Source organism: Pseudomonas sp. FP2254, assembly GCF_030687695.1.
GTDB lineage: Bacteria > Pseudomonadota > Gammaproteobacteria > Pseudomonadales > Pseudomonadaceae > Aquipseudomonas > Aquipseudomonas quebecensis.
On sequence record NZ_CP117444.1, the window covers coordinates 2,097,070 to 2,153,721 of the forward strand.

At 61.0% G+C, this 56,652-nt stretch carries 49 protein-coding genes and 3 pseudogenes (1 of these 52 only partly in view); 24 read left to right on the forward strand and 28 right to left on the reverse strand.

Annotated features, from left to right (window positions below):
* The 3 genes and pseudogenes from PSH94_RS09755 to PSH94_RS26065 form a co-directional block, all read left to right on the forward strand.
* Positions 1–539: the 3' end of a Na+/H+ antiporter family protein gene (locus PSH94_RS09755; RefSeq protein WP_305437727.1), read on the forward strand. The gene continues 781 nt to the left of window position 1, outside the view; the window shows 539 of its 1,320 coding nt (coding positions 782–1,320); the start codon falls outside the window, past its left edge; it ends in the stop codon at positions 537–539.
* A 92-nt stretch (positions 540–631) separates the two neighbouring features.
* Positions 632–1,405: pseudogene (locus tag PSH94_RS26060) on the forward strand (cache domain-containing protein); the annotation flags it as partial.
* A 318-nt stretch (positions 1,406–1,723) separates the two neighbouring features.
* Positions 1,724–2,311, forward strand: a pseudogene (locus PSH94_RS26065) (methyl-accepting chemotaxis protein); the annotation flags it as partial.
* Here PSH94_RS26065 and yegQ read toward each other — a convergent pair.
* Positions 2,312–3,631, reverse strand: coding sequence for a tRNA 5-hydroxyuridine modification protein YegQ (gene yegQ / locus PSH94_RS09765; RefSeq protein ID WP_305437286.1), 1,320 nt, complete (start codon positions 3,629–3,631; stop codon positions 2,312–2,314).
* 214 nt (positions 3,632–3,845) lie between these two features.
* On the opposite strand from yegQ, the gene PSH94_RS09770 reads away from it, so the two are divergent.
* From PSH94_RS09770 to PSH94_RS09780, 3 genes are all read left to right on the forward strand, one after another.
* Positions 3,846–4,112 (forward strand): DUF2790 domain-containing protein, encoded by a 267-nt coding sequence (locus tag PSH94_RS09770; RefSeq protein ID WP_181081386.1) that lies wholly within the window; start codon positions 3,846–3,848, stop codon positions 4,110–4,112.
* A 30-nt stretch (positions 4,113–4,142) separates the two neighbouring features.
* Positions 4,143–5,360: a cytochrome c biogenesis protein DipZ gene (locus PSH94_RS09775; protein WP_305437287.1), complete on the forward strand. Its 1,218-nt coding sequence runs from the start codon at positions 4,143–4,145 to the stop codon at positions 5,358–5,360.
* 107 nt (positions 5,361–5,467) lie between these two features.
* A complete protein-coding gene (locus PSH94_RS09780) occupies positions 5,468–6,535 on the forward strand; it encodes an AI-2E family transporter (protein WP_181081388.1) in 1,068 nt (355 codons plus the stop codon).
* 10 nt (positions 6,536–6,545) lie between these two features.
* Here PSH94_RS09780 and PSH94_RS09785 read toward each other — a convergent pair whose 3' ends face one another.
* The 3 genes from PSH94_RS09785 to PSH94_RS09795 all read right to left on the reverse strand — a co-directional run bounded on the left by PSH94_RS09785 (position 6,546) and on the right by PSH94_RS09795 (position 7,600).
* Positions 6,546–6,725: a hypothetical protein gene (locus tag PSH94_RS09785; protein WP_181081389.1), complete on the reverse strand. Its 180-nt coding sequence runs from the start codon at positions 6,723–6,725 to the stop codon at positions 6,546–6,548.
* Between the two features lie 91 nt (positions 6,726–6,816).
* A complete protein-coding gene (locus PSH94_RS09790; RefSeq protein ID WP_003173044.1) occupies positions 6,817–7,011 on the reverse strand; it encodes a hypothetical protein in 195 nt (64 codons plus the stop codon).
* Positions 7,012–7,243: 232 nt separating this feature from the next.
* Complete coding sequence (locus PSH94_RS09795) at positions 7,244–7,600, reverse strand: hypothetical protein (RefSeq protein ID WP_181081390.1); 357 nt, start codon at positions 7,598–7,600, stop codon at positions 7,244–7,246.
* A 156-nt stretch (positions 7,601–7,756) separates the two neighbouring features.
* Here PSH94_RS09795 and PSH94_RS09800 point away from each other — a divergent pair, with 156 nt between their 5' ends.
* A complete protein-coding gene (locus PSH94_RS09800) occupies positions 7,757–8,575 on the forward strand; it encodes a shikimate 5-dehydrogenase (RefSeq protein WP_305437288.1) in 819 nt (272 codons plus the stop codon).
* A gap of 75 nt (positions 8,576–8,650) precedes the next feature.
* On the opposite strand, the gene PSH94_RS09805 is transcribed toward PSH94_RS09800, so the two are convergent.
* Positions 8,651–9,301, reverse strand: a complete 651-nt coding sequence (locus PSH94_RS09805) for a YceH family protein (RefSeq protein ID WP_285429388.1) — start codon at positions 9,299–9,301, stop codon at positions 8,651–8,653.
* A gap of 117 nt (positions 9,302–9,418) precedes the next feature.
* Between PSH94_RS09805 and PSH94_RS09810 the strand changes: the two genes are divergently transcribed.
* Together PSH94_RS09810 and PSH94_RS09815 are read left to right on the forward strand one after the other, a co-directional pair.
* Positions 9,419–9,928, forward strand: a complete 510-nt coding sequence (locus PSH94_RS09810; RefSeq protein WP_181081393.1) for a DUF1993 family protein — start codon at positions 9,419–9,421, stop codon at positions 9,926–9,928.
* 201 nt (positions 9,929–10,129) lie between these two features.
* Positions 10,130–12,922, forward strand: coding sequence for a hypothetical protein (locus PSH94_RS09815; protein ID WP_305437289.1), 2,793 nt, complete (start codon positions 10,130–10,132; stop codon positions 12,920–12,922).
* 85 nt (positions 12,923–13,007) lie between these two features.
* Here the strand turns inward: PSH94_RS09815 and sstT are convergent, their stop codons facing one another.
* A complete protein-coding gene (sstT, locus tag PSH94_RS09820) occupies positions 13,008–14,219 on the reverse strand; it encodes a serine/threonine transporter SstT (protein WP_181081395.1) in 1,212 nt (403 codons plus the stop codon).
* Positions 14,220–14,359: 140 nt separating this feature from the next.
* Positions 14,360–15,262, reverse strand: a complete 903-nt coding sequence (gene nhaR, locus PSH94_RS09825; protein WP_181081396.1) for a transcriptional activator NhaR — start codon at positions 15,260–15,262, stop codon at positions 14,360–14,362.
* Between the two features lie 135 nt (positions 15,263–15,397).
* Between nhaR and PSH94_RS09830 the strand changes: the two genes are divergently transcribed.
* From PSH94_RS09830 to mnmH, 4 genes are all read left to right on the forward strand, one after another.
* Positions 15,398–15,646, forward strand: a complete 249-nt coding sequence (locus tag PSH94_RS09830; protein WP_305437290.1) for a hypothetical protein — start codon at positions 15,398–15,400, stop codon at positions 15,644–15,646.
* 28 nt (positions 15,647–15,674) lie between these two features.
* A complete protein-coding gene (locus PSH94_RS09835) occupies positions 15,675–16,424 on the forward strand; it encodes a TerC family protein (RefSeq protein WP_181081398.1) in 750 nt (249 codons plus the stop codon).
* A gap of 94 nt (positions 16,425–16,518) precedes the next feature.
* Positions 16,519–17,553 (forward strand): selenide, water dikinase SelD, encoded by a 1,035-nt coding sequence (gene selD, locus PSH94_RS09840; protein WP_181081399.1) that lies wholly within the window; start codon positions 16,519–16,521, stop codon positions 17,551–17,553.
* Positions 17,553–18,656 carry a tRNA 2-selenouridine(34) synthase MnmH gene (gene mnmH, locus PSH94_RS09845; RefSeq protein WP_305437292.1) on the forward strand — a complete coding sequence of 368 codons (1,104 nt, stop codon included), beginning with the start codon at positions 17,553–17,555 and terminating at the stop codon, positions 18,654–18,656. Before selD ends, mnmH begins: the two co-directional genes overlap by 1 nt.
* 83 nt (positions 18,657–18,739) lie before the next feature.
* Here the strand turns inward: mnmH and PSH94_RS09850 are convergent, their stop codons facing one another.
* Both PSH94_RS09850 and PSH94_RS09855 read right to left on the reverse strand, forming a co-directional pair.
* Positions 18,740–19,795, reverse strand: a complete 1,056-nt coding sequence (locus PSH94_RS09850; RefSeq protein ID WP_181081401.1) for a permease — start codon at positions 19,793–19,795, stop codon at positions 18,740–18,742.
* Between the two features lie 44 nt (positions 19,796–19,839).
* On the reverse strand, positions 19,840–20,541 hold the full coding sequence (locus tag PSH94_RS09855; RefSeq protein WP_253506436.1) for a histidine phosphatase family protein: 702 nt from the start codon (positions 20,539–20,541) through the stop codon (positions 19,840–19,842).
* Between the two features lie 255 nt (positions 20,542–20,796).
* Between PSH94_RS09855 and PSH94_RS09860 the strand changes: the two genes are divergently transcribed.
* The 3 genes from PSH94_RS09860 (at position 20,797) to hemB (ending at position 23,433) form a co-directional block, all read left to right on the forward strand.
* A complete protein-coding gene (locus PSH94_RS09860; RefSeq protein WP_181081403.1) occupies positions 20,797–21,495 on the forward strand; it encodes a glutathione S-transferase N-terminal domain-containing protein in 699 nt (232 codons plus the stop codon).
* Positions 21,496–21,498: 3 nt separating this feature from the next.
* On the forward strand, positions 21,499–22,341 hold the full coding sequence (locus PSH94_RS09865) for a PhzF family phenazine biosynthesis protein (RefSeq protein ID WP_181081404.1): 843 nt from the start codon (positions 21,499–21,501) through the stop codon (positions 22,339–22,341).
* Positions 22,342–22,458: 117 nt separating this feature from the next.
* Positions 22,459–23,433, forward strand: coding sequence for a porphobilinogen synthase (gene hemB / locus PSH94_RS09870; RefSeq protein ID WP_305437295.1), 975 nt, complete (start codon positions 22,459–22,461; stop codon positions 23,431–23,433).
* 69 nt (positions 23,434–23,502) lie between these two features.
* On the opposite strand, the gene PSH94_RS09875 is transcribed toward hemB, so the two are convergent.
* Together PSH94_RS09875 and PSH94_RS09880 are read right to left on the reverse strand one after the other, a co-directional pair.
* Positions 23,503–23,919, reverse strand: a complete 417-nt coding sequence (locus tag PSH94_RS09875) for a hypothetical protein (RefSeq protein ID WP_305437297.1) — start codon at positions 23,917–23,919, stop codon at positions 23,503–23,505.
* 7 nt (positions 23,920–23,926) lie between these two features.
* Complete coding sequence (locus PSH94_RS09880; RefSeq protein WP_305437299.1) at positions 23,927–28,768, reverse strand: RHS repeat-associated core domain-containing protein; 4,842 nt, start codon at positions 28,766–28,768, stop codon at positions 23,927–23,929.
* Between the two features lie 249 nt (positions 28,769–29,017).
* Between PSH94_RS09880 and PSH94_RS09885 the strand changes: the two genes are divergently transcribed.
* Positions 29,018–30,103: a DUF1615 domain-containing protein gene (locus tag PSH94_RS09885; RefSeq protein WP_266248792.1), complete on the forward strand. Its 1,086-nt coding sequence runs from the start codon at positions 29,018–29,020 to the stop codon at positions 30,101–30,103.
* Positions 30,104–30,124: 21 nt separating this feature from the next.
* Here the strand turns inward: PSH94_RS09885 and PSH94_RS09890 are convergent, their stop codons facing one another.
* The 4 genes from PSH94_RS09890 to PSH94_RS09905 form a co-directional block, all read right to left on the reverse strand.
* Complete coding sequence (locus PSH94_RS09890) at positions 30,125–30,925, reverse strand: DUF4349 domain-containing protein (protein ID WP_181080736.1); 801 nt, start codon at positions 30,923–30,925, stop codon at positions 30,125–30,127.
* Between the two features lie 190 nt (positions 30,926–31,115).
* Positions 31,116–32,297, reverse strand: coding sequence for an acetyl-CoA C-acetyltransferase (locus PSH94_RS09895; RefSeq protein WP_253506453.1), 1,182 nt, complete (start codon positions 32,295–32,297; stop codon positions 31,116–31,118).
* 11 nt (positions 32,298–32,308) lie between these two features.
* On the reverse strand, positions 32,309–32,968 hold the full coding sequence (locus tag PSH94_RS09900; RefSeq protein WP_034097206.1) for a CoA transferase subunit B: 660 nt from the start codon (positions 32,966–32,968) through the stop codon (positions 32,309–32,311).
* 34 nt (positions 32,969–33,002) lie between these two features.
* Complete coding sequence (locus tag PSH94_RS09905) at positions 33,003–33,701, reverse strand: CoA transferase subunit A (protein WP_034097208.1); 699 nt, start codon at positions 33,699–33,701, stop codon at positions 33,003–33,005.
* Between the two features lie 133 nt (positions 33,702–33,834).
* On the opposite strand from PSH94_RS09905, the gene PSH94_RS09910 reads away from it, so the two are divergent.
* The gene (locus PSH94_RS09910; RefSeq protein WP_181080738.1) at positions 33,835–34,737 is read left to right on the forward strand and encodes a LysR family transcriptional regulator; all 903 of its coding nucleotides are present in this window, start codon (positions 33,835–33,837) and stop codon (positions 34,735–34,737) included.
* A 120-nt stretch (positions 34,738–34,857) separates the two neighbouring features.
* On the opposite strand, the gene PSH94_RS09915 is transcribed toward PSH94_RS09910, so the two are convergent.
* The 6 genes from PSH94_RS09915 to PSH94_RS09940 form a co-directional block, all read right to left on the reverse strand.
* Positions 34,858–35,187, reverse strand: coding sequence for a hypothetical protein (locus tag PSH94_RS09915; RefSeq protein ID WP_034097212.1), 330 nt, complete (start codon positions 35,185–35,187; stop codon positions 34,858–34,860).
* Between the two features lie 485 nt (positions 35,188–35,672).
* Positions 35,673–36,518: an NAD-dependent protein deacetylase gene (locus PSH94_RS09920; protein ID WP_181080739.1), complete on the reverse strand. Its 846-nt coding sequence runs from the start codon at positions 36,516–36,518 to the stop codon at positions 35,673–35,675.
* A gap of 8 nt (positions 36,519–36,526) precedes the next feature.
* A complete protein-coding gene (locus PSH94_RS09925; RefSeq protein ID WP_181080740.1) occupies positions 36,527–36,967 on the reverse strand; it encodes a CBS domain-containing protein in 441 nt (146 codons plus the stop codon).
* Between the two features lie 135 nt (positions 36,968–37,102).
* Entirely contained in the window at positions 37,103–39,052 is a 1,950-nt protein-coding gene (locus PSH94_RS09930) for a DNA topoisomerase III (RefSeq protein ID WP_305437303.1), read from the reverse strand.
* Positions 39,053–39,224: 172 nt separating this feature from the next.
* Positions 39,225–40,847 (reverse strand): MFS transporter, encoded by a 1,623-nt coding sequence (locus PSH94_RS09935; protein WP_305437305.1) that lies wholly within the window; start codon positions 40,845–40,847, stop codon positions 39,225–39,227.
* A gap of 65 nt (positions 40,848–40,912) precedes the next feature.
* Positions 40,913–42,559, reverse strand: a complete 1,647-nt coding sequence (locus PSH94_RS09940) for a GMC family oxidoreductase (RefSeq protein WP_181080744.1) — start codon at positions 42,557–42,559, stop codon at positions 40,913–40,915.
* Positions 42,560–42,688: 129 nt separating this feature from the next.
* Between PSH94_RS09940 and PSH94_RS09945 the strand changes: the two genes are divergently transcribed.
* Positions 42,689–43,582, forward strand: a complete 894-nt coding sequence (locus tag PSH94_RS09945) for a LysR family transcriptional regulator (RefSeq protein WP_181080745.1) — start codon at positions 42,689–42,691, stop codon at positions 43,580–43,582.
* Positions 43,583–43,745: 163 nt separating this feature from the next.
* Here the strand turns inward: PSH94_RS09945 and PSH94_RS09950 are convergent, their stop codons facing one another.
* Positions 43,746–45,092: a glutamine synthetase family protein gene (locus PSH94_RS09950; protein ID WP_181080746.1), complete on the reverse strand. Its 1,347-nt coding sequence runs from the start codon at positions 45,090–45,092 to the stop codon at positions 43,746–43,748.
* 11 nt (positions 45,093–45,103) lie between these two features.
* Entirely contained in the window at positions 45,104–45,661 is a 558-nt protein-coding gene (locus tag PSH94_RS09955) for a helix-turn-helix domain-containing protein (protein WP_285428919.1), read from the reverse strand.
* A gap of 369 nt (positions 45,662–46,030) precedes the next feature.
* Here PSH94_RS09955 and PSH94_RS09960 point away from each other — a divergent pair, with 369 nt between their 5' ends.
* Together PSH94_RS09960 and PSH94_RS09965 are read left to right on the forward strand one after the other, a co-directional pair.
* The gene (locus PSH94_RS09960; protein WP_266248809.1) at positions 46,031–46,921 is read left to right on the forward strand and encodes a hypothetical protein; all 891 of its coding nucleotides are present in this window, start codon (positions 46,031–46,033) and stop codon (positions 46,919–46,921) included.
* A gap of 59 nt (positions 46,922–46,980) precedes the next feature.
* The gene (locus PSH94_RS09965) at positions 46,981–47,289 is read left to right on the forward strand and encodes an RcnB family protein (protein WP_181080749.1); all 309 of its coding nucleotides are present in this window, start codon (positions 46,981–46,983) and stop codon (positions 47,287–47,289) included.
* Positions 47,290–47,370: 81 nt separating this feature from the next.
* Here PSH94_RS09965 and PSH94_RS09970 read toward each other — a convergent pair whose 3' ends face one another.
* The 5 genes and pseudogenes from PSH94_RS09970 to PSH94_RS09990 all read right to left on the reverse strand — a co-directional run bounded on the left by PSH94_RS09970 (position 47,371) and on the right by PSH94_RS09990 (position 51,697).
* A complete protein-coding gene (locus PSH94_RS09970) occupies positions 47,371–47,640 on the reverse strand; it encodes a DUF1652 domain-containing protein (RefSeq protein ID WP_181080750.1) in 270 nt (89 codons plus the stop codon).
* A 102-nt stretch (positions 47,641–47,742) separates the two neighbouring features.
* The gene (locus tag PSH94_RS09975; protein ID WP_305437306.1) at positions 47,743–49,239 is read right to left on the reverse strand and encodes a helix-turn-helix transcriptional regulator; all 1,497 of its coding nucleotides are present in this window, start codon (positions 49,237–49,239) and stop codon (positions 47,743–47,745) included.
* Positions 49,240–49,362: 123 nt separating this feature from the next.
* Positions 49,363–50,274 (reverse strand): annotated as a pseudogene (locus tag PSH94_RS09980) (hypothetical protein); the annotation flags it as partial.
* 54 nt (positions 50,275–50,328) lie between these two features.
* The gene (locus PSH94_RS09985; RefSeq protein WP_181080753.1) at positions 50,329–51,216 is read right to left on the reverse strand and encodes a nitrilase family protein; all 888 of its coding nucleotides are present in this window, start codon (positions 51,214–51,216) and stop codon (positions 50,329–50,331) included.
* Positions 51,217–51,451: 235 nt separating this feature from the next.
* Positions 51,452–51,697 carry a DUF3077 domain-containing protein gene (locus PSH94_RS09990; RefSeq protein ID WP_305437307.1) on the reverse strand — a complete coding sequence of 82 codons (246 nt, stop codon included), beginning with the start codon at positions 51,695–51,697 and terminating at the stop codon, positions 51,452–51,454.
* A gap of 394 nt (positions 51,698–52,091) precedes the next feature.
* On the opposite strand from PSH94_RS09990, the gene PSH94_RS09995 reads away from it, so the two are divergent.
* The 3 genes from PSH94_RS09995 to PSH94_RS10005 all read left to right on the forward strand — a co-directional run bounded on the left by PSH94_RS09995 (position 52,092) and on the right by PSH94_RS10005 (position 56,383).
* Positions 52,092–52,436: an FKBP-type peptidyl-prolyl cis-trans isomerase gene (locus tag PSH94_RS09995; RefSeq protein ID WP_266248815.1), complete on the forward strand. Its 345-nt coding sequence runs from the start codon at positions 52,092–52,094 to the stop codon at positions 52,434–52,436.
* Between the two features lie 508 nt (positions 52,437–52,944).
* Positions 52,945–55,650 carry a magnesium-translocating P-type ATPase gene (gene mgtA / locus PSH94_RS10000; protein ID WP_285428922.1) on the forward strand — a complete coding sequence of 902 codons (2,706 nt, stop codon included), beginning with the start codon at positions 52,945–52,947 and terminating at the stop codon, positions 55,648–55,650.
* Between the two features lie 16 nt (positions 55,651–55,666).
* A complete protein-coding gene (locus tag PSH94_RS10005) occupies positions 55,667–56,383 on the forward strand; it encodes an MgtC/SapB family protein (RefSeq protein ID WP_181080757.1) in 717 nt (238 codons plus the stop codon).
* Positions 56,384–56,652: the final 269 nt, after the last annotated feature.

Here is a 56,652-nt window from a genome sequence, read left to right on the forward strand (position 1 = left end):
TCGGCGCACTGGCCGGGTTCCTGATTTTCTCGGCTTCGGGCATCGTGCGCTGGCGCGAGACCGACGACCTGTTCACCGAAGGCATGAAGATGATGGCCATGATCGGCTTCATCATGATCGCCGCCTCCGGGTTCGCCGAAGTGCTCAAGGCCACCGGCGATGTGCGTTCGCTGGTGGAAACGTCGGCTGCGTTCATCGGCCACAGCCGTGGGGTCGGTGCGCTGTTGATGTTGCTGGTGGGGCTGCTGGTGACCATGGGCATCGGCTCGTCGTTTTCCACGGTGCCGATCCTGGCCGCCATCTTCGTGCCGCTGTGCGTGCAACTGGGCTTCAGCCCAATGGCCATCGTGTGCATCGTCGGCACGGCGGGGGCGTTGGGGGATGCCGGTTCGCCCGCGTCGGATTCCACCCTCGGCCCGACCTCCGGCCTGAATATCGACGGCCAGCACCACCACATCTGGGACACCGTGGTTCCCACGTTCCTGCACTACAACATCCCGTTGCTGGCGTTTGGCTGGCTGGCGGCGATGACTCTTTGACCCTGTCACTGTAGGAACGGGCGCGCTCGCTCCTACAGATAGTTTTCCATCGGCCGATACGCTCTCAAGTCGCCCAATAAGAGAGAAAAGCCATGCGTCTGAGCCTGAAGGCCAAAGTCCTGTCCCTTGCCGTCGTGCCGGTGTTGCTGTTCGCGGTGGTCATCAGCCTCACCACGGTGTGGATCCTCCAGGGCCAGGCGCGCAGTGAGGTGGATGAAACCCGCCAGCGCCTGCTCAATAACGCCAAAGCCACCCTGCAAAGTTATGTGGAAGTGGCCATGAGTACCATCAAGCCGCTCTACGATGCCGCCGCGCCCGGCGATACGGCGGCGCGGGCCGAGGTGGTCAGGCTGCTGTCCAACACCAGCTATGGCAAGGACGGTTATTTCTTCGGCTACGACTCCGAAACCATCCGCCTGTTCAAAGGCAACAGCCCCGACGGCGTGGGCAAGAGCTTCAAGGACAACCGCGACCCCAACGGCGTCTATGTCAATCGCGACCTGGTCAAGGTCGGCAAGGACGGCAGCCATTACCTGCAATACAGCTCGACCCAGCCGGGGCAGACCGAACTGGTGCCCAAGCTCGGCTACACCGAGTACCTGCCCAAGTGGGACATGGTCATCGGCACCTCGGTCAACCTCGACGGCATCGAAGCCCAGGTGGCGGTGGTCGAGGCCAAGGTCGAGAAGCGCATGGAAGGCGTGCTGCTGAGCATCCTCGGCGTGGCGGTGGTGGTGTTGCTGGTGATTGCCGCCGTGGGCATGGTGCTGGCCAATACGATTCTGCGCCCGCTGCATTTGATGAAAGCCAACCTCGACGATATCGCCGCAGGCGAGGGCGACCTGACCCGACGCCTGGCCATCACCAGCCAGGACGAACTGGGCGAGTTGGCCGGCGCGTTCAATCGGTTTGTCGACAAGATCCACGGCCTGGTGCGCCAGATCACTGAAATGACCGCGCAGCTCACCGGTCTGGTCAGTCAGGTGTCCGACCAGGCCCAGCGTTCGGAGCAGGCCATGGAGCGTCAGCGTCACGAGACAGATCAGGTTGCCACCGCCATCAATCAAATGTCGTCCGCCGCCCAGGAAGTGGCGCGCAGTGCTCAGGGCGCCTCGGTGGCCGCGCAGCAGACCGACGCCGAAGGTCAGGCGGCCAAACGCGTGGTAGACGGCAGCATCGTGCAGATCCACGCGTTGGTGAACGATATCCGCAGCAGCGGCGTGTCCCTCGACAGCCTGCAACAGGACGTGACGTCGATTGTCAGCGTGTTGAGCGTCATCCGCTCGATCGCCGAGCAGACCAACCTGCTGGCCCTCAACGCTGCCATCGAAGCCGCGCGGGCCGGGGAGGCCGGCCGTGGTTTCGCGGTGGTGGCCGACGAAGTGCGCGCCCTGGCCAGCCGCACCCAGACCAGCACCCAGGAAATCCAGGGCATGATCGACCGCCTGCAAACCGGCACCGAGGCGGCCGTGCAAGCCATGCGCCGCTCCAGCGACGCCGGCGACGGCACCTCGGCCCAGGCCAACCAGGCCGGCGCATCGCTGGATACCATGGCCCAGTTGATCGCCACCATCAATTCAATGAACGCCCAGATCGCCAGCGCCGCCGAAGAACAGACCGCCGTGGCCGAAGAGATCAACCGCAGCGTGCATCAGATTGCCTCGGCGGTGGACAGCGTGGCCGATGAGACCCAACGGGGCGCCCAGACTTCGCGCAGTCTGGCGGAGCTGGGCCAACGCCTGGGGCAACTGGTCGGCCAGTTCAGGATCTGATCAGACGTCGCGCATCAACAAGCCAAAGCGCAGGTCCATCTCAACGGGCAGCGGTAGATACACCGTATGCCCGTCCCCCGGCGCCACGTCGATGGCTTCGTCCTTGGCGTTGCGCAGGCCGGCCAGATCGAAGTGAAAATTGCCGGTGGGCGTCATCAATTCCAGGTGATTGCCCACGGCGAAGCGGTTCTTCACCTTGACCTCGGCCAATTCGCCCCGGCGCTCGCCGGTCAGCTCACCGACAAACTGCTGGCGCTCGGAGACCGAGCTGCCGTTCTGGTAGTTCTGGTATTCGTCGTGGACGTGGCGGCGCAGGAAACCTTCGGTGTAGCCGCGCTGGGCCAGGGACTCGAGGTCCGTCATCAGGTTGCGGTCGAACGCGCGACCGGCCACCGCATCGTCGATGGCGCGGCGATACACCTGGGTGGTGCGCGCGCAGTAGAAGTGCGACTTGGTGCGGCCTTCGATCTTCAGCGAGTGCACGCCCATATGGGCCAGGCGCTCCACGTGCTGCACGGCGCGCAGGTCCTTGGCGTTCATGATGTAGGTGCCGTGTTCGTCCTCGAAGGCGGGCATCTGTTCGTCGGGGCGGTTGGCTTCCTGCAACAGGAACACCTGATCGGTGGGCGCGCCGATACCCAGGGTCGGTTCCGGCGCGTATTGCTGGACGATCTCGCCGTTGGCGTTTTCCACCGCCGGGGTGGCCTGGTATTTCCAGCGGCAGGCGTTGGTGCAGGTGCCCTGGTTGGCGTCGCGCTTGTTCATATAGCCCGAGAGCAGACAGCGCCCGGAATACGCCATGCACAAGGCGCCGTGTACAAACACTTCCAGCTCCATGGCCGGCACGTGCTCGCGGATTTCGCCGATCTCTTCCAGTGACAATTCCCGCGACAGGATCACCCGGCAGATCCCTTGCTGCTGCCAGAACTCGACACTGGCCCAGTTCACCGTATTGGCCTGCACCGACAGATGAATCGGCATCTGCGGGAAGTGCCGGCGCACCAGCATGATCAGTCCCGGATCGGACATGATCAGCGCATCCGGGCCCATGGCGATCACCGGCGCCAGGTCCTTGAGAAAGGTTTTGAGCTTGGCGTTGTGCGGCGCAATGTTCACCACCACATAAAAGCGCTTGCCCTGGGCGTGCGCTTCCTGGATGCCCAGGGCCAGGTTGGCGTGGTCGAACTCGTTATTGCGCACCCGCAGGCTGTAGCGCGGTTGCCCGGCGTACACCGCATCGGCGCCGTAGGCAAAGGCGTAGCGCATGTTTTTCAGGGTGCCGGCGGGGGCGAGCAGTTCGGGGGCGATAACAGTGGGCATGGCGTAGGGTCGCAAAAAGGCGCGAGGGTAGTGCAGGGCGGATGAGGGCTTATTGACCCAGGTCATTTTTGTATCGCTGTGTATCTCCAGGCGCTGTGGATACGTACCGAGGGGCGCGCGGCGATTTTCGACACAGGCGCGATACCTGCGGCGCTTTTAATCGGTTCCAACGAGGCACACCGCCTCGCTTCGACCCGAACTGGAGCCTATCGCCATGAACCACAGCAAAGCCCTCTACGCCGCTTGCCTGTTCGCCGCCCTCAACCTCTGCACGCTGTCGGCGCGCGCGCAAGCCAGTGCCAACGAGCAGACCTACACCTACGGCACGCATCTGGACATCCGCAAAGTGCTGTCGATCACCGAAGACGCCGGGCCGTCCTGCGGCGTGGTGGGCGCGCGGATGACCTACCTCGACTCGCACGGCACCGCACAGGTTCTGAACTACCAGAAAGTGTCCGACACCTGCATCGGCGACAACTGAGTTCGCCACGCGCGACCCGAGGTGAACATCATGCTATTGATCGCATTCCTGGGCGGCGTCCTGACCGTCCTCAGTCCTTGTATCCTGCCGGTGGTGCCGTTTCTGTTCGCCGGTGTCGACCGCACCCGCCGCTCAATCCTGCTGACCCTCGGCGGCATGGCGCTGACCTTTGCGCTGATCGCCAGCCTGGCGGTGGTCAGCAGCGAGTGGGTGGTACGCGCCAACGCCACCGGACGGCAGGTGGCGTTGATCGTGATGGTGCTGTTTGCGCTGTCGTTGATCAGCGCGCGGATCGGTGGCTGGCTGGCGCGCCCGTTCGTGCTGCTGGGTAACCGCATCGCTCCCGACGGCCGCGCGCTGTCGGGGCCGCTCAAGTCACTGCTGATCGGCATCGCCACGGGCCTGTTGTGGGCGCCGTGCGCCGGGCCGATCCTCGGGGTGATCCTCACCGGTGCGATGCTGCAGGGCGCCAATGCGCAGACCAGCCTGTTGCTGCTGGCCTATGGCATGGGCAGCGCTCTGTCCCTGGGCACATTGATCTTCGCCGGGCGCGGCCTGGTGAACCGGCTCAAGGCGTCGATTCCGCTGACCGGTTGGCTGCGTCGGGGCGCCGGGGTGGCGGTATTGGCGGCGGCGGCGGTGATTTCCACTGGTGCCGACCGAACCCTGCTGGCTGGTACCTCGTCCGAGGTCGTCAGCCGCCTGGAGAGCGGGGTGCTGGAAAACGTGCCCAAGGTGGCGGATTACCTGGTCAGCAAGGTCAAGGCGGCGCCGCTGGCCGCGAACGACCAGGGTGCGATGCCGTCGCTGTCCGGTGCCGTTGAATGGCTCAACTCGCCGCCGCTGACCCCGCAGGCGCTCAAAGGCAAAGTGGTGCTGGTGGATTTCTGGACGTATGACTGCATCAACTGCCAGCACACCCTGCCGTATGTCAAAGCATGGGCTGAGAAGTACGCCAAGGATGGATTGGTGGTGATCGGCGTGCACACCCCGGAATACGGGTACGAGCGCATCATCGACAACGTCAAGGCCCAGGTGCACAGATTGGGCATCACCTACCCGGTGGCCATCGACAATAACTACGCGATCTGGCGCAATTTCGACAATCAGTATTGGCCTGCCCATTACCTGATCGATGCCAAGGGGCGCATACGCGGCAGCCACTTCGGCGAAGGTCGCTACGAGGCCCAGGAGCGGATGATCCGGGCACTGTTGGACGAGGCCAAGGCAGACGATTCGCACCCGTGAACAGGGCGGTTTACCGGTGTGCGATAAATAAGGGCACTCCCAGGTTTCGCAGCGGACTAAGCAACAGGGCCTACACAGGCCCGTTGCTTTTCTGACATGGACCGGACATGAACCAAACCACCCTGCAATTCAAAACCCTGTTGTTACTGCTGGTCCTGGTGACCGTCGCCTTTATCTGGATATTGCTGCCGTTTTACGGCGCGGTGTTCTGGGCGGTGATCCTCGGCATCATCTTCGCGCCCATGCAGCGCCGCGTGCAGCTCAAGTTTGGCTGGAACCGCAATCTCACGTCCCTGACCACCTTGGCCGCATGCCTGGTCATCGCGATTTTGCCGGTGATTATTACCAGTGCGTTGCTGGTACAGGAGGGCGCCACGCTGTACAAGAACATCGAAAGCGGCAAGCTGGATGTGGCCGGCTACATCGAACAGTTCAAGAACTTCCTGCCGCCGTATTTCCAGCACCTGCTGGATCGCTTTGGCATGGGCAACCTGGAAGGGCTGCGCGAGAAAATCGTCAAGAGCGCGATGCAGGGCAGTCAGTTCTTTGCCACCCAGGCGTTCAGTTTCGGCCAGGGCACGTTTGATTTCCTGGTGAGCTTTTTCATCATGCTGTATCTGCTGTTTTTCTTTTTGCGCGATGGCCCGGAGCTGGTGCGCAAGGTGCGCACGGCGGTGCCGTTGGCCGAACCGCAAAAGCGTCGCCTGCAGCTCAAGTTCAACCGCGTGGTGCGCGCCACGGTCAAGGGCAACGTGCTGGTGGCGGTGACCCAGGGCGCGTTGGGCGGGTTGATTTTCTGGTTTCTGGATATCCCCAGCGCGTTGCTCTGGGCGGTGCTGATGGCGTTCCTGTCTCTGTTGCCGGCGGTGGGCGCGGGCATCGTGTGGGGGCCGGTGGCGGCGTATTTCCTGCTGAGCGGGGCGATCTGGCAGGGCGTAGTGCTGGGCCTGTTCGGCGTATTCGTGATCGGCCTGGTAGACAACGTGCTGCGCCCGATCCTGGTGGGCAAGGACACCAAGATGCCCGACTACCTGATCCTGATCTCGACCCTGGGCGGCTTGTCGGTGTTCGGCCTGAACGGGTTTGTGATCGGGCCGCTGGTGGCGGCGCTGTTCATGTCCAGTTGGGCGCTGTTTGTCGAGAGCAAGCCGCGGGTCAAGTTGCCGTTGCCGTAAACCGGCCGCTTCACGCTTGCAATTGGTAGGTGGTGGCTTGCAACTGGTGTTCGGCGGCTTTCAACGAGGTGAGCGGGCCGGTAATGGGCTCGCCTTCGCGTACCAGGTACCAGCAAGCCAGCACACCCGAGGCGCGCAGAGGGGCGGGGACGGCACTGCCGATGACGGACATGATCTGAACACTGGGCATAAGGACCTCCAATCGTGGTAGGGGTCACCTTACGGGCCATGGCGGCTGAGGAAAAATCAACTGGCTCGATAGTCAACATCGATGCCAGGCGTCAGTCCACCACTTGATCGAGCATGCTCACCACTTCCTGCTCGTTGAGCAGACCCTTGCGCACCAGGTTTTCCGCGAGCAGGGCAAGGAACTTCGCGCTGCGGTGGCCTTCGAGGTGCTTGAGTTCGGTCAGGGCGCTGTACACCTTGCTGGAGGTGCAGAGGCCGGCGGTGCGGTGCGGGTTTTGCGTGGGCATGGTCAATCGTCCTTATTGTTATTGGGTGGACAGGCTCGATAGTGAGAGGGTTGTGTGACGCAAACATGACAGCGCGAGCCCCGTCCGGGCAAGTAGACATTGGTGTCAATCATGTGTGAATACGCGCCCGGCATTGTCCCCATAGCGACCTTGAAGCGATAAAACCGGACGTCGTCGCAAAAAAAAGGCCCCGCGTAACCGCGAGGCCTGATTCAGGCTGGACGATGCATTATTACCAGCCGTGACGGTAGTAGCCATGGGGCGGGCCATAGTAGTAGCCACGCGGTGGGCCGTAATAAACCGGTGCCGGGCGGTAATACACCTGCTGTTGTACATAAACCGGTGGCGGCGGCGCGTAGTAAACCGGCGGCGGTGCGGCGTAGACAGGCTGGGGCTGCACATACACCGGTTGCTGCACATAGACTTCACGGGGTTGGCTGGCAACCACGGAGCCCACCACGGCGGCGCCGACCAACGCACCCAAGGCGGCCGGACCAGCCCATCCACCACCGTGGGCGGAAGCTTGGCCTGCCATAGCGAGTGCACCCACCAGCAGGGCGATCTTGGGGATTGTACGAATCATGGTCATTCCTCGGTTAGCCCCAGCGCTCGTGTCCTGCCTTCAATGGACTCAAGTCATGTCGCGGGGATACTTTTAAGACAACGTATTTCAAAAAAACAGCACGGCCGCTAGGTAAAGGTTGTGTAAGGTCTGTACCGATTTGCTTACTCAAAGGAGTTTTCCATGCAGATGCACCCCAACAAGGACACCCAGCTGTGCATGTCACTGTCGGCGCGCCCCGGTAATTTCGGCTTGCGATTTCATAACCATCTGTACGAACAGTTGGGTCTGAATTTCTACTATAAGGCCTTCAGCAGCCAGGATTTGCCCGGCGCGATCAGCGGCATTCGGGCGCTGGGCATCCGCGGATGCGGTGTGTCCATGCCATTCAAGGAGGCGGCCATTGCCTTGGTGGACGAACTCGACGATTCGGTTCAAGCCATTGATTCGTTGAACACCATCGTCAACACCAACGGCCATCTCAAGGCTTACAACACCGACTACATCGCCGTCGAACAACTGCTGAAAAAGCACGCGGTTCCACAGGATTCGACCTTCGCCCTGCGCGGCAGCGGCGGCATGGCCAAGGCCGTGGCGAGTGCTTTGCGTGACGGTGGCTATGCCAACGGTGTGATCGTGGCACGTAATGAGAGGGCGGGGCGAGCACTGGCCCATCACCTGGGGTATGCCTGGCAGGCAGATATGGCCGACCTTCGCCCGGACATGCTGATCAACGTTACCCCCATCGGCATGGCTGGCGGCGCTGAGGCGGATGCGTTGGCGTTTGACGCAGACATTGTCGAGACTGCGCGGACTGTCTTCGATGTGGTGGCGATTCCAGCCGAAACACCCTTGATCGTGCACGCACGAAGCCAAGGCAAACAGGTGATTACCGGGTTGGAGGTGATCGCCATTCAGGCGCTGGAACAGTTCGTGCTCTATACCGGTGTGCGGCCTACCCAGGAACAGTTCGAAAAAGCCGTGGCGTTTGCCCGTCTCTAAAGCTCGATCAGGCGATGAGGGTATTGACCGACTCACCGCCATCAGGAACCACCCCCCGACTCAACTTTTACGGGGTCAAGCCTGTTCCAACTGCGCCAAGCGTTCTTCCAGCGCGGCGATTCGCGCTTCCAGCTCTTCCATACGTTCGGCTGACACCCCGGCGGCGCCACGCTCCACCGGGGTGCCGCGCGCGGAGATAATCGCTTCGATATCCGCCGGATCACCCAGCGCATGGGTGTAACGGTCTTCCCGCTGCCCCGCCTGGCGCGGCACCAGTACCGCCAGCCCGCGCGCGATGAGGCGTTCGAGCTGGTGCACGACCTGTTCGGCGTCCTCGAAATCGTGCATGCGCCCGCTGCGGGTCAGCAACTCACTCACCGTCTGCGGGCCGCGCAGGAACAGCAGCCCGATCAGAATCACCTGGGCCGGCACCAGTTCCAGCGCCTTGTCCACCCGGTGCTCCCAGCGGTCGGCACGGCTGCCCATCACCAGGCGGGTAAAACCCTGGCCTTCCAGCGCACGCAGGCTCTGGCCCACCTGACCCTGGCTGAGGTTCATCACCGGTTCGCGGCTGGTTTTCTGGTTGCAGGCCAGTACCAGGGCGTTAAGGGTCAGCGGGTAGGTTTCCGGGTTGGTCGCCTGTTTCTCGATCAGGCAGCCCAGGACGCGTATTTCCGTGCTGTTCAGGCGCGGCTCGGGGGTATCGGTGTCGTGCTCGGCGGTCATCGCGCGTTCCCTATGCAGTGAAGGCCATTAGCCTATCCCTGAAAAAATAAAAGACAAGCAGCGGGCATGGCTATAATCGCCGCTGGTTGCAACCCTGCCATTACCGATGAGACTGCCATGACTATTTCCCTGTACGCCGCCTCCGTCCCTGTGTTCAAGCAAATGCTCAACGCCCTGAGCGATGTGCTGAACAAGGCCGAAGCCCACGCCGCTGCCAAGAACATCGAGCCCAATGCCTTGCTGCAGGCGCGTCTGTTTCCCGATATGTTCCCACTGGTGCGCCAGGTGCAGATCGCCGTTGACTTCGCCAAGGGCGTTTCCGCGCGCCTGGCCGAGATCGAAGTGCCTAAATATGACGACAGCGAAGTGACCTTCGCCGACCTGCAGGCGCTGATCGCCAAGGTGCTGGCCTTTATCGACACCCTCAAGCCCGAGCAGATCGACGGCAAGGAAGGCATCGAAATCGTCACCCGCCCAGGTACACCTAAAGAGAAGCGCTTCAGCGGCCAGTCCTACCTGCTGACCTACGGCCTGCCGCAGTTCTTCTTCCACGTCACCACCGCGTACGCGTTGCTGCGTCACAACGGTGTGGAAGTGGGCAAGCGCGATTACATGGGCGCCTTCTAAGCCCAAGGGTCAAAAAAAGCAGCCCGGTGCCGTTCCTCGTTGAACGGCACCGGGCTTTTTAATGGGCGGCCGTTGTGAATCCTGCGTCTTGTCGCTAAAAGTCACACAGGCGTGTGAACCAGAGCTTGCTGCAGCGGCACTCACGAGGCGATGAGGCATATGCCCCGTCCCCCTGTTCCCTTGAGTGCATGAGAGGCCTAGATGATCACAACGCCCAACCCGTCGACTATTGAATCGCGTTTTTTTCCGTCGGGCATGTCCTCGCCCGTGCTGGACAGTCAGGACGCCTCTTCAGCTTTACCCGCCCCGATCACCCGACCCCGGCGAGAGGTGTCCGACGCCACGACAGCGGTGGGTCAAACCCTGTCCCCTGAAGCCGACGAAGCACGCGCTGAACAAGCGAAGAGCGCCGAAAAAACTGCCGCGGGCAATCGACGTGATCTCGATAAGCTATTGAATTCGTTACAACTATTGTACATAAGGGCGCCTAAGGTCTTGGATGGAGAGGCGGCCAGGCATGCCCACCGCTACCCGGGGTGGCGATCTTACGACCGTGCCGAAGGGTTTATTAACTATCTGGACCGGCAATGGATCCAGCTGGACCCTGATTCGGACTTTCAACTCGATGGTGAGCCAAAGGCCGGGCAGAGGGTAAAGCTTTTAGACTTCATCGACGGCCTTGGCTGGGAACGACCTACCACGATGTTCGAGGTACAGAATATGGCCATGGCCGTGTTTCGCCTGCTTCGGGCATCGCCCCCGCCGCCATTCGGTGACCTGGGGGGTGGGTTGTCCTGGCCGATTCCTCTCGATCAAACCACTCAGCAGGCCATTTACAAGGCTTCTTGCTCAGAAGCCGAGGGTCTGTATAAAACCGGTGGGCTGCCATCGTCGAATAACGCCGCTGTGCAGATGCTTCAACGCTATCACTGGTCGGATGCCGATCTGAAAGACCCGCGTGCCGCGCTGTTGAAAATGATAAACACACCGGCCGCGCAAGCTGCAGGCGAGCAGATGCGCGCCCGGTTCGACGGGGCAGGCAGTGCTGAGGACTGGCTGCTCACATTGCTTCAGGTGGGCGCCAATGGCCATTCGGTGATGCGCCCAAACGAAAAAAATAAGCTGGCCGGCTACGATCTGTCGCAGCGCGACAACTGGGGCAAACCCCTGTCGTCGGTGGTGAAGGGCCTCACTGACCATCTGGCGGCGACCTACGGCCGAAACGCCCCGGTGGTTGCACACTTGTTGTTGTCGCACCACGCCCCGGAATTGCTGGTCAAGGACGTGCCGGATACGGTGACGTATGGTTCGCCGGCATGGGTCGGCCTCAAGACTATCGTAGCCAAGGCCAATTTCCATACGCCGGGGGCGGCGGCAGGCCAGACTTACAAGCTGTTGGTCGAGAACGACCTCGAACCTGTTTCCAACGCCGAAAAAGACGTTGAAGCGTTGGCGGGGCGGGAGGGGTTGATCCATTGGGCCGTGGCGGACGGTGCCATCGAAAAACGCGATGACAACAATTATACGGACGAAGAGCTCGAAAAGGCCCGCGCGCGCTCCAGCGAACGCTTCGACACCCTGAAAAAAGCCTCGGACGCGCAGCGCGCTCCCTTGGTGCCCCTCAAGGAAAAGGCGCTCGAGATCCTCAAAGAGCGTTTTTCGGGGACATTCGGTCATGTCGATTTTGAAGCCAAGGTACTGATGCCCACCCAGAATCATCAGGACTTGCGAGGCCCTTATTCAATTCTGGACATTTACATGAGCCCCCAAAAGCATGTCCGCTGGTATTCCACCGACCCGGCCGTGCCCTTTGACGATATGTTCGAAACATTCCGGCGCATTCCCCCGATTAACCAGGATTTTGAAAAAAACATCACCGATTATCAGGACGCCCTTACGAACGCCCTGGGCGTCACCGTCAAGCACTTAATGTCGCTGTTGCCTGCGCAAGATAGAGAGGCCTTGGAGTATGGCGAGCTGAGCGTCTATGCAGAGGAAACCACCACTCGCAGCAGTCAGTACTCGGGAAGGCATCGAGGCCCCGTTACGACGGTCGCGGCGCAACCCGCCGATAGCCGTTCGTTATTGTTCAAGACGAAGTACGGGGCAGCCACGACGGTCTATGAGATTAACCCTCAGCAGGGTTTTATCCGTAAACGGCCCGATTTGTCGGATGACCTGAAGCCTGGCCTGCAAGGTGAATGGTCGAGCCCCTCGAGGTCGCGTGTCGGGCTTTCGGTCAAGACAACGCACACTCGCCCTTCGATTCGTGAAGTGGTGGCGGACAGCACCGAGGAACAGCAGAAGCGAAGTGCAAGGGTTAAGGCTCCTGGGGCGCTGCAAACCTTCACGTCTGCAAGGACCCAGTACATTGCCGATACGGTGTTGAACAATATTTTCAAACCGGGGGAGCGCGAGGCGTTCGCCAAGAACGCCAGGGGCATCACCACCTTCGATACCGAAGTCACTGTGTTTGAAGAGATACAGGCGGTGACCCGTACCTTGGTACCTTTTGCATCAGCCATTGATAGGTTTCAAAAGGGCAAGGTGGGCGAGGGGCTTGGGTTCCTGGCGCTTGATGTGTTGGGTTTTGTGGCGGGAGGCGTGTTCGCGGGCGTTAAAATCGCGAAGCTGGGCCCTGGGTTGGCGGGCAGGGCGGGCGGCATCGTGACACGGGCGGTGATCAGCGCTGCCAACCCGTTTGCCGGAGGAAAAGCCATCGTTTCCAGAAGCCTGCCTTGGTGGCAATCGGCATGGGGTAAAGGCACCTCCGCCTGGCGCGCCGTTTCGGCGAATCGTGGCGTGGACCGGGCCCACCGGGATACAACGGAGGGGCTCAGCACCGGCACGTACACCATTCCCGGTGGTAACTCAGCGCGGATCACGGCTCAACTGGATGACGTTACCGGGAAATGGTACGGCTATGATCGAACAACTCGTACGCGGTTTGGGGTACCGCTTGTAGGCTTCAGTCCTGATAGCGCCAGTGCCTGATTCTTTCCAGGCCGACGCCGGACTGCCGCCCTGGGACGGACCTTGAACAGACCGCCCCGGGGATAGTTGATGGACGGCAGGTCGGTTATCTTTGTTTGTCCAGACACGCAGCCGCGGTGAACAGCACATCGGTGGACGAATTCAGCGCGGTCTCCGCCGAATCCTGCAGCACACCGATGATGAAACCTACGGCCACCACCTGCATGGCGATCTCACTCGGAATGCCGAACAGGCTGCACGCCAGGGGAATCAGCAACAAAGAACCGCCGGCCACGCCCGAGGCGCCGCAGGCGCAAATAGCCGCGACCACACTGAGCAACACGGCGGTCGGCAGGTCGACACTGATGCCCAGGGTGTGCACGGCGGCCAGGGTCAGCACGGTGATGGTAATCGCGGCGCCGGCCATGTTGATGGTGGCGCCCAGCGGGATCGACACCGAGTAGGTGTCTTCATGCAGGCCCAGCCGCTCGCTCAACGCGAGGTTGACCGGGATGTTCGCCGCCGAGCTGCGGGTGAAGAATGCGGTGATGCCGCTTTCGCGCAGGCACAGCAGCACCAGCGGATACGGATTGCGCCGCAGCTTCCAGAACACGATGGCCGGGTTGATCACCAGCGCCACAAACAGCATGCAGCCGATCAGCACCATCAGCAGGTGCGCGTAGCCGAGCAGGGCACCGAAACCGGAGGTGGCCAGGGTCGAGGCCACCAGGCCGAAGATACCCAGCGGGGCGAAGCGAATCACCACGCGCACGATCAACGTCACGCCGTTGGAGAGGTCATCGAGCACGGTGCGGGTGGTTTCGCCGGCATGCCGGATGGCCACGCCCATGCCGATGGCCCAGGCCAGGATGCCGATGAAGTTGGCGTTCATCAGCGCACTCACCGGGTTGTCCACCACGCTCAACAGCAGGCTTTGCAGCACTTCGCCGATGCCGCCGGGTGCGCTCACGGTGGCGTCATGGGTGGCGAGCACCAACGATGACGGGAACCACATGCTGGCAATCACCGCGACCACGGCAGCAGCAAACGTGCCCAGCAAATACAGGAACAGGATCGGCTTGATATGGGTTTCCTGGCCGTGCTTGTGGTTGGCAATCGAGGCCATCACCAGCACAAACACCAGGATCGGCGCCACGGCCTTGAGCGCAGTCACAAACACTTTGCCGATAAACCCGGTGGCTTTGGCCGCCTCCGGCAGCAGCAAAGCCAGGAGAATGCCGGCGATCAAACCGATGACGATTTGCGTGACCAGGCTGACGCGGGTCAGGCGTTGAAGAAGGGAAGGGGCAGCAGTCATAAGCAGGTTGTCTCTGGTTTTTTTTAAGTGCGCAGCCCAGCGATCAGAAAGGGCTGTAGGAAGCAGGTCGCGGAGTCTAGCATGCCGTGGCCCGCGCTCCGGCGGCTGTGGCATCGGGTCGCCGGGGTTCGCCTGGGCCGTCAGGGCAGGGCGGTAAACAATTCGCGCCGTGCGCCTTCGGTAATCGCCACGATGCCGGGGTGCTTGACCTTGCGCTCCACCGAGATGGCGTAGAACGACTCGGTGACTGCGTCGGTCTGGCCAATCAACGCTACGCCGTACTGGCGCACCACCTCGTCGGCAATCACGCTGGGGGCGATGAAAATCCCGCTGCCGGACTGACCAAACGCCTGCATCAAGGCGCTGTCGTCGAACTCGCCGATGATCTTCGGCTGGATCTGCTGCTCGGCGAACCAGCGCTGCAAGCGGCTGCGGACCACGGTTTCCGCGCCGGGGATGAGCAGCGGTGCGCCGTGCAGGCAGTGTGGGAATGTTCCGGCGTGCCGATCGGCCAATTCCTGGGTGGCGAAGAAACTGATGCCGCATTCTCCCAGTTTCTGGCTGTAGCCTTTGATATCCAGATGCGTGGGCATGGGGCTGTCGGAAATCACCAGATCCAGGCGCTGGATCGCCAGGTCCGCCAGCAGCCGTTCGAGTTTGTCCTCGCGGCAAGTAATGCGCAGCGGCTCGCTCAATTCCATGGTGGGTGCGATCAGCCGGTAGACGATGGACTTGGGCACCACATCCGCCACCCCGACGCGGAACACAATCTGCTGCTCCTTGGGCTGCGCGCGCAGCATGGCCTCCAGTTCATTGCCGGTCTGAAACATCTGCTCGGCGTAGGGCAACGCCTGGCGGCCGGCCTCGGTCAGTTCGAGCTGACGGCCGACCCGCTGAAACAGCGCGATACCGAAGGTTTGCTCGAGCAGGCTGAGCTGGCCGCTGATGGTCTGCGGCGTCAGGTTCAGCTGCTCGCAGGCGCGCACGATGCTGCCGGTCTTGGCCACAACCCAGAAGTAGTGCAGTTGTCGGTAATTGAGCATGGTCAGCCGTCACTTCGTAAAAGTCGAAGTATATGCCAGAAAAATACGAATTTTCCTGAACTGTTCGTCTGCATAGAATGCGTCGCTATCGCGGGGCCACTAGTAGAGCCTCAATGTTCTAACGAGGGATACAGCATGACACTCAAATCTTTCGGCGCGGCCTCGTTGCTTGCGCTTTCATTGGTGGTCAGCGGTTGTGATCAGGTCGAAAAAAGCGCGCAGCAAGTGATCGGCAAGGCCTCGGAATCGGCCAAGCAGGCAATTGATGACACCCAGAAAGCCGCTGAGCAGGCGCTGAGTGAAGCCACCCAAGGCCTGATCACCCCTCGCCAGAAGGACGATCAGGCCGATAAAGAGGCTGAATCGAACAATCAAGAAACTTAATTCTCCAGCACACCACCAGGACTGACCTATGGATTACCTTGTACAACTGGCCGCCAGCCCCACCGCGTGGATTGCCCTGGCGACTCTGATCGTGATGGAAATCGTGCTGGGCATCGATAACCTGATCTTTATTTCGATCCTCACCAATAAATTGCCGGAAAAACACCGGGCCAAGGCGCGGCGCATCGGCATCAGCATGGCGCTGGTCCTGCGCCTGGGCCTATTGAGCACCATCGCCTTCATCGTGCAGCTCACCGCGCCGGTGTTCGAAGTATTCGGCCAGGCGTTCTCCTGGAAGGACATGATCCTGATCGCCGGTGGCCTGTTCCTCGTGTGGAAGGCCACCACCGAGATCCATCACAGCATGGACCCTGAGCCCGAAGAGAAAGAGAGCACCAGTAACGCCGTGAGCATCGGCTTTGCCGCGGCCATCGGGCAGATCCTGTTGCTGGACCTGGTGTTTTCCATCGACAGCATCATCACGGCCGTGGGCATGACCGAGCACTTGCCGATCATGATCATTGCCGTGGTGACCTCGGTGATTGTGATGCTGGTCGCGGCCGAACCGCTGGCCAAGTTCATCAACGACAACCCGACCGTGGTGATGCTGGCCCTGGGCTTCCTGATCATGATCGGCATGACCCTGATCGCCGAAGGCTTTGGCGCCCATGTGCCCAAAGGCTACGTGTACGCGGCCATGGCATTCTCGGCGGCCATTGAGTGCCTGAACATCGCCCGGCGCAACCGCCACAAGCGTTTGCTCGCCGCGCGCCGGTAAACCCTGAAACAAACCGGCCGGCTGCGCTCATAAGAGCCCAGCCGGCCTTTTGCTGTCTGCTAGAATCGGCGCACTTGATAGCTTGAGGTCCAGCATGAACGAGCCGATTCGCCTTACCCAGTACAGCCACGGCGCGGGTTGTGGCTGCAAGATTTCGCCCCAGGTTTTGGAAGTGATCCTCGCCGGCAGCGGCGCACAGAACCTCGACCCCAACCTGTGGGTGGGCAATGCCTCGCGGGACGACGCGGCGGTGTATGCCATCGACGACGAGCGCGGCGTGGTCTCCACTACCGACTTTTTCATGCCGATCGTCGACGATCCCTTCGATTTCGGCCGGATTGCCGCCACAAACGCCATCAGCGACATCTACGCCATGGGCGGCGATCCATTGATGGCCATTGCGATCCTGGGCTGGCCGGTAAATGTGCTGGCACCGGAAGTGGCCCGTGAAGTCATCCGCGGCGGCCGCTCGGTGTGCGATGCTGCGGGCATCCCCCTGGCGGGCGGGCATTCGATTGACGCGCCGGAGCCTATTTTCGGCCTGGCCGTGACCGGTATCGTGCAAAAGCGCCATATGAAGCGCAACGATACCGCCACCGCCGGCTGCAAGCTCTACCTGACCAAACCCCTGGGCATCGGCATCCTCACCACGGCCGAGAAGAAGGGCAAGTTGCGCGAGGCCGACATTGGCCTGGCTCGCGACTGGATGTGTACCCTCAACAAGCCCGGCAGTCGCTTCGGTAAATTGGCCGGCGTCACGGCCATGACCGATGTCACCGGTTTCGGTCTGCTGGGGCATCTGGTGGAAATGGCGGACGGCAGCGGCCTGACGGCACGCATCGAATACGCCAAGGTCCCACGCCTGCCGGGGATTGAGGACTACCTTGAGCAGGGCTGTATGCCCGGCGGCACTTTGCGCAATTTCGACAGCTATGCCAGCAAGCTCGGACGTCTGCAGGAATTGCACAAGCGCGTGCTGTGCGACCCGCAGACCAGCGGCGGCCTGCTGATCGCGGTCACCCCTGAAGGCGACGCCCAATTCCACGCCGTGGCCGCTGAACTGGGCCTGAGCCTGGCGCCCATCGGTGAACTGGTCGAGCGACAGACCCACGCGGTAGAGGTGGCTTGATGGCAACTGACGTCACCGACTATCGCAGCATTTTCCTCAACGACCGGCCGATGATGGATACCCGTGCGCCGGTCGAGTTCGTCAAAGGCGCCTTCCCCGGCGTGGTCAACCTGCCGCTGATGACCGATGACGAACGCCAGCGTGTCGGCACCTGCTACAAGCAGCAGGGCCAGCAGGCCTCCATTGTCCTGGGGCATGAACTGGTGTCCGGGGCGATCAAGGCCGAGCGCATCGAACGCTGGGCACAGTTCGCCCAGGCTCACCCTGATGGCTATCTGTATTGCTTTCGTGGCGGGCTGCGCTCGCAGATCGTGCAGCAGTGGCTCAAGACGGAGGCCGGTATCGACTACCCCCGCGTCGGCGGCGGCTACAAGGCCATGCGCACGTTTTTGCTCGATACCCTGGAACACGCCACCCAACAGTGTGATTTCGTGCTGCTTGGCGGCATGACCGGCACCGGCAAGACCGAAGTCCTCGGCCACTTGCGCAATGCCCTGGACCTGGAGGGCCACGCCAACCATCGCGGTTCCAGCTTCGGCAAGCGCGCCACGGCGCAACCGTCCAATATCGACTTCGAAAACCGCCTGGCCGTGGACCTGCTGAAAAAACGCGCGGCCGGCATCGAGCAGTTTGTGGTCGAGGACGAAAGCCGCATGATCGGCAGCTGCGCGCTGCCATTGCCATTGCACAAAGGCATGCAGACGTTTCCGATGGTGTGGCTGGAAGACAGCCTTGAAGGGCGCGTCGAACGCATCCTGCGCGATTACGTGGTCGACCTGTGTGCCGAGTTCATCGCCACGTTTGGCGAACAGGGCCAGGCGTTGTTCGGCGAGCGGCTGACCCAGAGCCTGGCCAATATCCACAAACGCCTGGGCGGCGAACGGTTCCAACGCTTGCAGGTGATCCTGCAGGACGCCCTGGCCGAACAGGCGCGCAGCGGCGCCGTGGACCTGCACCGGGGCTGGATCGAAGGCCTGCTGCGTGAGTACTACGACCCGATGTACGCTTTCCAGCGCGAAAGCAAAGGCGCCCGCATCGAGTTCGCGGGCGAGCAGGGCGCCGTGGTGGAGTATTTGCGCGAGCGGCGTACGCGGCGCGAGTGAGGGCGATACCGGGGCCTATCGCGCTGCGTTGCCTGTGGCAGGGGGCTTGCCCCCGATAGCGCCCTCAGCCCCCCGCCGCGTGTTTAAAGCACCACCACCGCAATCAACCCGCACACCACGCCCATCAGCATGGTCAGCCCGGCTACCGTCACCAGCACCCGCGCGTCGAAATCCTTGCGTAGCATCAGCAGCGACGGCAGGCTCACGCTCGGCAACGTCATCAACAAGGCCACGGCCGGGCCGGTGCCCATGCCCAGGGTCATCATGGTTTGTACGATAGGGATCTCGGCCGCCGTAGGAATCACGAACAATGTGCCGACGATCGCCAGCGGCACCAGCCACACCAGGCTGTTGGCCATGGCCCCGTCCACATGAGGGAACAGCCATACCCGCGCGGCACCGAGGATCAGCACAGCCAGGATGTACACCGGAATGGTGCTCCAGAACAACTGCCACAACGTCCGCATCCAGCGGCTGAAAAAGGGTTGGGCTTCGACCTGGCTCACATCGGCCACCGCTTCCAGCGCGGCGTCCGGCACCTGATCGGGGCGGGCGATGCGCTGGGCTACCAGCGACACGCCCACCACCAGCACAATACCCGCCACCAGGCGCAGCGCGGTAAACCCCCAGCCCAGCACAAAGCCCATGAACACCAGGGTCGCCGGGTTCAGCACCGGGTTGGCAATCCAGAACGCCAGCGCCGCGCCCACCGACACTTGTTGCCGGCGCATGCTCGCCGCCACGGGCGCCGCGCAGCAGCTGCACATCATTCCCGGCAAGGCAAACAGACCGCCGCGTACGGTTGAGCCCAACCCGGCCCGACCGAACAGGCGCAGCAACCAGTCACGCGGGATCAGCACCTGCAGCAGCGAGCCGAGAATCACCGCCAGCACGGCGGCTTTCCAGATCGCCAGGAAATACACCTGGGCGTAGGCCAGCGCCGCCGCCAGGGGCGAGCTTTGCTGATCATTGAGAATCGAGGCGCCGATGCTGTGGTTGTCGGCGGCCACAAACGCCTTCACATAGTAGGGCGACCACTTTACGTAGTAGAGGCCGACACAGGCCACCAGCAGGAACAGCGCCGGTTTCCACCAGAACGACCAGCCCCGGACGGGCTGGGTGGAGAGAAGGTTGGACATGGGGATGATCCGCAGATGAGACGATAGCCGCGCATCATACGCTGTCAGCTGTCGGCGCTCACCTGTGTCGGTTCCGGGCAAGTCTGATCGCCGTCGTTCAGGCCCTGCTGGTAGTTGCGGCTCAACAGCGAAGCCTTGCCGTTGTGCCAGGTCAGCGTCAGCACGTAGAGAGTGTCGTAGTCGCTGCCGGACCAATCGTCGGTGATGGTGTGTTTCTCGCCCGACGCCTCACTCGCCACCTTGTTGATCAACTCCGGCAGATAGCCATGGGACCAGGCGGTGTAGATGGTGGCGTTGTGGTATTTGTCTTCGACCAACTCATCGGCCAGGTCGCTGGTGTCATTGGCCGAGAAGTTGATGTTGACCGGCAGGCCGAGCTTGATGGCGCTGGGGCTGATGGTCATCAGGGGACGAATGTAGCTGTAGGAATTGTCCCGCTCGCCTTCCTCGACATTGCGCGTTGGGTTGGGAGCGAACACAAAATTGGCCGGGCCGAATTTTTCCGGCAACACGGTAGCCAGGTTCATCGCGCGGTTCAAACCCTGGCAGTTGAGTTGGCCCAGGCCGCCGGCAGGTTTTTCGCCATGGCGCAGGAACACCAGGGTCTGTACGCCATCCACCGGCTGGGCGCGACTTTGCGGCGCATCGAGGATGGCTAACGTTGCGCCGCTGACCAGCAGCAGCGGCAACATCATGTAGGAATAGCGTTTGAGTCGTTGCACAAGGCGTAAAGGCTTGATCGTCATCAGTAGGTTCGAGTCTTCATGCGTCGCGTTAAGGCGGACAAGCCTGGCCCCAGTGACGCCGTTTGCGTCCTGCGGTGTTCCCTGTCGATATAGCCAGGTGCCTCCATTCACCGTGTGAGCGCTTTTAAGAGTGCAGCGGGGCGCATTGGTTCTCCTCGGCGGGATAATAGCCAGACGATGTTGCGCATTGATGACCCATGCACGACTGCGCGGGGATGACTATCATGGGGGCTTTCCGTCCCTGGGGCCGTCCCGATGAATGCACTTGCCGCTTTCCCGATCAACAGCAAATGGCCTGCCCGGCACCCTGAACGTCTGCAACTGTATTCGTTGCCTACGCCCAATGGCGTCAAAGTCTCGATCATGCTCGAAGAGCTGGGCCTGCCGTATGAAGCGCACAAGGTCAGTTTCGAGACTCAGGACCAACTGTCTCCCGAATTCCTGTCCCTGAACCCCAACAACAAGATCCCCGCGATCATCGACCCCAACGGCCCCGGCGGTCAGCCGCTGGCGTTGTTCGAGTCGGGGGCGATCCTGATTTACCTGGCGGAAAAAACCAGCCAGTTGCTCGCCGAAGACCCGGCCACCCGTTATGAAACGATTCAATGGCTGATGTTCCAGATGGGCGGCATCGGGCCGATGTTCGGTCAATTGGGGTTCTTCAACAAATTCGCCGGTAAGGACTACGAAGACAAACGCCCTCGGGACCGCTACGCCGCCGAGTCGCGGCGCCTGCTGCAGGTATTGGAGAAACGCCTGCTGGGCCGCACCTGGATCATGGGCGACGACTACAGCATCGCCGATATCGCCACCTTCCCCTGGATTCGTAACCTGATCGGCTTTTATGAATCCGGCGATCTGGTCGCAATTGCGGACTTCCCCAACGTCCTGCGTGCGCTCGACGGTTTTGTCGCCCGCCCGGCCGTGATCCGTGGCCTGAATATTCCGAGCTGATCCATGCCGACTTTCGATTTCAAACAACTGGATGTATTCAGCAGCGTATCGCTCAAGGGCAACCCGCTGGCCGTCGTCCTCGGTGCCGACAGCCTCAGCGACCCACAGATGGCCGACTTCGCCAAGTGGACGAACCTCAGTGAAACCACGTTTTTGCTGACTCCGCGCGATCCTCGTGCTGACTACCGGGTGAGGATTTTTACGACGTTGCAGGAGTTGCCCTTCGCCGGTCATCCGACCCTGGGCAGTTGCCAGGCGTGGCTCCAGGCCGGAGGCAGGCCCAGGGGCGAGGAGATTATCCAGGAGTGTGAAATCGGCCTGGTGCGTATCCGTCGCCAAGGCGCCGAGCTGGCATTTATTGCGCCGCCATTGTTACGGTCAGGCACCGTGGACGCGGCGCTGCTTGAGCGGGTACGCCTGGGGTTGGGGCTGCCGCCGGACAGCATCGTGCGCAGCCAGTGGGTCGACAATGGCGCAGGGTGGCTTGCGGTCATGCTGGCTGATCGTGACCAGGTCCTGGCGTTGCAGCCGGACTATTCACAGCTATTGGGGTTGGCCGTCGGCGTGATCGCCCCCTGCGACCCGGCGCGCGACGATGTGGACGCGCAGTTCGAGGTGCGTGCCTTTGTCGCAGGCGATGGCGCCCAGGAAGATCCGGCCACCGGCAGCCTGAATGCCGGCGTTGCACAATGGCTGCTCGGCGAAGGGCTTGCGCCGCCGTGCTACATCGTCAGTCAAGGCACTGCCATGGGGCGCGCGGGGCGCATCCGGGTTGAGCGTCAAGGCGATGAAATCTGGGTCGGCGGCGCCGTCGCCGTGTGCATCGAAGGGCGTCTACAGCTCTAGATCAATACATTATTGCGTGCCTCGCAATACACTGTTCGCCCCTTGGCGTTTGTGCTGCCGGGGCCAAGGGGCATAAGCTTTCGCCCCAAAGATTTCTGCCATTTTTTCAGGAAAGCCATGACCAGCCAGTTCCCCCAAGCCCGCCCACGCCGCCTGCGCCGCTCCCCGGAGCTGCGTGGTCTGTTCCAGGAAACCGAATTCACCCTCAACGACCTGGTGCTGCCGATTTTCGTCGAGGAAGAAATCGACGACTTCGTGCCGATCACCAGCATGCCGGGTGTGCAGCGCATCCCTGAGAAGAAACTGGCCGGCGAGATCGAGCGATTTGCCCGTGCCGGGATCAAGTCGGTGATGACCTTCGGCGTGTCCCACCACCTGGACGCCAGCGGCAGCGACACCTGGAAAGAGCGCGGCCTGGTCTCGCGCATGTCCTCGATCATCAAGGACGCTGTGCCGGAAATGGTGGTGATGTCCGACACCTGCTTCTGCGAATACACCGACCACGGCCACTGCGGCGTGATGCACGGTGCCCACGTCGACAACGACGCGACCCTGGTCAACCTCGGCAAACAAGCCGTGGCCGCCGCCCGTGCCGGTGCCGACGTGATTGCACCCTCGGCCGCCATGGACGGTCAGGTCCAGGCCATCCGCCGCGCCCTCGACGACTCCGGCTTCACCCACATCCCGATCATGGCGTACTCCACCAAATTCGCCTCGGCCCTCTACGGCCCATTCCGCGAAGCCGGTGGCAGCGCACTCAAGGGCGATCGCAAAAGCTACCAGATGAACCCCATGAACCGCCGCGAAGCGGTGCGCGAATCGCTGCTCGACGAACAGGAAGGCGCCGACGCGCTGATGGTCAAACCGGCGGGTGCCTACCTCGACATCATCCGCGACATCCGTGAAGCCTCGCGCCTGCCGGTGGCGGCGTATCAGGTGAGCGGTGAATACGCGATGATCAAGTTTGGGGCTCAGGCGGGGGCGATTGATGAGGATCGGGTCGTGCGCGAAACGTTAGGGTCGATCAAACGTGCGGGGGCGGATTTGATTTTTACGTACTTTGCGATGGATTTGGCGTTGGCGGGGATCTAAGAACAGCGCAAAAACCTGTGGTGAGTGAACGCTCGCCACAGGAGTGGGTTGTGAGAGGGAGTGGTGGTGTTACCACGTTGACTGGTCTTCAAGGCTGGCTTTTTGGAGGTCGTCCTTCCAGACCTCGTTGGCGAGCCTATAAATGTCGGCGAAGAAACCTCGTGGGTTGACGATTTCTGTTTCATTCCAGGCCATAGTTATATATTCGTCGTAATCGCTTTCGAATGGTTTCGAGAAGTCAAATTCGGAGTTGTCTAATGCATCGCGAAGTGCAGATATCAGTACAAAGCGATGTCTGTATGATAGATACATAAGCTCTTTCAAAATATAAGAGATTATAATTTTTTCTCTATCTTTTTCATTGTTTGGATCGTATTTCCATAATTCCTTTCCAACTGTGCCCTCAAGGTCGTATATCGATAAGGCTCCGATTATGTGAGAGATGTTCGGAGTGTAAGGCGTGTTCATGAATGGGCATTTCAACATCGTGAGCTCACTTAGGGAATGCGGTAAATGGTTTAGTTGTATTGTTTCTATCAAATCTGATCTCTGCTCTATTCATATTTTCAATGTACCTTGGGTTGTTTACGTCCCTGCTGTTGGGTTTGTAGCCCCGTCCTGCACCGGGTAGCTCTACCACAACCACAGGGTTACCTCTTCCATCGAAACCTGTAGGAGATGGCGCATTCCCCTGCACTCTACCCATCGTCTTATTTATGGCGTGAAGCTGCATTTTCCAAGACTTAAATTGTGAGCTGGAGGCTACAGGCCCTATTTCCCCGGTGGTTGGGTTTGTTCCATCTATAGAACGTTGCTTTAAGGCCCTGTCAGTTATATCAGGCCCATGCTTTTCAACCGAATGCATGTTGTATTCCTGCTCCCAACCCAGCACTCTTCGTTTTGCATTTTTTTCTGTCAGTTCATCTATTCTCGTCTTTCGCTCAGTGCGCGCCAGTTGAGGTAGAGCGGGCGCGCCTTCGTTAACGGTAGGATTCGCAAGGATAGGAGGAGCGTTAGGCTTACATTCTTCACCTGGGCAGGTGCTTAAGCCTAACGGATCCACCCATCCCGTCGGATTAGGCACATACCGATACCCATTGATCCCACCCGCCAACTTCACCGGGTCCGGCGTCAGGTAGCGGCCGATATCCGGATTGTAGTAGCGATGGCGGTTGTAGTGCAGACCGCTTTCTTTGTCGAAGTATTGGCCCTGGAAGCGCAGGGGGTTGTCGAGGTTGCCTACGTCGAGGCGGGCGATTTCGCCGTAGGCGCGGTAGTGGGCGGACCAGACGATATCGCCCTCGGGGGTGGTGAGTTCCTGGGGTGTGCCGAGGTGGTCGAGTTGGTAGTGGTAGGGTTTTGTCTCTTTGGGGCCGAAGCCTTCTAAAAGTGCCAACGGCCGAAAGCTGTCGGGTTCGTAGAGGTAACTGCGGTGGCGGTCGGCCTGGTGTTCGGCGATCAGCTTGTCGCCTTGCCAGAAAAACTCTGTCGTTATGCCATCGACGGTCTTACTGATGCGTCGCCCAAACGGGTCGTATCGGTAGCTGGCGGTTTGGCCGTTAGGCTGGGCGATTTCGATCAGCCGGTGCTGGCAGTCGTAGCGGTATTCCGTGACGAGTTGCCGGCCCTTGCCACGCCGTTCCTGGATCAGGTTGCCGAAGGCGTCGTAGGTGTAGTGGCGGTCGCCCTGGATCATCAGGCGGTTGCCGGCGACGATGTCGGGGCCGGGGCGGTTTTGCATCAGCAGGTTGCCGGCCGGGTTGTGGGCGAAACGTTCCTGTACGTCGTGGGAATGGTCGGCGCGGGTCAGGCGTTGGAGCGGGTCGTAGCGGTAGTGGTGTTCGCCTTTGCGGGTGTCGAGCAGGCGGGTGAGGTTGCCGGCTTGGTCGTAGTCGTATTGGCGCTGGTAGAGCGGATGGGTCTGATGGGTGACGGCGTGGGCGTGCAGGCGCTGCTGGTCGTCGTAGTGGTAGTGGCTGAGCAGTTGGCCTTGTTGGCGCTGATGCTCCCGACCGGATTTGAACAGGTGTGAGGTCAGCGGTTTGCCGTTGAGTTCGACGGTGGCGAGATGCCCGCCCTTGTCGTGGTTGAACACCACGCGGTTGTTGTCCGGCAGGCGCAAATGTTTGAGCTGGCCGCAGGCGTCGTAGCCGTAGCGCAGGGTGCCCCAGCCCTGGTGTTCGGCGGTGAGGCGGTTTTGGCGGTCGTATTCGTAGGCCAACGCCCAGTGGCCGTCGTCGACGCTGAGGAGATTGCCCTGGCGGTCGTAGGCATATTCAACGACGCTGCCATCGGGCAGGGTTTTTCGTACGAGGCGACCGGCGTGGTCGCGCGCATAACGGGTAATGCGCTGACTGCCGTCGTCGCCGTGTTCGGTCTTTTCCTGCAGGTGGCCGTTGAGGTCGTAGGTGTACGCGGTGCGTTGGCCGTCGAACCCGGTTTCCTGCCGGATCAGGCCGTTGGGGTGGTAGTCGAGTTGGTAGGTTTCGCCGACTTCGTTTTCGATTTCGGTCAGCAACAACCGCACGTTGTCGTAGCGGTAGTTGACCTGAGTGCCATCGGCGTTGAGGCGGCGGCTGATCAGGTGCAGGCCGTCGGCGTAGTCGTAGCGGGTGACGTGGCCGAGTTCGTCGCGTTCGGCGGTGATTTTTCCGTAGGGGTTGTAGCTGTATTCCCTACAGGCACCCCCTGGCAGTGTCAGACGAATCAGCCGGCCCACACCGTCCAACTGATACTGGGTCAGCGCGCCGAATTCATCCTCGCGCGCCACCTCGAGGCCCAGGTCGTCATAGCGATAGCGCTTGATCCCGCCATTGGGTAGTTGCTCCTCAATGAGCTGACCGCGTTCATTCCACACCAGCCGATGGCAGCTGTGATCCGGGTACCAAACCCCGGTCAGTTGTCCGTATTTGTTGTAGCTGTAATCCGTGACATGCCCATCGGGATCGATCTTACGAACGACATCGCCCTGGTCATTGCGCTCGTACTTCCAAACCGCCCCACCCCGGCGCACCACGCGTACGAAACCGTTGTCATGCTCGTAGGTTGTTGGCTCATCATCCCCAGGAAACAACGCCACCAAGCGTCCGGCTTCGTCGTACTGATACGCCGTTACCGCCCCCAGCGGGTCCTGCTCGACTGTCAGCCGGCCTTTTTCGTCGTAGGATTTGAAGTGCTGCGCGCCATCGGGATCGATACGTTGCACCAGGCGTGCGCGGTCATCGTGGACATACACTTCCTGGCTGCCATCGGCGTTGTGCACCGTGACCTGGCCGTCATCGCCCCACACATACCGCGTGTCCATCTGCGAGAAGCTTGCCCAGTGCCGCACGCAGCGGGCGGCCTTGCCGGCCCGTTCCCACGCCCAGAAGAAACTCGCCCCACCAGCCAGGCCGCGCTCCACAATGACGTGCTGATCGTCGTAGCGGTACACCTCGCTTTCACCGACGGCATTGGTCGCCGAGACCAGTCGGCCCAGGTCGTCATAGGCGTAGGAAACAACGGTCTGCTCGGTCACCCACTCGAAGGGTTCATGCCCCTTGGCGCGCTGGACCTGATAGTCCACCGCGACGATGCGGCCAAATGCATAGCGCAGGAACAGCGAACGCCCGACACCGTTATCCACTCGCTCGATACGCCCGGAAAAATCCCGAGCAATACGCAGGCGGTTGTCATACGCATCGCTGATCGAGACCAATGCGCCATCGCGAAAGTGGTAGAACCGCGAGGCCTGCGCCAGCACCAGCTCATCCGGCGAAGCCCCCAGATAGATCGCCGCTTCGGCCAAGCTATTGGTGATTGCAGGTCGAACAACTGTGGGCAAGGGCAGGGTGATCGACCGGTTCTCATGATCCGTCCACACCACTGAGTCGCCGTCGACCACCAGCCGCTGCGCCAGCGAATGACTCCACCCAAACCCCAACCCAACATCCACTTCCACCGCACTGGTGCGATACAGCCGTGTCCATTCAAACGGCAAAATCCCATCCAACGTGCCATCGGTCAGGGTCAGCAGTTCCTCCCCGGTAACCATCGACACCGGGCAGCCGTTGGTGACGGTCTTATCCGAAGAAACTGCCGCATCCCCGTTCGGGTTTTTCCCCGAAACAGGCACATCGTCCACGGGCTCCTGCCGCACCAACACCGTCCTCTGCGTCTTGTCGCGCGCCGCTATCACCGGGTTGGAAACCCATTGCTCCCCAACCTTCAGCGGCCCCACCGGTGGCGTGTTGATCGCTGTGGCCTGACTGCCGAGCAACACCGGCCTGGCCACCTCGGCGTGCCCCTCGACGCGCACCTTGCCAAACTCCTTGGCCAAGTGTTCCAACCACTCGCGCGCGCGCCGCGACTTGATCCCGCCCAGCACCTGCGCGCCCAGGCGAACCACCACGCCCATGCCCGCTGTGGTCCAGATCAGCAACAGGTTGATCAGCACCTCGCCGGTGATTTCACCGAGCAGCTCGTTCATATACGGCGGTGGCAGCAGGCGCATCCAACTGACCATCGCCGCCAGGTAAATGAACAACAACGGCTCATCGCTGAGCATCAGCAAGCCCGTCGCAATAGCGTCGGCACCGAGCGCCAGCAACTGGTCAAACTCGGCCTGGGACAGATACCGCAGCCATTGCTCGGCATGGGCCACCGGGTCCGACAGCCACTGGAACAGTTGCTTGAGGCTGTCCCACAGCGAGTACAGCGCTTCGCCGAATCCGCGCGCGTAGGCGGCGTGGAGCGAGAGGTAGCGCTTAAGGAAGTTCGCCTCGGAGTAGCCCTGCCACAGCGGTTCGAAGGTGGCGGACCATTCGCTGCGCAGCCACGCCTCCAGCGGCGTGATGACCGCCTGATAAGAGGCGTACAGCGCCTTGAAATGCGCGGCGGATACATTCGGGTAGAAGTGGATGCGGTAGCGCTGGTTGCGTTCGCATTCCTTGACTTCAAGAATGCCGCTGGACCCGATGGTTTTATGAATCGGCTCGCCCAGCAGCGTGCCGTCTGCATCGACGCGCTGGAGGATCACCGGTGTATTGCCGATGGGTACGAACCGTGAACTCTGGAACCGATGCACCAAGGTCAAGGTGCCGTCGGCCCGGCATGCTGCAACGGTGCTGCTGGGGAACAGCGAGCGGTTGATCGGCGCGACCCGCTCCGCTTCGTCCCCGGCCTTGAACACCTGCTCGATATTCAGCGCCGAAAAGCTGAGGACATTCTCGGCCCAGGCGTCGTAACTATTGAGGCATCCGCGAAAATCCCTGAGTACCGACTCGACGTCGCGGGTCTTTGCATCCAGGGCGGCGAGTACCAGAAAGCCAATGGCTTCGCTGGTCGCGCCTATCATGAGGCGGCCCTATCAATCAGGGCCATAACGAAAAAAACCATCTGCAATCCTTCGCACTGTGTGATCAGGCGAGGGACTTTGCAGAGGTTTATGGGGCAGGGGAGTAGAGCTTATCCGGCGCTTGCGTGGGATGTTTCGGCAGCTGTCACATCCGGTCGTAACGGACGAGCCTACCGAACCCACGAACCCTGGTTAGACTTACCTGTCGAAACGTGCAACTCACGGCCCGCCGTCACTCAAGGAATCTTCATGTATTCAAGCCGCCTGATCCTCTGCCTTTTGCCCTTGCTGGTACTGGCGGGTTGCTCCACCGCCCGAGGTCCGCAGCAACCGGAACGCAGCGAAGCCGAGGTCAAGGCGCAGATCGTGCGGTTGCTGCCGGCCAAGGTTACGGACCGCAATGGCTGGGCCCAGGATATCTACACGGCCTTTGATACCCAGAAAATTTACCCGAGCACCGAAAATATCTGCGCGGTGCTGGCGGTGACCGAGCAGGAGTCCACCTTCCAGGTCGACCCGCCGGTGCCCAATATGGGCAAAATCGCCCAGGATGAAATCTTGCGCCGTGCCGGCAAGGTGCATGTGCCGGCCTTTGTGGTGCGCAGCGCATTGCAACTGAATTCGCCCACCGGCAAGAGCTACGCCGAGCGCCTGAGCGCCGCGCGCACGGAGAAAGACCTGAGCGGTATTTTCGATGACTTCATCAGCATGGTGCCGTTGGGCAAGACGCTGTTCGGCGGTTTCAACCCGGTTCACACGGCCGGACCGATGCAGGTGAGCATCGACTTTGCGCAGAAACAGGCGCGGAATTATCCCTACACCGTGGACGGTTCGATCCGACGTGAAGTGTTCACCCGTCGCGGCGGCATGTACTTTGGCATTGCCCATTTGCTGGGCTACCCGGTGAACTATGATCAGCCGCTGTACCGCTTCGCCGACTTTAACGCCGGGTGGTACGCCAGCCGCAATGCGGCGTTCCAGGCGGCGGTCAGTCGGGCTTCGGGGCTCGAACTGGCACTGGATGGGGATTTGATACGCTACGGCTCATTGCTGCCCGGCACCACTGAGCTGGCGGTGCGTTCGTTGGGCGCGAAGCTGGACATGCGCAACCCCAGCATCCGCAGCCAACTGGAGCAAGGTGAACAGTTGGATTTCGAGGAAACCACCCTGTACCAACGTGTGTTTGCGCTTGCCGACAAGGCCGCCGGCAAACCCATGCCGCGCGCGATTCTGCCGGGGATTGTGCTCAAAAGCCCGAAGATCACTCGCAACCTGACCACGGCGTGGTTTGCCAAGCGCGTGGATGAGCGTTATCAGCGCTGCATGAAGCGCTGAGGGCTGGTCATTTCAATCCCGTCAGGTGTTTTTGCGCTTCACCACAACCCGGCGCCACAGCCACACCCACAGCCACACCACCGGGAATGCCAGGATCAAGAACGGCAGCACATAGCTGGCGCGCTCCAGGGCGTCTGCGGTGCCGTCCACCAGGTTAGTGCCCAGGTTGCTGAACATTCGACTCAAGCGTGACGACTGGTTCGCGCCGTCGTAAGAGCGGAAGTTGAGAGTGACGCGGTTGGTGTCCAGGCGGCGCTGCTGGCCGGCGGCAACCTGGGCGAGTGCCTGCAGTTCATTTTCAATGCTCGCCTGTTCCTTGCTCAAGGCGATCAGGTCGCTGACGCTGATGTCCTTGCGCTTGGCCAGTTCATCGAGGCGCTGTTGCTGGGCTTGCAGGCGATCCCGGCGGCGACCTACATCAGCCACCGCGTCGGCCAGATCTTCGGCCGTGGTGACGCGCTGTCCGAGCGTTCCACCTTCGGCGGCCAGCCTGACCATCGGTTCCACACCTGTCGGCGCGATCCGCAGGATGATTGCCCCGCCATTGCCGTCTTCGGTAATGCCGAGGATATTGCAGGCGCCGAACCGTGCCGATTCACAAGCCTCACGGGTGGCCTGCATGCGCGGCGCGAGCAGGGCGCCGGGCAAGGCCAGGGTCAATTCATGTTCGTAGGCCAGTTGTGCCCCGGCTTGGCCCTGTTCGCCATTGATGGCGGCGGCGCGGGAATGCTCTTTGGGCGAGCAGCCGACCAGTACCAGGCCAGCCAGCAGAATCAATAACGGGACGCGAAGCGGGCGAGGGTTGCCGTCCAGATGGCGCATTGCGGTTCCTTGGGGCGGAGACGTTGGCGGCGATTAAAGCGGGTCCGGCGTATTAACGCAAAGCCTCGTGCAATAGGGCTGACGGTGATGGCTTGGAATGCGGAGTTCGCAGTGCCTCACCCTGACCAGCCATGACGATCTAATGTGGGAGGGGCAGCCCCTCCCACACGTGAGCTGCGCTGCGCTTTTATCAGCTGCGTTCGAGCGCCAGGGCTACGCCTTGGCCACCACCGATGCACAGGGTCGCCAGGCCTTTCCTGGCATCGCGCTTGATCATTTCGTGCAGCAGGGTCACCAGCACACGGCAACCCGAGGCGCCAATCGGGTGGCCGATGGCGATGGCGCCGCCGTTGACGTTGACCTTGTCCGCATCCCACTCCAGCTCCTTGCCCACCGCCAGGGATTGCGCGGCGAAGGCTTCGTTGGCTTCGATCAGATCCAGGTCGCTGAGCTGCCAACCGGCCTTGTCCAGGCAACGGCGGGTGGCCGAGACCGGACCGATGCCCATGATCGCCGGGTCCACGCCCGCATTGGCGTAGCTGGCGATTCGGGCCAATACCGGCAACCCCAGGGCCTTGGCTTTGTCGGCACTCATCAACAGCACCGCAGCGGCGCCGTCGTTGAGACTGGAGGCGTTGCCCGCCGTAACGCTGCCGTCTTTCTTGAAGGCCGGCTTGAGCTTGGCCAGGGACTCGGCCGTGGTGCCGGCGCGCGGTTGCTCATCCACGGCGAAGGTAATCGGGTCGCCCTTGCGCTGAGGGATCAGGATCGGAGTGATCTCATCGACAAACCGCCCGGCCTCGATGGCGGCAGTGGCCTTTTGCTGCGAGGCGGCGGCAAAGGCGTCCTGGGCTTCGCGGCTGATACCGTATTTGTCCACCAGATTCTCGGCGGTAATGCCCATGTGATAATCGTTGAACGCGTCCCACAGGCCGTCGGTGATCATGCTGTCGATCATCTTGGCGTGGCCCATGCGCAAGCCCGTGCGCGCGGCAGGCAGTACGTAGGGGGCCAGGCTCATGTTCTCCATGCCGCCGGCGATGATGACCTCGGCGTCGCCGCAGCGGATGGCCTGGGCACCGAGATGCAGCGCCTTGAGGCCCGAGCCGCAGACCTTGTTCAAGGTCAGGCTCGGCACCGCGTGGGGCAGGCCGGCGAGTATCGAGGCCTGGCGTGCCGGGTTCTGGCCCGAACCTGCGGTGAGCACTTGGCCGAGGATCACTTCATCGACCTCGGCCGGGTCCAGGCCGGTCTGCTCCAACAGGCGACGGATCACGGCAGCGCCCAGTTCCGGAGCCGGGATGCTGGCCAGCGAACCTTGAAAGCTGCCCACGGCGGTGCGGGTGGCAGCAACAATCACGACGTCTTGCATGGAATCTGTCCTCACTGGAAGTGCATTTCTGGAACGTGGTCCGGGACGATCAGTTTACCGGCGGTCTTGCTCACAATCTCTTCAACGCTGACGCCAGGTGCGCGTTCCTTGAGGACAAAAGCGCCATTTTCGATTTCCAGGTACGCCAGGTCCGTTAGCACGCGCTTGATGCAGTGGGCACCGGTCAGCGGCAGGCTGCAACGATCGAGCAACTTGGATTCACCGTCCTTGGACGCGTGGGTCATGATCACAATGATGTTTTCCGCGCCGGCCACCAGGTCCATGGCGCCGCCCATGCCCTTGACCAGTTTGCCGGGGATCATCCACGACGCGATGTTTCCCTGCACGTCCACTTCAAACGCGCCGAGCACGGTGAGGTCGACATGGCCGCCGCGAATCATCGCGAAGGATTCGGCGGAAGAGAAAATCGACGCACCGATGCGCGCGGTGACGGTCTGTTTGCCGGCGTTGATCATGTCGGCGTCGATGGTGTCTTCGGTCGGAAACGGACCCATGCCGAGCAGGCCGTTTTCCGATTGCAGCATGACTTCCATGCCATCTGGGATGTAGTTGGCCACCAGGGTCGGAATGCCGATACCGAGGTTGACGTAAAAGCCGTCCTGCATCTCGCGGGCGACGCGCTGGGCCATTTGTTCGCGGGTAAGAGCCATTTTGTGTGTCCTTATTGTTCGGGCTGGAGGCGGATTATTTGCGCACGGTGCGCTGTTCGATGCGCTTCTCGAAGGTGCCGCAGATGATCCGATCGACGTAGATGCCAGGAGTATGGATCTGCGCCGGGTCCAGCTCGCCCGGTTCGACGATTTCCTCGACTTCGACCACGGTGATCTTGCCGGCGGTAGCGGCCAGCGGGTTGAAGTTCTGAGCGGTGTGGCGGTAGATCACGTTACCGAAGTGGTCGGCTTTCCAGCCTTTGACGATGGCGAAGTCGCCGGTGATGGATTCTTCCATCAGGTAAGGGCGACCGTTGAACTCGCGGGTTTCCTTGCCTTCGGCCACTGGGGTGCCGACGCCGGTGGCGGTAAAGAACGCCGGGATACCGGCACCGCCTGCACGCATTTTTTCGGCGAGAGTGCCTTGGGGCGTCAGCACCACTTCGATTTCGCCGCTGAGCAACTGCTTCTCGAACAGCGCGTTTTCACCGACGTAGGACGCGATCACTTTGCGAATCTGTTTTTCTTCCAGCAGCACGCCCAGGCCAAAACCGTCGACGCCGCAGTTGTTGGAGACCACGGTCAGCTCACGGGTGCCTTTGCGCTTGATTTCGGCAATGAGATTTTCCGGGATGCCGCACAAGCCGAAGCCGCCGGCGAGTACCGTCATGCCATCTTCCAGGCCTGCCAGCGCCTCTTCATAGGACGCCACGCGTTTATCGAAACCTGCCATATGCACCTCTTTTATTGTTTGTGGGCCAGCCAATGGCCCGAGTGTTGCGCTGATGAATTGATTTGTTAAGTTGTTTTTTAAGGTTGATTGATTTAGAAAACAGCATAGTCGAAGCGTCGCTCGGAGAACCGTCATGACCGTGAAACAGCTGCGTGCCTTCCTCGCCGTGGCACAGAGCCTGAGTTTCGCTGCCGCCTGCGAGCGTCTGCACCTCTCCCAGTCGGCGCTGAGCCTGACCATCAAAGGCCTGGAAGAGGGTTTGGGCGGGCGATTGTTCAGCCGCAATACACGCAACGTGGCGTTGACCCCGGAGGGTGAATCGCTGCTGCCCCTGGCGCGCCGACTGATGGCCGATTGGGATAACGCCGAGGATGAGTTGCGCCAACGCTTCACGTTGCAGCGCGGGCGCGTCACAGTGGCGGCGATGCCGTCGTTTGCTGGCAACCTGTTGCCACCGATCCTGAAGATATTCCGCGCGCGTTACCCACAGGTGAACGTGACGGTGCACGACTTGATCAACGAGCAGGTATTGGAGATGGTGCGCGATCGCCAGGTTGAGCTGGGCGTGGCGTTCGAGCCGTCTGAAGGATCGTCGCTGGCTTTTACTCCGTTGTATCTGGATCGTTTCATTGCGGTCGTGCCGGGGGATTCGCCGCTGGCGCAGTGCGACGAGATCGGTTGGGAAACCTTGTTGGAACACCCCTTCATCACCTTGCAACGGCCTTCCACGGTCCGGGTGATGCTGGAGGAGCATTTGGGTGCGCTACGGATGAAACTGCCGGTCGCACTGGAAAGCCATCAATTGGCGACTGTGGGCAAAATGGTAGCCAGCGGCTTGGGCGTCAGTGCCGTGCCGGCGTTGTGCGCCAGGCAGATGGAGGAGGCTGGCGCGCATTGCATTACCTTGCGTGATCCGGTGATCGAACGACCGATTGGTGTGCTGACCAAGCCAGGGCATGAATTGTCGGCGGCGGCACAAGTGATGTTCGATATTTTTCGCGATGAGGCGGGCAAGGGCCGATTTCCAACGTTTTGACCCGCGGCGCAAACAAGTGTGGGAGATGGCTTGCCTGTTATAACGCCTTAACTTCAACACTGTCGTTGAACGTTAATGGCTATCGCAGGCAAACCAGCTCCCACATTGAACGAGGTGTTTCTAGTAGTAGCGATCAATAACTTTTACTTGAGAGCTGTCTTTGAAAGACTCCCAGGCATTGTTAAGTGTGTCGAATACTTGTTCGATAAAGTTGCGATCGGCAGCGGCCTTCTTGCCGACATAACCCTGGCCGCGGCGATACATCTTCAAGCGCGCCGCCAGTTCACGGTTGTTACGGTCGAACTCGGCTTCTTCGGTGTGGGGCGCCAGGCAGTCGATCTTGACTTCGCCCGATTTGCCAATCCACAGGATATGGTCGTCGAGTGTGTCTTTCTGCGCTGCGAACATCTCAGCCAATTCATCGATAGTTGGTTGGTTGTTCAGATTCATGTGTAAGCCCCTTGACCAGTTGGCGATCTATCAGTTGGTTCCGTTAAAACTGCTTAGTTGTCTCCGGCTTCAATAACCGGGCGTCAGTAACTGTCTGCCGAATACGGGCAGGGTCTTGAACCTGATGCATGTAGTCTTGCTGATGAACTGCTACGCAATGCTTTCATAACGAAGACAAGGAGCATTCGAGCTTCTTGTACCGTGCTCTTTCGAGGTCGGTCAGCTTCATCAATCTGCCTTGTGGGCAGTGCACATCCGGAAAAAACAGCTCGGCGGTCAGACGAGCTCTTTCAAAACGCTTGTTACCAACGCTCCCGATCCGGGAGACGCCTTGATCATGCAAGGACAAAAAGGTTACGTCAACGGTTATGTAGTGATTATTTTTGCTCACTACATAATTCGTCGTGGGGACGGGGAGATACGGCAGGGGCGTGACTCAAGCGTCATTTTTTGCGCTGGTCGGTCGCTGCGGTGGAGAAGGGGAGCTACTGCAAACGGTCCGCCAGCAAGGGGAGAAGCTGCTCGCACGAGCCTTCGATCTTTACCTGCAACAACTCATCGCCTCGGGTCTTACCCAGGTTGATGGCGATGACCGGTTTGCCTTGCTCGACCATGGCCTTGCACAAGCGAAACGCCGAATAGGCCATCAGCGAGGAGCCCACCACCAGCAATCCTTCAGCCTGTTCCACCGCCGCCATTGCCTTGGCGGCAGTAGGCGGGGCGACGTTCTCACCGAAAAACACCACGTCCGGTTTCAACCGTTCGCCGTTGCAATGCGGGCAGTGGGGCACCTCAAAGCGCGCTTCGAAGGCCGGGTCGAGCAGCGTGTCGCCATCGGGCGCCTGTACGGCATCGACGCCCGCCAGGTAGGGATTCTGGGTTTCCATCAGATGCTGGATCGCATCGCGCTGGCTGCGCTGCTGGCAGTCCAGGCACAGCACGCGGTGCAGGCTGCCGTGCAGTTCGATCACTTCCTGGCTGCCGGCCTGATCGTGCAGGGCGTCGACATTTTGCGTAATCAACCCGCTGATGCGCCGGCGTTGTTGTAGCGTCGCCAGCGCCCGATGCGCTGCATTCGGTTGTGCGACGCGTACGCGCGGCCAGCCCAGCATGGCGCGCGCCCAGTAACGCCGCCGCGCCTGCGGGGTGGCCAGGAATTCCTGGTACATCATCGGCGCCTTGCCTCGGCGCACGCCTTCGCGGTCGCGGTAGTCCGGGATGCCTGAGGGCGTGCTGATGCCTGCACCGGTCAACACCAGAAAGCGCCGATCGGCCATGGCCCGATACAGGGTGTCGAGGTGGTCCTGCTGATGCGCCAGGGATTCGAGCATGGTTTCTCCTATTCGCCGCGGATGTACTGCTCCAGTTGCCTGATCAGGTCAGCCTGCTCGGCGATGGCCTCCTTGACCAGATCACCGATAGAGAGCAGGCCCAGCAATTTGCCGTCTTCGACCACGGGCAGGTGACGCAGGTGACTGTCGGTCATGATGTTCATGCATTCTTCGACGCGTTTATGGGTATCCACCGTGATCACCGGCGCGCTCATCACCTCGTGCACCTTGGTGGTCAGCGACGACAGGCCCTTAAGCATGATTTTGCGCGCGTAGTCACGCTCGCTGATGATGCCCACCACTTCGTTGTCTCGGACGACCGGTAATGCCCCCACGTTTTTTTCCGACATCCGCATCAGGGCTTCAAACACAGTGTGATCCCATTGGATGGTGTGGACGTCCTGGTTTTTCTGGTCTTTGGCTTTCAGCAGCTGTGCAACGGTTTTCATGGCGGCCACTCCGGTGTTGTTGTTATCAGGAATTCAGTGCAACCCCTACAGAATCCTAGACGGCCTGCGTGCTAGCAAGGACCAATGCGGCGTTAAACCTGTCGAAAAACGTCACTGGCCCGCTTTTTTTGGTGTTTATCCGCTATTTACCGGTTTTTTTGCCCGTTTTGGGCTGGTCGATGTCTTGCGAGCGGCTGCCTTGCGTTTGTTTTTCCACGGCGTCGCTCCTCGGCCTGCCGGGCTGGCCGGGCCGGTGATGGTCATGCGCAGGCCATTGCAACGCGCCACCTGCTTGCTCATCCAGGCCGCCTGTTTGGCGACGAATTCCTCCAGACTCATTTCACCGCTTTGCACCATGTCCAACGCTTGTTCCCAGATGGCGGTGGTGCCGGGGTCGGCGATGGCGCGGGGCACCGCGTCGATCAGGCTGAATGCCGCTGGCGTGGCGGCCAGCGCCTTGCCGTTCTTGACCAGGTAACCGCGGTCGAGCAGCCCCTGGATAATACCGGCGCGAGTGGCTTCGGTGCCGATGCCGGTGGTGTCCTTGAGCTTTTGCTTGAGCAGCGGGTCCTCCACCAGTTTGGCCACGTTTTTCATCGCCTTGATCAGGTCGCCTTCGGTAAAGGGTTTGGGTGGCTGGGTCCACAGGTCCTTGAGCGTGACCTTGGCTACTGCGTAATCCTGGCCCTGCACCAGCGCCGGTAGGGCCTGGGGCGCTGGCGCTTCGCGGCCCTTGGTGGGTGCGAGTGCTTCGGGCAGGGCGCGTTTCCAGCCTGGCTCGATCACCACTTTGCCCACCGCGCGCAGGGCAAAACCGGCGCAGTCGAAATCCGCCTGAGTGCGATCGTATTCGTGGTTGGGCAGGAACTGCGCCAGATAGCGTGCGCGAATCAAGGTGTACACCGCGCGGTGCTTGCCGCTGAGCTGGCCCACATCCTTGCCGGCCCCGGTGGGAATGATGCCGTGGTGGGCGCTGACTTTGGCATCGTTCCATGCCCGCGAGCGTCGCTGGGGATCGATATGCGGCATCAGGTCGCCGACCACCGGATCGGCACGTCCCAGCGCGGCGAGAATCTTCGGTGCCTCGCCGTGCTGGCTCAGCGGCAAGTAGCCGCAATCGCTGCGCGGGTAGGTGATGACCTTGTGGGTTTCGTAGAGGGATTGGGCAATGTCCAGAGTTTCCTGTGCGCCGAGGCCGAGTTTCTTCGAGCAGATTTCCTGCAGAGTGCCCAGGTCGAAAGGCAAGGGCGCCACCTCGCGCATGCGTTCGGTGCGCAGCTTTACCAGGCGCGCGCTGGTGGCGTTGCCCATGGCATCGGCGGCGGCCTGCGCCAGTTGCGAGTTGAGACAGCGGCCCTGGTCGTCGCAGGCATCCTCGGCGGCGCGCCATTGGGCCGTGAAGGTCATGTGTGCGTGGCGCAGGTCCACATCGATGGCCCAGTAAGCCACCGGCACGAAATCGGCGATGCTGCGGTCGCGGTCCACCACCAGGCGCAAGGTGGGCGTTTGCACCCGGCCTACCGGCAACACGCCTTGGTAACCGGACTGACGCCCCAGCAGCGTGAACAGACGACTCATGTTCATGCCGATCAGCCAGTCGGCGCGGGAGCGGCCCAGGGCCGAGTGGTACAGGCTGAAGGTGTCGGCGCCGGGCTTGAGGGCGGCCAGCGCCTTGCGAATCGAAGCGTCGTCCAGCGCCGACAACCACAACCGCTGGATCGGCCCCCGATAGCGGCAATGCTCCACCAGCTCGCGGGCGATCATCTCGCCCTCACGGTCGGCGTCGGTGGCGATCACCAGTTCCTGGGCTTCCCCCAGCAAGCGCTTGACCGCCTTGAACTGGCTGGCGGTCTTGGGTTTGACCAGCATCTTCCATTTGTCCGGCACGATCGGCAGGTCGGCCAGCACCCAGCGTTTGTACTTGGCGTCGTAGGCATCGGGCGGGGCGGTTTCCAGCAGGTGCCCAATGCACCAGGTGACCGTGACCCCATTGCCCAGCCAACACCCATCGCCACGACGACTGGCACCGAGCACCGCCGCAATGTCCTTGGCCTGGGAGGGTTTTTCACAAAGGTACAGCCGCATGGTCATCACATCAGATCGGGTAGATGCTTTGCAGGATGCTCAGTCGGATGGATTTGAGCAACCATTATCTGTATGGATGTACAGCTGGAAGTTTCAAGCGGCAAGCTGCAAGCGGCAAGAAAGAGCCGATTGGCTTTTACTTGCAGCTTGAAGCTTGCCGCTTGCCGCTTATTCAGTTGCTATCGATATCCACGTACCGCGTTTCCTTAAGGCAGAACAACCCGACAATCAGGCTCACCCCCGTCACCACCACCGGGTACCACAGGCCGTAGAAGATATCGCCGGTGTATACCACCAGCGCAAACGATACGGTCGGCAGGAACCCGCCGAACCACCCGTTACCGATGTGGTAGGGCAGGGACATCGAGGTGTAGCGGATGCGTGTCGGGAAAAGCTCCACCATCAACGCCGCCAGCGGGCCGTAGCACATGGCCGCGATCAGGATCAGCAGCACGATCAGCGCCACCACCATGACTTTGTTGACCTGCGCCACATCCGCCGAAGACGGGTAACCGGCCAGGGTCACGGCGCCACGCAGGGCCGCTTCGTCAAAACCGTCGATGCGCACATCGCCCACGCTCACCTGTACCGGGCTGCCGGCCGGCGCGGCGGCGCTGGTGTAAGGCAGGCCTTGTTTGACCAGAAAGGTCTTGACCTTGTCGCATGGGCTGTCAAACCGCGCCTTGCCCACCGGGTCGAATTGGAAGGTACAGGTGGCCGGGTCGGCCAGCACGATGATCGGCGCCTGGCGGCTGGCCTGGTCCATCGCCGGGTTGGTGTAGTGCGCCAGGCCCTTGAAGATCGGGAAATACAGCGCAGTGGCAAGCAGCAGGCCGAGCATCAGCACCGGTTTGCGCCCGATTTTGTCCGACAGCCAGCCGAACAGGATGAAGAACGGCGCGCCAATTACCACGCTGATAATCAGCAGCATGTTGGCCAGGGCCGGGTCCATCCGCAGGAACTGGGTGAGGAAGAACAGCACGTAGAACTGCGCCGCGTAGAAGGTCACGGCCTGCCCGCCGTTGATGCTGAACAGCGCGATCAGCACCACTTTGAGGTTTTCCCATTTACCGAACGACTCGCGGATCGGCGCCTTGCTGGCCTTGCCTTCCTCTTTCATTTTCAGAAAGGCCGGCGACTCATGCAGGCTCATGCGGATCCAGGTGGAGATGCCCAGCAGCACGATGGAAAACAGGAACGGAATCCGCCAGCCCCAGACTTCGAACTGGTCGCCGGTGAAATAGCGGCATGCCAGTACCACCAACAGTGAAAGCAGCAGGCCGATGGTGGCGGTGGACTGGATCCAGCTGGTGTGGAACCCGCGCTTGCCGAACGGTGCGTGCTCGGCGACATACGTGGCGGCACCGCCGTATTCACCGCCCAGCGCCAGGCCCTGCAGCATGCGCAGCACGATCAGGATGATCGGCGCGGCAATGCCGATGCTGGCGTAGTTGGGCAACAGCCCGACGCAGAAGGTCGCCACGCCCATCAGGATGATGGTCACCAGGAACGTGTATTTGCGCCCGATCATGTCGCCCAGGCGGCCGAACACCAGTGCGCCGAACGGCCTCACCACAAAGCCGGCCGCGAAGGCCATCAAGGCAAAGATAAACGCCGTGGTGTCGTTGACCCCGGCAAAGAACTGTTTGCTGATCACCGCCGCGAGGGCGCCGTAGAGGAAAAAGTCATACCACTCGAACACCGTCCCCAGGGACGAGGCGAAGATGACTTTTTTGGAATCGTTGCCGGTGCTCGCGTTTATTGCCGAGCCCAGGGGTTGAGCGTGGTCTGACATCGGGTAGCCCTCACAGTGATTATTTATTGTTGTTCCACTGTCGGCGCCGGGTGTGGCGCCGCTATTCAGATTGCGTGAACCGGTTCTTTCTCCGGTGCGAAGCTCCTTGTGTTCGGCGAAAGGATCAGCTGCGCGGCTTTTTCCGCGATCATCAGCGTGGGTGAGCAGGTATTGCCGGAAGTGATGCGCGGCATGATCGAGGCATCGGCGACACGCAGGCCGGGGATGCCATGCACGCGCAATTGGGCGTCGACCACCGCGTCTTTATCGCTGCCCATGCGGCAAGTGCCCACCGGGTGGAAAATCGTCGTGCCGATGCGCGCGGCGGCTTCGTGCAGTTGCTCTTGGGTTTGCAGCGACTCGCCCGGCAAGTATTCCACCGGTTTGAACTGGCTCAAGGCCGGCGCCGCGACGATGCGCCGCGTCAGGCGGATGGCATCGGCGGCCACGCGCAGGTCTTCGGGGTGGCTGAGGTAGTTGGGCTGGATCAGTGGCGCGTCCGCCGGGTTGGCCGAGCGGATATCGACCCGGCCACGGCTGTGCGGGCGCAGATCGCACACCGAGGCGGTGAACGCGGGAAAGCCGTGCAACGGTTCGCCGAAGCGCTCCAGGGACAACGGCTGCACATGATATTCGAGGTTGGCCGAGGCCTGCTCCGGCCCCGAGCGCGCAAACGCGCCGAGCTGACTGGGCGCCATCGACAACGGGCCGCTGCGGTCGTACAGGTAACGCAGGCCCATGCCCATCTTGCCCCACACGGTGCCGGCGATCTGGTTGAGGGTGCGCGCGTTTTCCAGTTTGTAGATCAGCCGCAGCTGCAAGTGATCCTGCAGGTTGCCGCCCACGCCGGGCAATTCGTGCAGCACATTGATGCCCAAGGGTTTGAGCACTTTGGACGGCCCGATTCCCGAACGTTGCAGGATGCCCGGCGAGCCCACCGAACCGGCGCACAGGATGATCTCCCGGCGGGCTTTCCAACTCACGGGCTGGCCGAGCCGGCGCCCGACCACTTGAGAGGCACGCCCGTTTTCCAGCAGCACACGGTCGACTTCCACTTCGGTGATCACGGTGAGATTGGGGCGTTGGCGGACGGGTTTGAGGAACGCCTTGGCCGCATTCCAGCGCACCCCGGCCTTCTGATTGACCTGGAAGTAGCCGCAGCCTTCGTTATCGCCCTGGTTGAAATCGCTGACATTAGCGATGCCGCTTTGCGCTGCCGCTTCGCGAAAAGCATCCAGGATCGGCCACGACAGTCGTTGCTGTTCGACGCGCCATTCGCCGCCATTACTGTGAAATTCCGAGCCACCGGCAAAGTGGTTTTCGCTGTGCTTGAACAGCGGCAGTACGTCCTTCCACGCCCAGCCGGCGTTGCCTTCGGCGGCCCAGCCATCGTAGTCACGGGCCTGGCCGCGCATGTAGATCATGCCGTTGATGGAGGAGCAACCGCCCAGCACTTTGCCTCGGGGATAGCTCAACGCGCGCCCCTGCAGGCCCGGCTGGGCTTCGGTTTTGAAGCACCAGTCGGTGCGCGGGTTTCCGATGCAGAACAGATAGCCGACGGGGATGTGGATCCAGGGATAGTTGTCGCGGCCGCCGGCTTCCAACAGCAGTACGCGGTGGGCGGGGTTGGCGGACAGTCGATTGGCCAGCAGGCAACCGGCGGGGCCGGCGCCTACTACGACGTAATCATATTCAGCAGCTGCAGTGGGCATCTGAAGTCTCGCTTGTTTTTCTTATTGCCCCCATCCTAGTTGTTAGTTTTCGTCTTAAAAATGTTAGTTTTTACCCAGCTGCTGTGCGTTTATAAACAGCGCTGCGACGGCCCACGCACAGGAGGCGACATGTTCGACTGGAATGACTTGCGGTTTTTTCTCGAATTGCAACGCAGCGGTCGTCTGCTCACCGCCGCCCAGCGCCTGAAGACCACCCACGCCACGGTGGCGCGGCATATCGAGGCCATCGAGAAGAGCCTGGGCACCGCACTGTTCGTGCAGCACGCCCACGGTTACGAGTTGACCCCTTCCGGCGAAGCCCTGCTCAAGCACGCCGAAGCCATGGAAAACGTCGCGCTGCTGGCCGAAGACGAACTCACCCACACCGCCGCGCCCCTGGGCAAGATCCGCCTCGGTGTGGCTGAAGGCCTGGGTGTGATGTTCCTCGCCGGACGCATGGGCGGCCTGTTCGAACGTTATCCGGGGCTGGAAGTGGAACTGGTGGCTGTGCCGCGCTTCGTCAGCATCCTCAACCGCGAAGCGGAGATCAGCATCCACCTCGAACGCCCCAGCGTCGACCAACTCGTTACCCGCAAACTCACCGACTACCGCCTGGCCCTCTACGCCAGTCGCGCTTATCTGGACCGCCACCCGCCCATCGAAAAACGCGAAGACCTCGCCACCCATGCCTGGATCGATTACGTCGATGACCTGCTGTTCAGCCAGGAACTCAAACTGCTCAGCAGCTTTTGCCGCAACCCCAAAGTGGTGTTCCACAGCACCAGTGTCATTGCCCAACACCACGCCGCGCGCTCGGGGCTGGGGATTGCAGTGTTGCCGTGCTTTATGGCGGCGTCCGACCCGCAATTGGTGCCGTTGCTGCCGGGGGAGCGGATTCAGCGCAGCTACTGGATCAGCTCGCGTCGCGAGTTGCACAAGTCGGTGCGGCTGCGGGTGTTGTGGGATTACGTGGTGGAGCTGTGCGCGCGGGAGCAAAAGCTGTTGCTCGGTGAGTCCAATTGAGCGCCGGACTGCGAAGCGGCCCTGAAACTGGACGCTGACCCAACACAAAATCTCAGCGCCTGTATTGGGGCCGCTTCGCGGCCCAGCGCGGGCGGTGCGACGATTCGACAAGCCCCCTCACCACAACCACTGTGTGCGCCGTTCCCCCTGTGGTGAGCCGAGGTTAAAGAAACCAGCGGTATTCCCGCGCGTTGATTTCTTGTTGAAAGGCCAGATGATCCTGGCGCTTGTTCTCGCAATACACGTCGACAAATTCGGCGCCCAGCTTATCGCGCACGCTGGCGTGCTGCTGCATGGTGCGTACGGCGTCGAGCATGTCCAATGGGAAGTCGGCGCCGCTGTTGCGGTCTTCGTTCAGCGGGGCGATGGGCTCGCGCTGGGCGTCGAGGCCATGTTCCAGGCCGGCGAGGATCGCCGCCAGCACCAAATACGGGTTCGCATCGGCGCTGGCCAGACGGTGTTCGATCCGCAGGTTGCGCGGGTCGGAGTCGGGGATGCGAACGCACGCATCGCGGTCCTCGAAACCCCAGCAGGCGCGGGTGGCGGCGTTGACGGTGCCGCCCAGGCGGCGGAAGGCATTGTGGTTGGGCGAGAAGATCGGCATGCAATGGGGCAGCAATTCCAGGCACCCGGCCACGGCGTGGCGCAGCGGTTGCTGCTGATGCGCCGCCAGCAGGTTGTTGCCCGCGCCGTCATACAGGCTGACGTGCACGTGCATGCCGCTGCCAGGGTATTGCAAGTACGGCTTGGCCATGAAGCTGGCGCGGTAACCGTGCTTGAGGGCCACGCCGCGCGTGCTGCGGCAGAACAGCGCGGCCCAGTCGGCGGCGCGCAAGCCGTCGTCGAGGTGGCCGAAATTGATTTCGAACTGGCCGGGGCCGAGTTCGGCGGTAATCACCGTGATGTCGATGCCCTGGTCCTTGGCCGTCTGCGCCATGTCGTCCAGGACGCCTGAGAAGCGCGACAGTCGATCAATGTGCAGGGTGGGCTGGTCGTCGGCGTCGTCGCTCAGCGGGTCACGGGCAAATTGCGGCAGGCCATGATCGAGGGTTTTGTCGAACAGATAAAACTCCAGTTCGAACGCCACCACCGGATGGATGCCCTTGTGGTGCAGGCGCTGCAGCACCTTGGCCAGCACTTCGCGGGGTTCGAATTCGATAGGGGCTTCGGTGCCGTCGGAGGTGATCAGCATCTGGCCCAGGGGCTGCGATTCCCAGCTCACCGGCTTGAGCGTGCCCGGCACCAGACGCCGATTCGCGTCCGGGTCGCCATCGTGGAAGCAGTAGTCGCCAATCTTGAACAGGCCGCCTTGAGCGCCGAGCAGCACGGCATTCTGCGGCAGCTTCAACGGGCTGCCGGCGGCGACCTTTTCGAGCATCTCGATCGGGTAGCGTTTGCCATAGAAATGCCCGGGAATGTCCAGGGCGATCAAGTCGACATAACGCACGTCCGGATGGTGCTGGCGAAAGGTCCGTACTTCGGCCAGCAGCGTGGCGGATTGGCTTTTCACGGGTAATGCTCCTAGTTGTAAACCCACAGCACGCGGGCGGGCAGGTCGGTGAGGTTGGCGTAGCGGCAATGGGCGAAACTGGCCAGGTGAAAGCTGTCGCCGGGGCCGAGCGTGACCGCGTCGTTTTCACCGTCTACCCACAGCGTCAATTCGCCTTCCAGCACAAAACCGGCCTGTTCGGCGCGGTCGCTCATGGTCTGTTCACCGCTGTTGGCGCCCGGCGCCAGCAGACTGTCGAGGATGGAAAAAGCGCCGCTCATGCTCGGCGACACCAGGATGTCGGTGATGCCATTGGCGTAATACACCGTGCGCCGCTCGCTGGGGCGGGTTACCCACTCAATCGCCTTGGGCTTGGGCTGGCTGTAAAAGTAGGTGGTGGGCACGTCGAGGGCGTGGCTGATGGCGGTCAGGTCGGCCACGGTCGGGCGCGACAAACCGCGTTCGACCTGAGAGAGAAAGCCTACCGAGCGCTCGATTTTCTGCGCCAGCTGGGCGAGGGTGAGCTTCTTGTGCTTGCGCAAGTCATGGATCAGCGCGGCAAGGGTGGCGAGTTCTTCTTGTGGGGTCATGAAATTTATTTCGTAAAATTTCATGAAAAATTACAGGATTAATTTCACGATAGCAATCGACACATCGGTGGGCGATCCCGGTGGCGAGGCCCGTGATGAAGTGCCCGTCAATCAGGTAAATAGGCAGAGAGAGCCACCTGTTCTAACCTCGACATGGCGAAACGTTAAGTTCTTGGCTAATTTTCCTAGACATCACTCACGCAGTCGGGTCAGCGGTACCGCCCAGTCACAACGATCAGGCATATTGCTATGGACCCATTTTCGGCTGCCCCACCGTCGGTTATTCCGCCTTTTAAGGTGCGTGCGCTTCGTTGCCCATCTCCCATGCGCATAGATAACGCATTGGGGCGGGTGGTGAATGAACGACTGATGGAATGGATTGAACACATCGGCATTTTCCCTGGCAAGTGGGACAACATCCGCGCCTCGGATTTCGGTCGCTATGCCATGTTGTGTCATGTGGACACCGACGATCCCGACCGCCTGTTGTTGCAAGGCCAGTGCCTGGCGGCGCTGTTTGCCGTCGACGACCATTACTGCGATGACCGCTCACTGGGTTGCGACCCCGGTCAGGTCGCCCCGCGTTTATCGTTCGCGATTGCCGCCATGGACCCCGCTTACCTGCCCACGCCCTTCGACGCCCAACTGGAGATCCAGCTCAACGGCGATCCGGTACTGGTGGGGCTGCGCGCCTATATGCAGCGCGTCGGCCAGTTTTGCACGCCGTCCCAAGTCGCCAGGGTGCGTCAAATCAGTATCGCGATGTTTGTGGCAATGGCCGCCGAGGGGGCGTGGCGTGTTTATGACTCCCGGCCGACCGTCGCTGAGTACCTTGCCAGTCGTCATATCAACAGCTTCTGGCCGTGCCTGGTATTGATTGACGCCATCGGTGGCTATGAAGTCCCGGCTAATCTGTATTCGCAGCCGCAGGTCCACCGAGTCACTGCGCTGGCGGCGCTAGCGACCACATTAGTCAACGATTTGTACTCGGCCTATAAGGAGCATTTGAACGAGGTGGGTACGTTCAAACTGCCGTATCTGCTTGCGGCACAACACCAGTGCTCGCTTCAAGAGGCGATAGACAGGATTGCTGATATCCATGACGGCGTGATGCTGGAATACGAAGCGGCGGAGCGTGTACTGCTCAAAGAGGCAAGTCCGTTATTGAAGCGTTATCTCAACGGGCTCAAAGCCTGGATCGCGGGGAACCTGGAGTGGCACAAGCACAGTGCGCGATATCAAGCGGATTTCATGCGGTGAATGATTGCGCGCGCCAGGGGTCTGAACCTGGGTACGCATCATTCATTGAAGGAGCACCCATGAAATCCAAAATTCTAACCGCCTGCCTGCTGGTCGCCGCCAGCCTGTCCACCGCCAGCTTTGTCGCGCAGGCCGGTGATACTCCGCAGGAAACCGTGCAACCTTCCAACATTAACGCCCGTGATTTGAAAGAGGGCGATCGCGCGCCGGATATGCTGATGCGCAAGGAGTCCGCGGTCACCGACTGGAAAAAACGCGGCCTCAAACAACCAGAGGAAGAAAGCCAATGGACGCGTGTGGGCGACAAGTTTGTGCTGCTCAAAACCACTAACGGTACGATCCTCGAGATTACCCCCGTCAAGAAGTAACCCGCTGGTAACGTCAAGTGCCTCGGATAAAGGTAACCGGCCGCAAGGGCCGTGTTACCTGCCGCAGGAGAGCGGGTTTTATTACGTGGTCGATAAAGGAAGGTCGTCCAGCGTGAGCTTGCCCACATTGTTGCTTTGCAACTCGTAGCGCAGCTCTTCCACCATTTTTTTCACTTGCTCTTGGGTCTGCAGCCGGTTGGTGCTGATCCCGGTCACTACCAGGTCCACTCGGCCGGTTTCGGCGTCATAGACCTTGAGGGTCAATGAGGCATCCCGACACAGAGTAAATTCGCAGGTCAGTGGCGACAGGCCTTCTTCGATGCAATTTCGCAGTTGAGCGAGGGTAAACATTCGGGTTCCTTCAGGCATCCAATTCGACGCCTGAAAGGTTATTGATTGCACCGCTGCGCTATAAGGCGAATTCGCACTAGCTGCACTAGTGCATTTGCATGATCAGCGCCTTTTTTTAAGGCGTAATTCCCCGGCAAACAGCCCGCGCTCACGGGCCCAGACGATTGCCGCGCTGCGGCTGTGCACACCCAGCTTGGAATACACCGTCGCGACATGGTTGCGCACCGTATTGGGCGCCAGTTTCAGACGCAGAGCGATCTCCTTGTCGGCCAGGCCTTCGCAGATCAGGCCCAGCACGTCGCGCTCGCGGGCGGTGAGGTCGGTAAACGCCACGTTCGGCAGGTCGGGGCTGTTGACGCCCTTGGCATTGGCCAGTTTCTCGATCAACGTCTGGCTGAACCAGGACGCGTCCTGCATCACTTCCTCAATGGCCGCCACCAGTTCCAGTTCGGAGCGTTTGCGCTCGGTGATGTTCATCATCACCAGCAGATAGCACGGCATATCCTGAATGACTACGGTGTCGGCCCACACCACGCAGTCGATGACCTCATTGCCTTTCTTGCGCACCTTGAGGTCCTGGCCGTCGAGATTGCCGGCTTTTTCCAGGGTGGCGAAGAGCTGGGCGCCCGCTTGCGGGCTGTCGATGAAGTGGATGTCTTCGATGGATTTGCCGATCAATTCTTCACTGGTGTGCCCGGTGATAGTCATGAAGGCTTCGTTGATATCCACCACTTGCCGGTTGGCGGCGTTGCACACCAGCGTCGGCACCGGCGTCAGGCGGAACGATTTGGCGAAGCGCTCTTCACTCTGGCGCAAAGCGATTTCCGCCTTGCGTCGCGGTTCCAGGTCGGTGAAGGAGAACAGCATGCAATCTTCTTCATTCATATCCAGCGGCTGGCCAGCGACGATCACCAACTTGCTGCCGCCTTCGGGCAGTTTCAGCTCGGCCTGCATCTGTGGAATAGTCGCACCTTCGCCCAGGCGCTGAATGGCCAGGTCCCTGCGCTCGGCGTGTTCGAGCACGTCGAGCTCGTACACCGAGCGGCCGATGACCTGGTCGCGGTTATAGCCGGTCATTTCCAGGAAGCCCTGGTTCACCTTGATGTAACGCAGGTCGCTCAGGCGGCAGATCACTGCGGGCGCCGGGTTGGCATTGAAGGTTTTTTCGAAACGCTGCTCGGCGCTGGCCCATTCAGTGGCGTCGCTGAGGATCAGCACCAGCAATTCAGGCTCACCACGGGCATCGCTGATCACCAGGCTGCGTAGGCGGTGAACCCAGGTTTTCTCTTCGCCGGCGGTGGGGGTGACCTCCACCACCACATCGCTGAATTCATCACCAGCCGCCGCGCGGGCGAGGGGGTAGTTTTCCAACTGCACGGGATGATTATTGCGATAACGCAAGGCAAAGCGTTCAGCATATTCCCGGGTATTGGCGCCCAATGCCGCGACATCATCCACCCCGTGCATGGTCAGCGCGGCTTCATTGGCCCAAAGGATTGTCTGGTCGACTTCGGCCAGGATGATGCCGTCGGAGAGTCCGGAGATGATCTGCTGCAGCTGGCGGCGGTTGGTTTCTTTGGCAAGGACATCCTGGGGCATGGTTTCTCCTGAGTATGGGCGCATGCAAATTACGACACCCTGGCCTCATGATAGTGCAGAGCCATTTCCCAGTGCGGGAGGCGAATGCACGGGCCGATTGGTTCGGCCCGTGCCCGCGAAACGTTAACTCGCCAGCCAGCCCACGATCGGCACGATCATCAGCGTGCTCAACGCCATTGAGATCACGTTGCCGATATAGGGGTGAAAATGCCCGGGTAGCCTCGACGCAATCGCAAAGGCCAGCGGTGGTGCGATCAGCGCGCCAAGCAGTGCACTGGCTCCCATTACCGTCCAGCTTCCGCCATGGGTCAACACAGCCGCCGGGACCACTGACACCAGCGGAACGTAGGTGGGATACCAGCCGTGCCGTATCCATTGCCGGCGCCATATCACCACCCCAGCTGCCGATGTCATTGCCTGTGCGCCGATCATGTACAAGAGCAGGCCCGAGCCATACGCCGGACTTATCGGGTTGAGCGCATAGGCGAGCAACACACCCGCCAACAGACCGAGACTGGCCAGTTCATTGCCGAAAAATGGCGCTTCGGAAAAGTCGGCCAGCACTCGACGCACGCTCCAGACCACACCATAGCGAGCAGGCGCAACAGGGGCCGGCCTCTCTGGGGCGATGCAGTTCGAACGCACCAGCGAGGGCACCCGATGGCACAGTATGAATGCAAGGACGCTCCCGATTGCCATGCCCAGCACGTTGCCGATTACAGCGGGCAAGCCCATCGGTACGCACACCAGGTTCACGATCAGCAGGCACATGGGCGTAACCAGCAGCGCGCTCAGCACTGCGCCGTTGAGGGTGACCTTCCAGCCACCGCCAAACATCAGCACCATCGCTGCCGGCAATGAAACAAACGCCGCGAAGGTCGGCTGCCAAGTGTCTGCCGTGACACTCCAGCCCCACAGCAGGTTACTGAGCAATAGGCCGATCAATGAGCTGGTCACCAGCCAGGGCCATAAGCCAGTGCCATAAGAGATGGAAAAGCCCTGCCAGGCTTTGCCCTGTCGGCTTGCCCACCAGGCGTGAACGCGCGGACGTCTTCTTGGTCAGTAAAGGCTCCATGAATGGCCCTCCGCTCAGCGAGGCAGGGCAGGATGATGGGCATAGCCCAGCATCTGATCGTATAGATCATTGCGTCGGTCGCGTTGCAGGTCATTGAGGCTGTTCCAGATCGGCGCGCTGCGGGCGCTGGTGACGTCGATGTCGGCAAATAGAATTTCCTGGCGATTGGCCGACGCCACTTCACCGATCGGCCAGCCATTGGTTCCGGCAATCAACGAGCAGCCGAGGTAGCGTGCATCCCGCTCTTGGCCAATGCGGCTGGCGGCGGCGATAAACACGTTGTTCACATGCGCGGCGGTCATGGTCAGGTACGAGGCCATGCACTTGCCGGCTTCATCGAACAGCGGCGGCGGCGTCCACACCCAGTTGTTCAGGCTGCAGATAATATCGGCGCCTTGTTGGCTGAGGATACGTGGCACTTCCGGGAACCAGATGTCCCAGCAGATCAACAGGCCGATGCGGCCTATGGGCGTTTCAAACACCGGAAACCCGGTGTCGCCGGGTGTGAACCAGAGCTTTTCCAGGTTCCATAGATGGGCTTTGCGGTACTTGCCTATGAACCCATCGGGTCCCAGCAACACTGCTGTGTTGAACAGCTGACTGCCGTCTATCTCGTTCAGACCGGCTGCCAGGTACACCTGGTGCCTGCAGGCAAAGTCCGTCCATTCGCGAACGCTTGGTCCGTTCGGCACAGGCTCTGCGTGATCGAATGCGTCCTGCCGGCTGCTGAAGAAATATCCGCAATTGGACAATTCCGGCAGCACGATCAGATTGGCGCCACCGTTTGCCGCTTCGGCTGCGAGCGCGAGGCTTTGACGCAGGTTGTCTTCTCGATTGGCTATTCCAACCTGTGGGTCGAACTGAATGACGGCGACGCGGGCGGGGCTTATTGGAGAGTTCATGAGGTAAACCTCTTATTGTTATGCAACCGGAAGTGGTTGAATGTTCAGTAAGAGGCGGGCCGATAATTAAATGGAAGTCAGGTGATTCCTGTCACGTTGTAGCCCATTTCTTTTCTCTGTTTTCTTAGATCTCTGGTAGTAATTTTCAACGAGTTGCGGCGCTGCGCGTCGCAGTTTTGCTGCCAGCCCCAGGAGGCATGGAACATGCTCCCGGGCCACTGGGGCTGGCGTTGTTTCAGCGCTGTTGTACATACTCCAGCGATCGATCCACCATCACGCTCGCCATGTCTATCAAGTGCATGACCGAAAGCACCAGCGTCCTCGATGTGCCATCCAGTTGCTCGCCCGCCGTCTGTGCCGCCACGGCTGCGCAACGCAGTACGCTCCTGGCGTGGGCCAGGGCATCTTCGAAACTGAGGTCCGGGGTTGTGGTGAAAAATGGCGGTTCTGAGGCCGGTGGGGCGGGGACAAGTTTGTCCATGGGTTCAACTCCTAATCTAAGTTGGAAAGCCACCACCATCGCTACCAAACGATTTTAAGGCGGTGACCGTACGCAGATTGGTAGACCGGTGATTAGGACCCGGCGCACCCGAAGGTGCCCTGCGCACGGCCACCATAACGCAGGGCCGAAAAAAGCGCCTTGCAGAAGGGGGCGCTTTGCGCCTAATCATTCGTGGTCTACCAAACCCGAGTCACTGAATTGGCAGTGACCGGCGAAGACTAGCCACGTGATTAGAGCGGCGCAAGCGGCTGGGATTCTCTCGGAAACGTCCTGCAAATTAAAGGGAAATGTCACGACTGCGACACTTCCTACACTTGCCAATCGCCCTCAATTCTGGGAAAACCCCAGCCTTTGTCCCAGCAACGAGCCCTCCATGAACTCCAACGAACTCCAGATCACTGACATCCGCCCAGGCTCCGGCAAGGCCGCGGTCAAAGGCGCGCTGATCACCACTCAATACACCGGCACGCTGGCGGACGGCACCGTGTTCGATTCCTCCTGGGAACGCGGCAAGCCCTTCCAGTGCGTGATCGGCACCGGGCGTGTGATCAAGGGTTGGGATCAGGGCCTGATGGGGATGCAGGTGGGTGGGGTGCGTAAATTGTTCGTGCCGGCGCACCTTGCGTATGGCGAGCGTTCGATGGGTGCGCATATCAAGCCCAACAGTGATTTGTACTTTGAGATCGAGTTGCTGGAAGTTCTGACGCGGGATGATTGACGCCTACTCACCTAAGGGAGGTTGGGAAAGCGAGACCGACCGGATATCTCTGGATTGCGATTGTCCGCTGCCCAGGGGACGCTTCCTGAACCCATCCTGAAGAACTTTCTTATTCATCATGCGGAAACTTTCCTACGGTTTACTCGGCAGAAATCGGGGCGTAAGCTTCGCGCGTTTTCATCAATTGCGGAGACCCTCAGTGGGTACTTGTTCGAGTGACAGTAGTCGGCCGGTTCCGGTAACCGGCACATACTTGGCAAGGTAACGCGCATTCTTTCGATGCCGTTGTCTCGCCATTAACGCGAGAAGCGGCATCCCGGCCGCAGCCCATTCCGGCTGTGCCTCGATCCTCTCTCTTCGACGCTGACCAGCACCCGACTCACCTCGGGCTGCCACGGACGCGCCTGCCTCTTACGGCGGGCGGGCCATGTTTGGCTGTGCCTGTTCCAGGGCGCGGTGCGGACGGGCCGTACCTGCACGACGGTTTCCTCGCGCAGGAGTAACAATCATGAACCTCGCTCTGCTTAAAGAGTTCTTCGCCGGCTTCCTGCGGACCCGGCACATAGCCCGGCACTTCCGTCGCCTGGCCATGCTCGAAACCGTGACCGACGCCAGCGTCAGCCGCGAAGTGCCACCGACTTTGGCGCAAACCCTGGTGGGGGCGGCCAACAGCAGCGCCGTGCCGTTGCTCGGCACGCTGGGCAGCCACACCGACGGCCTGACCACCGCCGAAGCCGACGCCCTGCGTGTGCAATACGGCCTCAACGAGGTCGAGCATGAGCAACCGCTGCCATGGTGGGTGCACCTGTGGCATTGCTATAAGAACCCGTTCAACCTGCTGCTGACCCTGTTGGCGGTGATCTCCTGGCTGACCGAGGACATGAAAGCCGCCACGGTGATCTTCTCCATGGTGGTGCTCTCGACCCTGCTGCGCTTCTGGCAGGAAGCCAAGTCCAACAAGGCCGCCGATGCGTTGAAAGCCATGGTCAGCAACACCGCCACGGTGCTGCGCCGGGATGACGGCAAGCGCATCGAACTGCCGATCAAGCAGCTGGTGCCGGGCGATGTGATCGTACTGTCGGCCGGTGACATGATCCCCGCCGATTGCCGCGTGCTCAGCGCCAAGGACCTGTTTGTCAGCCAGGCGGCGATGACCGGCGAATCGATGCCGGTGGAGAAATTCGCCCACCAGCAGGACGCCGCGACCCGTAACCCGCTGGACCTGGAAAACATTCTGTTCATGGGCACCAACGTGGTGTCCGGCGCGGCCACGGCGGTGATCCTCACCACCGGCAACAGCACCTATTTCGGCGCGCTGGCCCAACGGGTCACCGCCACCGATCGCGCCACCACTTCGTTCCAGCATGGGGTGAACAAGGTTAGTTGGTTGCTGATCCGCTTCATGTTCGTGATGGCGCCGCTGGTGCTGTTCATTAACGGCTTCACCAAAGGCGACTGGACCGAAGCGCTGCTGTTCGCATTGTCGATTGCCGTGGGCCTGACCCCGGAAATGCTGCCGATGATCGTCACTTCCACCCTGGCCAAGGGCGCAGTGTTTCTGTCGCGCAAAAAAGTCATCGTCAAGCGCCTGGACGCAATCCAGAACTTCGGCGCGATGGATGTACTGTGCACCGACAAGACCGGCACCCTGACCCAGGACAAGATTTTCCTGGCACGCCATGTCGACGTGTGGGGCGAAGAGTCCGACGACGTCTTGGAAATGGCCTACCTCAACAGCTACTACCAGACCGGCCTGAAAAACCTGCTGGACGTGGCGGTGCTCGAACACGTGGAAGTGCACCGTGAGCTGAAGGTGGGCACGGCGTTCCAGAAAGTCGATGAGATTCCCTTCGACTTCAACCGTCGGCGCATGTCGGTGGTGGTGGCCGAGCAAGGCTTGCCGCACCTGCTGATCTGCAAGGGCGCCGTGGAAGAGATCCTGTCGGTGTGCAACAGCGTGCGTCATGGCGAGACCAATGAAGCGCTGACCGATGAACTGCTGGCGCGCATCCGCCAGGTCACCGCCGCGTTCAATGAGGAAGGCCTGCGCGTGGTGGCCGTGGCCGCGCAACCGATGGCGGCGGGGCGCGATACCTACAGCCTGGCCGATGAAAACAACCTGACGCTGATCGGTTACGTGGCCTTTCTCGATCCGCCCAAGGAGAGCACCGCGCCGGCGCTCAAGGCGCTCAAGGCCCACGGTGTCGCGGTCAAAGTGCTGACCGGCGATAACGAACTGGTCACCGCCAAGATCTGCCGCGAAGTGGGCCTGGAGCAACAGGGCCTGCTGATGGGTAACGACATCGAAGCGATGACGGACGCCGAATTGGCCGCGGCGGTGGAGACCACCAATGTGTTCGCCAAGCTCACCCCGGCTCACAAGGAACGCATCGTGCGCCTGCTCAAGGCCAACGGGCATGTGGTGGGCTTTATGGGCGACGGCATCAACGATGCGCCGGCGCTGCGCACTGCGGATATCGGCATTTCGGTGGACAGCGCGGTGGACATCGCCAAGGAAGCGGCCGACATCATCCTGCTGGAAAAGAGCCTGATGATCCTGGAGGAGGGCGTGCTGGAAGGCCGGCGCACCTTCGCCAACATGCTCAAGTACATCAAGATGACCGCCAGCTCCAACTTCGGCAACGTGTTCTCGGTGCTGGTGGCCAGCGCGTTTATTCCGTTCCTGCCGATGCTGCCGATGCACCTGCTGGTGCAGAACCTGCTGTATGACATTTCGCAGATCGCCATTCCGTTCGACAACGTCGACGCGGACATGCTGGCCAAGCCGCAACGTTGGCAGCCAGGGGATGTGGGACGTTTCATGCTGTTTTTCGGGCCGATCAGTTCGATCTTCGACATCACCACGTTTGCACTCATGTGGTATGTGTTCGATGCCAACACACCGGACCATCAGACGCTGTTCCAGTCCGGCTGGTTCGTGGTGGGCCTGCTGACCCAGACACTGATCGTGCATATGATCCGCACCCCGAAGATCCCGTTCCTGCAAAGCCGCGCGGCGATGCCGTTGATGGTGATGACGGGCGTGATCATGGCGGTGGGCATCTTCCTGCCGATGGGGCCGCTGGCGCATTACTTCAAATTGCAGGCGCTGCCGTCGCTGTACTTTGTGTTCCTGCCGGTGATTCTGCTGGCGTACATGGGGCTGACCCAGGCGGTGAAGGGCTACTACATCCGTAAGTTCGGCTGGCAGTGAAACGGGACGATTTACCATGCAGGCAATCAACAACATCAACCTCGACTCCCTGGTCGATACCCTGGTCAGCCTGACCGCTGCGTTTATCCTCGGGGGCCTGATCGGCTTCGAGCGCCAGTACCGCCAGCGCACGGCGGGGCTGCGCACCAATGTGCTGGTGGCGGTGGGCGCGGCAATTTTCGTCGATATGGCCAACCGCCTCGGTGGTGCGGACGGTGCCGTGCGCGTGGTGGCGTACGTGGTATCGGGCATCGGTTTCCTGGGCGCCGGGGTGATCATGCGCGAGGAGGGTAACGTGCGCGGGCTCAACACCGCAGCCACGCTCTGGGCGTCGGCGGCGGTGGGAGCCTGCGCCGGCGCCGACCTGATTCTCGAGGCGCTGCTGGGGACCTTGTTCGTGCTGGCGGCCAACACGTTGCTACGGCCGATCGTCAACAACATCAACCGCCAGCCGCTGGATGTGGTGTCGGCGGAGGTCACCAATATCCTTTACGTCATCGCCCGGCGTACCCAGCAAAAGGCTGTGCTGGCTCTGCTCGAAGCCGAGCTGGCGCGCTGCAACTACCCGGCCAGCGACGTGGATGTGCGCCCGTTTGGCCCGGAGGAAGTCGAGATCGAGGCCACCCTGGCCGTGACATCGGTGGACGGCGATGAGTTGGATGCACTGGTGGCGCGTATCTCCCTGTCCACCCTGGTGGTGCAGGCGTTCTGGAGCCCCAGCACCACCGAATAGGGCCTTGGACCTACGCTTTCGCGCGCAAGGTCGACCCGGCCGTAGTGAGGAAAAATCCTACAAGCATTCGGGACTAACCCTTCATTTGCACACACGCTCCATTGCTATGGTTGCGCGCTTGCGCCTGCCCAGCCATTCAAGGCGCAGCTCTACGTTGTCACTGTGTTTCAAAGGAGGGGCCTGAATGGCCTGAAGGGGGCGCTGAGCAATCAGTACCGTCTGTCGGAACTGTTACTTTTCACAGGTAGATAGGCCCCGCGTGATATGTA

Excerpts from the sequence above, each read along its gene's own strand:
- mgtA (WP_285428922.1), top strand. The coding sequence starts at position 52,945 with ATGAACCTCGCTCTGCTTAAAGAGTTCTTCGCCGGCTTCCTGCGGACC.
- PSH94_RS09810 (WP_181081393.1), top strand. The coding sequence starts at position 9,419 with ATGACTATTTCCCTGTACGCCGCCTCCGTCCCTGTGTTCAAGCAAATG.
- PSH94_RS09880 (WP_305437299.1), bottom strand. The coding sequence starts at position 28,768 with ATGATAGGCGCGACCAGCGAAGCCATTGGCTTTCTGGTACTCGCCGCC.
- PSH94_RS09830 (WP_305437290.1), top strand. The coding sequence starts at position 15,398 with ATGACACTCAAATCTTTCGGCGCGGCCTCGTTGCTTGCGCTTTCATTG.
- PSH94_RS09875 (WP_305437297.1), bottom strand. The coding sequence starts at position 23,919 with ATGTTGAAATGCCCATTCATGAACACGCCTTACACTCCGAACATCTCT.
- PSH94_RS09975 (WP_305437306.1), bottom strand. The coding sequence starts at position 49,239 with ATGCCCCAGGATGTCCTTGCCAAAGAAACCAACCGCCGCCAGCTGCAG.
- PSH94_RS09865 (WP_181081404.1), top strand. The coding sequence starts at position 21,499 with ATGCCGACTTTCGATTTCAAACAACTGGATGTATTCAGCAGCGTATCG.
- PSH94_RS10005 (WP_181080757.1), top strand. The coding sequence starts at position 55,667 with ATGCAGGCAATCAACAACATCAACCTCGACTCCCTGGTCGATACCCTG.
- PSH94_RS09940 (WP_181080744.1), bottom strand. The coding sequence starts at position 42,559 with ATGCCCACTGCAGCTGCTGAATATGATTACGTCGTAGTAGGCGCCGGC.
- PSH94_RS09860 (WP_181081403.1), top strand. The coding sequence starts at position 20,797 with ATGAATGCACTTGCCGCTTTCCCGATCAACAGCAAATGGCCTGCCCGG.
- PSH94_RS09785 (WP_181081389.1), bottom strand. The coding sequence starts at position 6,725 with ATGCCCAGTGTTCAGATCATGTCCGTCATCGGCAGTGCCGTCCCCGCC.
- PSH94_RS09850 (WP_181081401.1), bottom strand. The coding sequence starts at position 19,795 with ATGTCCAACCTTCTCTCCACCCAGCCCGTCCGGGGCTGGTCGTTCTGG.
- PSH94_RS09995 (WP_266248815.1), top strand. The coding sequence starts at position 52,092 with ATGAACTCCAACGAACTCCAGATCACTGACATCCGCCCAGGCTCCGGC.
- PSH94_RS09945 (WP_181080745.1), top strand. The coding sequence starts at position 42,689 with ATGTTCGACTGGAATGACTTGCGGTTTTTTCTCGAATTGCAACGCAGC.
- PSH94_RS09835 (WP_181081398.1), top strand. The coding sequence starts at position 15,675 with ATGGATTACCTTGTACAACTGGCCGCCAGCCCCACCGCGTGGATTGCC.
- PSH94_RS09990 (WP_305437307.1), bottom strand. The coding sequence starts at position 51,697 with ATGGACAAACTTGTCCCCGCCCCACCGGCCTCAGAACCGCCATTTTTC.
- PSH94_RS09935 (WP_305437305.1), bottom strand. The coding sequence starts at position 40,847 with ATGTCAGACCACGCTCAACCCCTGGGCTCGGCAATAAACGCGAGCACC.
- PSH94_RS09780 (WP_181081388.1), top strand. The coding sequence starts at position 5,468 with ATGAACCAAACCACCCTGCAATTCAAAACCCTGTTGTTACTGCTGGTC.
- PSH94_RS09915 (WP_034097212.1), bottom strand. The coding sequence starts at position 35,187 with ATGAATCTGAACAACCAACCAACTATCGATGAATTGGCTGAGATGTTC.
- PSH94_RS09805 (WP_285429388.1), bottom strand. The coding sequence starts at position 9,301 with ATGACCGCCGAGCACGACACCGATACCCCCGAGCCGCGCCTGAACAGC.
- PSH94_RS09920 (WP_181080739.1), bottom strand. The coding sequence starts at position 36,518 with ATGCTCGAATCCCTGGCGCATCAGCAGGACCACCTCGACACCCTGTAT.
- PSH94_RS09985 (WP_181080753.1), bottom strand. The coding sequence starts at position 51,216 with ATGAACTCTCCAATAAGCCCCGCCCGCGTCGCCGTCATTCAGTTCGAC.
- hemB (WP_305437295.1), top strand. The coding sequence starts at position 22,459 with ATGACCAGCCAGTTCCCCCAAGCCCGCCCACGCCGCCTGCGCCGCTCC.
- PSH94_RS09955 (WP_285428919.1), bottom strand. The coding sequence starts at position 45,661 with ATGACCCCACAAGAAGAACTCGCCACCCTTGCCGCGCTGATCCATGAC.
- PSH94_RS09930 (WP_305437303.1), bottom strand. The coding sequence starts at position 39,052 with ATGCGGCTGTACCTTTGTGAAAAACCCTCCCAGGCCAAGGACATTGCG.
- nhaR (WP_181081396.1), bottom strand. The coding sequence starts at position 15,262 with ATGCTCAATTACCGACAACTGCACTACTTCTGGGTTGTGGCCAAGACC.
- PSH94_RS09775 (WP_305437287.1), top strand. The coding sequence starts at position 4,143 with ATGCTATTGATCGCATTCCTGGGCGGCGTCCTGACCGTCCTCAGTCCT.
- sstT (WP_181081395.1), bottom strand. The coding sequence starts at position 14,219 with ATGACTGCTGCCCCTTCCCTTCTTCAACGCCTGACCCGCGTCAGCCTG.
- selD (WP_181081399.1), top strand. The coding sequence starts at position 16,519 with ATGAACGAGCCGATTCGCCTTACCCAGTACAGCCACGGCGCGGGTTGT.
- PSH94_RS09900 (WP_034097206.1), bottom strand. The coding sequence starts at position 32,968 with ATGGCTCTTACCCGCGAACAAATGGCCCAGCGCGTCGCCCGCGAGATG.
- PSH94_RS09890 (WP_181080736.1), bottom strand. The coding sequence starts at position 30,925 with ATGCGCCATCTGGACGGCAACCCTCGCCCGCTTCGCGTCCCGTTATTG.
- PSH94_RS09970 (WP_181080750.1), bottom strand. The coding sequence starts at position 47,640 with ATGTTTACCCTCGCTCAACTGCGAAATTGCATCGAAGAAGGCCTGTCG.
- yegQ (WP_305437286.1), bottom strand. The coding sequence starts at position 3,631 with ATGCCCACTGTTATCGCCCCCGAACTGCTCGCCCCCGCCGGCACCCTG.
- PSH94_RS09815 (WP_305437289.1), top strand. The coding sequence starts at position 10,130 with ATGATCACAACGCCCAACCCGTCGACTATTGAATCGCGTTTTTTTCCG.
- PSH94_RS09910 (WP_181080738.1), top strand. The coding sequence starts at position 33,835 with ATGACCGTGAAACAGCTGCGTGCCTTCCTCGCCGTGGCACAGAGCCTG.
- PSH94_RS09885 (WP_266248792.1), top strand. The coding sequence starts at position 29,018 with ATGTATTCAAGCCGCCTGATCCTCTGCCTTTTGCCCTTGCTGGTACTG.
- mnmH (WP_305437292.1), top strand. The coding sequence starts at position 17,553 with ATGGCAACTGACGTCACCGACTATCGCAGCATTTTCCTCAACGACCGG.
- PSH94_RS09790 (WP_003173044.1), bottom strand. The coding sequence starts at position 7,011 with ATGCCCACGCAAAACCCGCACCGCACCGCCGGCCTCTGCACCTCCAGC.
- PSH94_RS09960 (WP_266248809.1), top strand. The coding sequence starts at position 46,031 with ATGGAATGGATTGAACACATCGGCATTTTCCCTGGCAAGTGGGACAAC.
- PSH94_RS09925 (WP_181080740.1), bottom strand. The coding sequence starts at position 36,967 with ATGAAAACCGTTGCACAGCTGCTGAAAGCCAAAGACCAGAAAAACCAG.
- PSH94_RS09895 (WP_253506453.1), bottom strand. The coding sequence starts at position 32,297 with ATGCAAGACGTCGTGATTGTTGCTGCCACCCGCACCGCCGTGGGCAGC.
- PSH94_RS09905 (WP_034097208.1), bottom strand. The coding sequence starts at position 33,701 with ATGGCAGGTTTCGATAAACGCGTGGCGTCCTATGAAGAGGCGCTGGCA.
- PSH94_RS09855 (WP_253506436.1), bottom strand. The coding sequence starts at position 20,541 with ATGACGATCAAGCCTTTACGCCTTGTGCAACGACTCAAACGCTATTCC.
- PSH94_RS09770 (WP_181081386.1), top strand. The coding sequence starts at position 3,846 with ATGAACCACAGCAAAGCCCTCTACGCCGCTTGCCTGTTCGCCGCCCTC.
- PSH94_RS09795 (WP_181081390.1), bottom strand. The coding sequence starts at position 7,600 with ATGACCATGATTCGTACAATCCCCAAGATCGCCCTGCTGGTGGGTGCA.
- PSH94_RS09965 (WP_181080749.1), top strand. The coding sequence starts at position 46,981 with ATGAAATCCAAAATTCTAACCGCCTGCCTGCTGGTCGCCGCCAGCCTG.
- PSH94_RS09800 (WP_305437288.1), top strand. The coding sequence starts at position 7,757 with ATGCAGATGCACCCCAACAAGGACACCCAGCTGTGCATGTCACTGTCG.